At 71.3% G+C, this 54,716-nt stretch carries 54 protein-coding genes and 1 pseudogene (2 of these 55 running past the window's edge); 24 read left to right on the top strand and 31 right to left on the bottom strand.

Features of this window, described 5'->3' with window-relative positions; genetic code table 11:
- Positions 1–89: the beginning of a TetR/AcrR family transcriptional regulator gene (locus NOSIN_RS09825; protein WP_077690438.1), read on the bottom strand. Its footprint begins 538 nt before the window's first position; only the first 89 of its 627 coding nucleotides appear in the window; its start codon is at positions 87–89; its stop codon lies beyond the left edge, outside the window.
- Between the two features lie 60 nt (positions 90–149).
- Between NOSIN_RS09825 and NOSIN_RS09820 the strand changes: the two genes are divergently transcribed.
- Positions 150–1,595, top strand: a complete 1,446-nt coding sequence (locus NOSIN_RS09820) for an aldehyde dehydrogenase family protein (RefSeq protein ID WP_077690437.1) — start codon at positions 150–152, stop codon at positions 1,593–1,595.
- 31 nt (positions 1,596–1,626) lie between these two features.
- Here NOSIN_RS09820 and ctaD read toward each other — a convergent pair whose 3' ends face one another.
- Together ctaD and NOSIN_RS09810 are read right to left on the bottom strand one after the other, a co-directional pair.
- Positions 1,627–3,300, bottom strand: a complete 1,674-nt coding sequence (ctaD, locus tag NOSIN_RS09815; RefSeq protein WP_077690436.1) for an aa3-type cytochrome oxidase subunit I — start codon at positions 3,298–3,300, stop codon at positions 1,627–1,629.
- A 285-nt stretch (positions 3,301–3,585) separates the two neighbouring features.
- Positions 3,586–5,184: a polysaccharide deacetylase family protein gene (locus NOSIN_RS09810; protein WP_077690435.1), complete on the bottom strand. Its 1,599-nt coding sequence runs from the start codon at positions 5,182–5,184 to the stop codon at positions 3,586–3,588.
- A gap of 135 nt (positions 5,185–5,319) precedes the next feature.
- On the opposite strand from NOSIN_RS09810, the gene NOSIN_RS27465 reads away from it, so the two are divergent.
- The gene (locus tag NOSIN_RS27465) at positions 5,320–5,790 is read left to right on the top strand and encodes a hypothetical protein (RefSeq protein WP_193371900.1); all 471 of its coding nucleotides are present in this window, start codon (positions 5,320–5,322) and stop codon (positions 5,788–5,790) included.
- An 84-nt stretch (positions 5,791–5,874) separates the two neighbouring features.
- On the opposite strand, the gene NOSIN_RS09800 is transcribed toward NOSIN_RS27465, so the two are convergent.
- Positions 5,875–6,984, bottom strand: a complete 1,110-nt coding sequence (locus tag NOSIN_RS09800) for a C15 family peptidase (RefSeq protein WP_077690434.1) — start codon at positions 6,982–6,984, stop codon at positions 5,875–5,877.
- 194 nt (positions 6,985–7,178) lie between these two features.
- Between NOSIN_RS09800 and amaB the strand changes: the two genes are divergently transcribed.
- The 4 genes from amaB to NOSIN_RS09780 all read left to right on the top strand — a co-directional run bounded on the left by amaB (position 7,179) and on the right by NOSIN_RS09780 (position 11,301).
- On the top strand, positions 7,179–8,735 hold the full coding sequence (gene amaB / locus NOSIN_RS09795; protein WP_077690433.1) for an L-piperidine-6-carboxylate dehydrogenase: 1,557 nt from the start codon (positions 7,179–7,181) through the stop codon (positions 8,733–8,735).
- A gap of 139 nt (positions 8,736–8,874) precedes the next feature.
- Entirely contained in the window at positions 8,875–9,342 is a 468-nt protein-coding gene (locus NOSIN_RS09790; protein WP_077690432.1) for a MarR family winged helix-turn-helix transcriptional regulator, read from the top strand.
- A gap of 64 nt (positions 9,343–9,406) precedes the next feature.
- A complete protein-coding gene (locus tag NOSIN_RS09785) occupies positions 9,407–9,835 on the top strand; it encodes an organic hydroperoxide resistance protein (RefSeq protein ID WP_077690431.1) in 429 nt (142 codons plus the stop codon).
- Positions 9,836–9,993: 158 nt separating this feature from the next.
- Positions 9,994–11,301: an MFS transporter gene (locus NOSIN_RS09780; protein WP_143832905.1), complete on the top strand. Its 1,308-nt coding sequence runs from the start codon at positions 9,994–9,996 to the stop codon at positions 11,299–11,301.
- A gap of 137 nt (positions 11,302–11,438) precedes the next feature.
- Here the strand turns inward: NOSIN_RS09780 and NOSIN_RS09775 are convergent, their stop codons facing one another.
- The 4 genes from NOSIN_RS09775 to NOSIN_RS09760 all read right to left on the bottom strand — a co-directional run bounded on the left by NOSIN_RS09775 (position 11,439) and on the right by NOSIN_RS09760 (position 15,401).
- Positions 11,439–12,449, bottom strand: coding sequence for a hemolysin family protein (locus tag NOSIN_RS09775; RefSeq protein WP_077690429.1), 1,011 nt, complete (start codon positions 12,447–12,449; stop codon positions 11,439–11,441).
- Positions 12,446–13,825, bottom strand: a complete 1,380-nt coding sequence (locus tag NOSIN_RS09770) for a hemolysin family protein (RefSeq protein ID WP_077690428.1) — start codon at positions 13,823–13,825, stop codon at positions 12,446–12,448. Before NOSIN_RS09770 ends, NOSIN_RS09775 begins: the two co-directional genes overlap by 4 nt.
- 229 nt (positions 13,826–14,054) lie before the next feature.
- A complete protein-coding gene (locus NOSIN_RS09765; protein WP_171986575.1) occupies positions 14,055–14,615 on the bottom strand; it encodes a TrmH family RNA methyltransferase in 561 nt (186 codons plus the stop codon).
- A 123-nt stretch (positions 14,616–14,738) separates the two neighbouring features.
- Positions 14,739–15,401, bottom strand: coding sequence for a class I SAM-dependent methyltransferase (locus NOSIN_RS09760; RefSeq protein WP_077690426.1), 663 nt, complete (start codon positions 15,399–15,401; stop codon positions 14,739–14,741).
- Between the two features lie 110 nt (positions 15,402–15,511).
- Here NOSIN_RS09760 and NOSIN_RS28260 point away from each other — a divergent pair.
- From NOSIN_RS28260 to NOSIN_RS09750, 3 genes and pseudogenes are all read left to right on the top strand, one after another.
- Positions 15,512–15,709 (top strand): annotated as a pseudogene (locus NOSIN_RS28260) (DUF1918 domain-containing protein); the annotation flags it as partial.
- A 63-nt stretch (positions 15,710–15,772) separates the two neighbouring features.
- Entirely contained in the window at positions 15,773–16,051 is a 279-nt protein-coding gene (locus NOSIN_RS28255; RefSeq protein WP_455430051.1) for a DUF1876 domain-containing protein, read from the top strand.
- Between the two features lie 419 nt (positions 16,052–16,470).
- Entirely contained in the window at positions 16,471–17,739 is a 1,269-nt protein-coding gene (locus tag NOSIN_RS09750; protein WP_077690424.1) for an APC family permease, read from the top strand.
- A 56-nt stretch (positions 17,740–17,795) separates the two neighbouring features.
- Here NOSIN_RS09750 and NOSIN_RS28100 read toward each other — a convergent pair whose 3' ends face one another.
- The 5 genes from NOSIN_RS28100 to NOSIN_RS09725 form a co-directional block, all read right to left on the bottom strand.
- On the bottom strand, positions 17,796–18,557 hold the full coding sequence (locus NOSIN_RS28100) for an NUDIX hydrolase (RefSeq protein WP_077690423.1): 762 nt from the start codon (positions 18,555–18,557) through the stop codon (positions 17,796–17,798).
- Positions 18,554–19,288, bottom strand: a complete 735-nt coding sequence (locus tag NOSIN_RS09740) for an HAD family hydrolase (RefSeq protein WP_077690422.1) — start codon at positions 19,286–19,288, stop codon at positions 18,554–18,556. The genes NOSIN_RS28100 and NOSIN_RS09740 overlap by 4 nt, the downstream gene beginning before the upstream one ends.
- 142 nt (positions 19,289–19,430) lie before the next feature.
- Positions 19,431–20,378: a VWA domain-containing protein gene (locus tag NOSIN_RS09735; protein WP_077690421.1), complete on the bottom strand. Its 948-nt coding sequence runs from the start codon at positions 20,376–20,378 to the stop codon at positions 19,431–19,433.
- An 80-nt stretch (positions 20,379–20,458) separates the two neighbouring features.
- On the bottom strand, positions 20,459–21,427 hold the full coding sequence (locus NOSIN_RS09730; protein WP_077693518.1) for a DUF58 domain-containing protein: 969 nt from the start codon (positions 21,425–21,427) through the stop codon (positions 20,459–20,461).
- A gap of 5 nt (positions 21,428–21,432) precedes the next feature.
- Complete coding sequence (locus tag NOSIN_RS09725; RefSeq protein ID WP_077690420.1) at positions 21,433–22,494, bottom strand: AAA family ATPase; 1,062 nt, start codon at positions 22,492–22,494, stop codon at positions 21,433–21,435.
- Positions 22,495–22,644: 150 nt separating this feature from the next.
- Between NOSIN_RS09725 and NOSIN_RS09720 the strand changes: the two genes are divergently transcribed.
- The 5 genes from NOSIN_RS09720 to NOSIN_RS09700 all read left to right on the top strand — a co-directional run bounded on the left by NOSIN_RS09720 (position 22,645) and on the right by NOSIN_RS09700 (position 28,421).
- On the top strand, positions 22,645–23,349 hold the full coding sequence (locus NOSIN_RS09720) for a hypothetical protein (RefSeq protein ID WP_077690419.1): 705 nt from the start codon (positions 22,645–22,647) through the stop codon (positions 23,347–23,349).
- A 375-nt stretch (positions 23,350–23,724) separates the two neighbouring features.
- Entirely contained in the window at positions 23,725–24,492 is a 768-nt protein-coding gene (locus tag NOSIN_RS09715) for a HipA family kinase (RefSeq protein ID WP_077690418.1), read from the top strand.
- A complete protein-coding gene (locus NOSIN_RS09710; RefSeq protein WP_077690417.1) occupies positions 24,489–24,917 on the top strand; it encodes a DUF3037 domain-containing protein in 429 nt (142 codons plus the stop codon). The genes NOSIN_RS09715 and NOSIN_RS09710 overlap by 4 nt, the downstream gene beginning before the upstream one ends.
- Positions 24,918–25,083: 166 nt before the next feature.
- The gene (locus NOSIN_RS09705) at positions 25,084–26,337 is read left to right on the top strand and encodes a multidrug effflux MFS transporter (RefSeq protein WP_143832904.1); all 1,254 of its coding nucleotides are present in this window, start codon (positions 25,084–25,086) and stop codon (positions 26,335–26,337) included.
- A gap of 137 nt (positions 26,338–26,474) precedes the next feature.
- A complete protein-coding gene (locus tag NOSIN_RS09700) occupies positions 26,475–28,421 on the top strand; it encodes an AMP-binding protein (protein ID WP_077690416.1) in 1,947 nt (648 codons plus the stop codon).
- A gap of 70 nt (positions 28,422–28,491) precedes the next feature.
- On the opposite strand, the gene NOSIN_RS09695 is transcribed toward NOSIN_RS09700, so the two are convergent.
- From NOSIN_RS09695 to NOSIN_RS09685, 3 genes are all read right to left on the bottom strand, one after another.
- Positions 28,492–29,139 carry a response regulator gene (locus NOSIN_RS09695; protein ID WP_077690415.1) on the bottom strand — a complete coding sequence of 216 codons (648 nt, stop codon included), beginning with the start codon at positions 29,137–29,139 and terminating at the stop codon, positions 28,492–28,494.
- Entirely contained in the window at positions 29,091–30,356 is a 1,266-nt protein-coding gene (locus NOSIN_RS09690) for a sensor histidine kinase (RefSeq protein WP_077690414.1), read from the bottom strand. Before NOSIN_RS09690 ends, NOSIN_RS09695 begins: the two co-directional genes overlap by 49 nt.
- A gap of 193 nt (positions 30,357–30,549) precedes the next feature.
- Positions 30,550–31,494 (bottom strand): hypothetical protein, encoded by a 945-nt coding sequence (locus NOSIN_RS09685; RefSeq protein ID WP_077690413.1) that lies wholly within the window; start codon positions 31,492–31,494, stop codon positions 30,550–30,552.
- 189 nt (positions 31,495–31,683) lie between these two features.
- Between NOSIN_RS09685 and NOSIN_RS09680 the strand changes: the two genes are divergently transcribed.
- From NOSIN_RS09680 to NOSIN_RS09665, 4 genes are all read left to right on the top strand, one after another.
- On the top strand, positions 31,684–32,127 hold the full coding sequence (locus tag NOSIN_RS09680) for an SMI1/KNR4 family protein (RefSeq protein WP_077690412.1): 444 nt from the start codon (positions 31,684–31,686) through the stop codon (positions 32,125–32,127).
- A 108-nt stretch (positions 32,128–32,235) separates the two neighbouring features.
- Complete coding sequence (def, locus tag NOSIN_RS09675; RefSeq protein ID WP_077690411.1) at positions 32,236–32,904, top strand: peptide deformylase; 669 nt, start codon at positions 32,236–32,238, stop codon at positions 32,902–32,904.
- Between the two features lie 225 nt (positions 32,905–33,129).
- A complete protein-coding gene (gene rnhA, locus NOSIN_RS09670) occupies positions 33,130–33,603 on the top strand; it encodes a ribonuclease HI (RefSeq protein WP_077690410.1) in 474 nt (157 codons plus the stop codon).
- Between the two features lie 272 nt (positions 33,604–33,875).
- Complete coding sequence (locus NOSIN_RS09665) at positions 33,876–34,433, top strand: flavin reductase family protein (RefSeq protein ID WP_236743338.1); 558 nt, start codon at positions 33,876–33,878, stop codon at positions 34,431–34,433.
- A gap of 36 nt (positions 34,434–34,469) precedes the next feature.
- On the opposite strand, the gene soxR is transcribed toward NOSIN_RS09665, so the two are convergent.
- Together soxR and NOSIN_RS09655 are read right to left on the bottom strand one after the other, a co-directional pair.
- On the bottom strand, positions 34,470–34,943 hold the full coding sequence (soxR, locus tag NOSIN_RS09660; protein ID WP_077690408.1) for a redox-sensitive transcriptional activator SoxR: 474 nt from the start codon (positions 34,941–34,943) through the stop codon (positions 34,470–34,472).
- Positions 34,944–34,947: 4 nt separating this feature from the next.
- Positions 34,948–35,661, bottom strand: coding sequence for an ABC transporter permease/ATP-binding protein (locus NOSIN_RS09655; protein WP_077690407.1), 714 nt, complete (start codon positions 35,659–35,661; stop codon positions 34,948–34,950).
- Between the two features lie 214 nt (positions 35,662–35,875).
- Here NOSIN_RS09655 and NOSIN_RS09650 point away from each other — a divergent pair, with 214 nt between their 5' ends.
- On the top strand, positions 35,876–36,829 hold the full coding sequence (locus NOSIN_RS09650; RefSeq protein ID WP_077693516.1) for a GlxA family transcriptional regulator: 954 nt from the start codon (positions 35,876–35,878) through the stop codon (positions 36,827–36,829).
- A 109-nt stretch (positions 36,830–36,938) separates the two neighbouring features.
- Here the strand turns inward: NOSIN_RS09650 and NOSIN_RS27460 are convergent, their stop codons facing one another.
- Complete coding sequence (locus tag NOSIN_RS27460) at positions 36,939–37,097, bottom strand: hypothetical protein (protein ID WP_216349811.1); 159 nt, start codon at positions 37,095–37,097, stop codon at positions 36,939–36,941.
- Between the two features lie 336 nt (positions 37,098–37,433).
- Between NOSIN_RS27460 and NOSIN_RS09645 the strand changes: the two genes are divergently transcribed.
- Positions 37,434–38,420: a DUF2332 domain-containing protein gene (locus NOSIN_RS09645; RefSeq protein ID WP_077693515.1), complete on the top strand. Its 987-nt coding sequence runs from the start codon at positions 37,434–37,436 to the stop codon at positions 38,418–38,420.
- Between the two features lie 63 nt (positions 38,421–38,483).
- Here the strand turns inward: NOSIN_RS09645 and NOSIN_RS09640 are convergent, their stop codons facing one another.
- Entirely contained in the window at positions 38,484–39,473 is a 990-nt protein-coding gene (locus tag NOSIN_RS09640) for an adenosine deaminase (RefSeq protein ID WP_077693514.1), read from the bottom strand.
- A gap of 233 nt (positions 39,474–39,706) precedes the next feature.
- Here NOSIN_RS09640 and NOSIN_RS09635 point away from each other — a divergent pair, with 233 nt between their 5' ends.
- A complete protein-coding gene (locus NOSIN_RS09635) occupies positions 39,707–40,873 on the top strand; it encodes an aminotransferase class V-fold PLP-dependent enzyme (protein ID WP_077690406.1) in 1,167 nt (388 codons plus the stop codon).
- Positions 40,874–41,190: 317 nt separating this feature from the next.
- The gene (locus NOSIN_RS09630) at positions 41,191–41,610 is read left to right on the top strand and encodes a hypothetical protein (protein WP_227014307.1); all 420 of its coding nucleotides are present in this window, start codon (positions 41,191–41,193) and stop codon (positions 41,608–41,610) included.
- A 104-nt stretch (positions 41,611–41,714) separates the two neighbouring features.
- On the opposite strand, the gene NOSIN_RS09625 is transcribed toward NOSIN_RS09630, so the two are convergent.
- The 6 genes from NOSIN_RS09625 to NOSIN_RS09600 all read right to left on the bottom strand — a co-directional run bounded on the left by NOSIN_RS09625 (position 41,715) and on the right by NOSIN_RS09600 (position 47,932).
- Positions 41,715–42,893 (bottom strand): FAD-dependent oxidoreductase, encoded by a 1,179-nt coding sequence (locus NOSIN_RS09625; RefSeq protein WP_077690405.1) that lies wholly within the window; start codon positions 42,891–42,893, stop codon positions 41,715–41,717.
- Positions 42,890–43,468: a TetR/AcrR family transcriptional regulator gene (locus NOSIN_RS09620; protein ID WP_077690404.1), complete on the bottom strand. Its 579-nt coding sequence runs from the start codon at positions 43,466–43,468 to the stop codon at positions 42,890–42,892. The genes NOSIN_RS09625 and NOSIN_RS09620 overlap by 4 nt, the downstream gene beginning before the upstream one ends.
- Positions 43,469–43,637: 169 nt before the next feature.
- Entirely contained in the window at positions 43,638–44,372 is a 735-nt protein-coding gene (locus tag NOSIN_RS09615; protein ID WP_077690403.1) for a class I SAM-dependent methyltransferase, read from the bottom strand.
- 313 nt (positions 44,373–44,685) lie between these two features.
- Positions 44,686–45,720, bottom strand: a complete 1,035-nt coding sequence (locus NOSIN_RS09610) for an aminotransferase class V-fold PLP-dependent enzyme (protein ID WP_077690402.1) — start codon at positions 45,718–45,720, stop codon at positions 44,686–44,688.
- Between the two features lie 370 nt (positions 45,721–46,090).
- Positions 46,091–47,275, bottom strand: coding sequence for a GDSL-type esterase/lipase family protein (locus tag NOSIN_RS09605; protein ID WP_077690401.1), 1,185 nt, complete (start codon positions 47,273–47,275; stop codon positions 46,091–46,093).
- Positions 47,276–47,362: 87 nt separating this feature from the next.
- A complete protein-coding gene (locus NOSIN_RS09600; RefSeq protein ID WP_077690400.1) occupies positions 47,363–47,932 on the bottom strand; it encodes a TetR/AcrR family transcriptional regulator in 570 nt (189 codons plus the stop codon).
- 271 nt (positions 47,933–48,203) lie between these two features.
- Between NOSIN_RS09600 and NOSIN_RS09595 the strand changes: the two genes are divergently transcribed.
- On the top strand, positions 48,204–49,187 hold the full coding sequence (locus NOSIN_RS09595) for an NAD(P)/FAD-dependent oxidoreductase (protein WP_077690399.1): 984 nt from the start codon (positions 48,204–48,206) through the stop codon (positions 49,185–49,187).
- Between the two features lie 123 nt (positions 49,188–49,310).
- On the opposite strand, the gene NOSIN_RS09590 is transcribed toward NOSIN_RS09595, so the two are convergent.
- From NOSIN_RS09590 to NOSIN_RS09570, 5 genes are all read right to left on the bottom strand, one after another.
- Positions 49,311–50,018: an ArsR/SmtB family transcription factor gene (locus NOSIN_RS09590; protein WP_077690398.1), complete on the bottom strand. Its 708-nt coding sequence runs from the start codon at positions 50,016–50,018 to the stop codon at positions 49,311–49,313.
- A 110-nt stretch (positions 50,019–50,128) separates the two neighbouring features.
- Positions 50,129–50,908 (bottom strand): putative protein N(5)-glutamine methyltransferase, encoded by a 780-nt coding sequence (locus NOSIN_RS09585; protein ID WP_077690397.1) that lies wholly within the window; start codon positions 50,906–50,908, stop codon positions 50,129–50,131.
- A gap of 133 nt (positions 50,909–51,041) precedes the next feature.
- On the bottom strand, positions 51,042–51,992 hold the full coding sequence (locus NOSIN_RS09580) for a ribonuclease Z (RefSeq protein WP_077690396.1): 951 nt from the start codon (positions 51,990–51,992) through the stop codon (positions 51,042–51,044).
- Positions 51,993–52,120: 128 nt separating this feature from the next.
- A complete protein-coding gene (locus NOSIN_RS09575; protein ID WP_077690395.1) occupies positions 52,121–52,678 on the bottom strand; it encodes a hypothetical protein in 558 nt (185 codons plus the stop codon).
- 178 nt (positions 52,679–52,856) lie between these two features.
- On the bottom strand, positions 52,857–53,588 hold the full coding sequence (locus NOSIN_RS09570; RefSeq protein ID WP_077690394.1) for a TioE family transcriptional regulator: 732 nt from the start codon (positions 53,586–53,588) through the stop codon (positions 52,857–52,859).
- Positions 53,589–53,646: 58 nt separating this feature from the next.
- Here NOSIN_RS09570 and NOSIN_RS09565 point away from each other — a divergent pair, with 58 nt between their 5' ends.
- Positions 53,647–54,716 carry the 5' portion of an erythromycin esterase family protein gene (locus NOSIN_RS09565; RefSeq protein WP_077690393.1) on the top strand. It continues 133 nt past the right edge of the window, so only the first 1,070 of its 1,203 coding nucleotides appear in the window; the start codon lies at positions 53,647–53,649; its stop codon lies off the right edge, out of view.

The following is a 54,716-nucleotide window of genomic DNA, read 5'->3' as shown; positions in this document are numbered from 1 at the left end:
GCGTCCATCAGCGCGCGGTCCCGGCTGGCGTCGCGTGGCCTTCCCCGGTGGGGGGCGTGCGGCGCGTCCGGCAGATGGTCCGTGGTCATGTCCGGAATCCTATGCCAGACCCTCTTTCGAAACGAAAGTGTTTCGTTTAACATCACCCCATGACGAACACCTCGAACGCACGAGCCGTCGGGAACGCCACCGCGCCGCAGTCCGGTGAGCCGCTGACCCTGACCACCGAGATCCCTCCGATCGTCGCCCGCCTGCGTGCCGCGTTCGCCTCCGGCCGTACCAAGCCGATCGCCTGGCGCCGCGCCCAGCTGCGCGCCCTGCGCCGCCTGCTCACCGAGGAGCGCACCACCCTGGAGCAGGCCCTCAGGACCGACCTGGGCAAGAGCCCGGTGGAGGCGCACACCACCGAGATCGGCTTCGTGGTCAACGAGATCGACCACACCCTCAGGCACCTGGCCTCCTGGCTGCGCCCCCAGCGGGTGTCGGTGCCCCTGGCCCTGGCTCCGGCCAAGGCGCGCCGCGTGCGCGAGCCGCTGGGTACCGTGCTCATCGTCTCGCCGTGGAACTATCCGGTGAACCTGTCCCTGGCGCCCCTGGTCGGCGCCATCGCGGCCGGAAACGCCGCCCTGGTCAAGCCCAGCGAGCTCGCCCCCGCCACCTCCGCCGCCCTGGCCGAGCTGGTGCCCCGCTACCTGGACGCCGAGGCGGTCGCGGTCGTGGAGGGCGGCGTCCTCGAGAGCACCGCCCTGCTGGAGGAGCGCTTCGACCACATCTTCTACACCGGCAACGGCGCCGTGGCCCGTATCGTCATGGCCGCCGCGGTCAAGCACCTGACCCCCGTCACCCTGGAGCTGGGCGGCAAGAGCCCGGTCGTCGTCGAGCCCGGCGTGGACCTGGCCACCACCGCGCGCCGTCTGGCCTGGGGCAAGTTCACCAACGCCGGGCAGACCTGTGTGGCCCCCGACTACGTGCTCGCCGTCGGCGGCACCGCCGAGCCCCTGCAGCGGGAGCTGGCCGCGGCCATCACCGAGATGTTCGGCGACGACCCGGCCCGGAGCGCCGACTACGGGCGCATCGTCAACGAGCGCCACTTCGACCGGCTCACCGCGCTGCTGGAGAGCGGCACCGTGGTCGCCGGCGGACGGCACGACCGCGGGGAGCTCTACATCGCCCCCACCGTCCTGGGCGGGGTGGATCCGGACTCCGCGGTGATGTCCGAGGAGATCTTCGGGCCGATCCTGCCGATCGTGGAGATCCCCGACCTGGACGCGGCCATCGCCTTCGTCAACGAGCACGACAAGCCGCTGGCGCTGTACGGCTTCACGAACTCGGAGGAGACCAAGCGCCGGCTGACCACCGAGACCTCCTCGGGCGGTCTGGCCTTCGGCCTGCCCGTCGCCCACCTGGCCGTTCCCGAGCTGCCCTTCGGCGGTGTGGGGGACAGCGGTATGGGCGCCTACCACTCCGTCGCCTCCGTCGACACCTTCTCGCACACCAAGTCGGTGCTGGACAAGTCGCTGTTCATGGACACCATGAAGGTCGCCTACGCGCCGATCACCGACCTGAAGGAGAAGCTGCTGCGCAGACTCCTGTGAGCGGCGGGGCGCGTGCCGCCCCGCCGCCGGGTCAGTGCTCCCGGGAGGTGCCGCTCCCGGCGGCCGTGGACTCCCCCGCCGCGTACGGGTGGTTGAGGTCGAAGGCGGGCCGCTCGGAGCGGATCCGCGGCAGCGACGCGAAGTTGTGCCGGGGCGGCGGGCAGGAGGTCGCCCACTCCAGGGAGTTGCCGTAGCCCCACGGGTCGTCCACCCCGACCTGGGGGGCCTTCTTCGCGGTGATGTAGACGTTCCAGAAGAAGATCAACGTGGAGGCGGCCAGCACGAACGAGGAGACCGAGGAGATCTGGTTCAGCTCGGTGAAGCCGTCGAAGACCAGGTAGTCGGCGTAGCGGCGCGGGAAGCCCGCGGCGCCCAGCCAGTGCTGGACCAGGAACGTGCCGTGGAAGCCCAGGAACAGCAGCCAGAAGTGGAACTTGCCCCAGGCCTCGTTGAGCATGGTGCCGGTGAACTTGGGCCACCAGTAGTAGAAGCCCGCGAACATCGCGAACACCACGGTGCCGAACACCACGTAGTGGAAGTGGGCCACCACGAAGTAGGAGTCGGTGACGTGGAAGTCGATGGGCGGTGAGGCCAGGAGGACCCCGGTGAGTCCGCCGAACAGGAAGGTCACCAGGAACCCGATGACGAACAGCATCGGCGTCTCGAAGCTGATCTGGCCCCGCCACATCGTGCCGATCCAGTTGAAGAACTTCACGCCGGTGGGCACCGCGATGAGGAAGCTCATGAAGGAGAAGAACGGCAGGAGGACCGCGCCGGTGGGGAACATGTGGTGGGCCCACACCGTCACCGACAGGCCGGTGATGGCGACGGTGGCCGCTACCAGGCCCTTGTAGCCGAAGATCGGCTTGCGGCTGAACACCGGGATGACCTCGGTGACGATGCCGAAGAAGGGCAGCGCGATGATGTACACCTCGGGGTGGCCGAAGAACCAGAACAGGTGCTGCCACAGGATCGCGCCGCCGTGCTCGGGGTGGTAGACCTGCGTGCCGACGATGCGGTCGGCGGCCAGGGCGATCAGGGCGGCGGTGAGCACCGGGAACGCGATGAGCACCAGCACCGAGGTGAGCAGGATGTTCCAGGTGAAGATCGGCATGCGGAACATCGTCATGCCCGGCGCGCGCATGCACAGGCCGGTGGTGATGAAGTTGACCGCGCCCAGGATCGTGCCCAGGCCGGACACGACCAGGCCCAGGGCCCACAGGTCACCGCCCAGGCCCGGTGAGCGGACCGGGCCCGAGAGGGGCGTGTAGGCGAACCAGCCGAAGTCGGCCGCGCCGCCGGGGGTGAGGAACCCGCTGACGGCGATGAGGCTGCCGAACAGGAACAGGTAGTAGCTGAACAGGTTCATTCGCGGGAAAGCCACGTCGGGGGCGCCGATCTGCAACGGCATGATGACGTTGCCGAATCCGATGAACAGCGGGGTCGCGAACATCAGCAGCATGATCGTGCCGTGCATGGTGAACAGCGCGTTGAACTGGTCGGTGGACACGACCTGCATGCCCGGGAGGAACAGCTCGGTGCGTATGAGCACCGCCATGACGCCGCCGAGCAGGAAGAAGGCGAAGGCGGTGATGATGTACATGTACCCGATGATCTTGTGATCGGTCGAGGTGATCCAGTTGACGAGGGTTCCCCTGGGCGTTGTTCCCTGTTCTTCCTCGGCCTCGGTTTTCGCTGGTGCCACTGCTCGTGCCTCCGTGCGGGAATGGGTGAAGATCAATAGGAAAAGGTGGATTTTCCTATTTGGAATGATTTGCGAAAGGCGTTTTCCGGCCCCCGAAAACGCAACCTATCCCATTGCGGTGGTCCCGGCGAGTTTCACGTCAGGCGTACATGCGAATTCCCGTCGCCGACACCCGTGACAAAGGCGCGCGAGAACTGGAGAGGCCTCGAAGGCGGGCGCGTTCGGTCCACGGGCCCGCCCCGCCCCAGGCGCCGTGGTCCGTCCTGGGGCGGGGCGTCGGCGGTGTCAGGGCACCTGTGCGTCGGTGTACACGTCGCCCGGCTCCAGGCCCGGGGCGCCGAAGAGGTCGGTGACCGTGACGAAGTGGTAGCCCTGCCGGTGCAGCCCGGCCAGGACCGCGGGGATCGCCTGCACCGACGTCTCGTGGATGTCGTGGAAGAGCACCACGCTCCCGGGCACGCTGTGGGTCAGCGCGTACTCGCTGACGGCGTCGCTGTCGCGGTTCTTCCAGTCCAGCGTGTCCACGTCCCACAGGATGAGGGGCTGGTCCACCGACCGGCGCACCGTCCCGTCCAGCGATCCGTAGGGCGGCCGGATGGTCGGGGGAACGGAGCCGGTCAGCTCGCGCACGGCCTCGTTGGTGCGCTTGATGTCCTTGCGGATCTCGTTGCCCGACATCCGCGCCAGGTCGCCGTGCTTCCAGGTGTGGTTGCCCAGTTCGTGGCCCTCCTCGGCCATCCGCCGCACCGGGTCGGGGAACTCGTCCACCAGCGATCCCAGGACGTAGAAGGTGGCTCGGGCGTCGTACTCGTCCAGGATGTCCAGCAGTGTGCCGGTGTGCTCGCCGGGTCCGTCGTCGAAGGTCAGCGCCACGCACTTGAGTCGCGCGCAGTCCAGGGTGTGCCCCTGGGCGCTGAGTTCCTCGCCCAGCGGCAGGTCGTCGTCGGCGTTGTTGCCCGACAGCGCGGCCTCCCGGGCCTGGTAGCCCAGTTCGGACAGCAGTTCCTCGGTGTCCTGGGGTTCCACGGGCACCAGTACCTCCTCGGTCCGGCCCGCGGAGGGTATCCGGGAGGGGTCCATCCGCACGGCCAGGCCGCCCGCCGTGCTGAAGGCCAGGTCCTCCAGCGGTGAGCCCGCCCAGTGGTCGGCCGCCTCGCGGGCCCGCTCTGGGTCGGCCAGGCCGGGTTCCCGGGGCCTTCCTTCGCCTCGCGGGTCGCCGGAGGGTGTGGCGTCCTCGTCCAGGCTCGCGGTTCCCGGCGTCGCGCCGTCCTTCTCCCCGCCTCCTCCCCGGGCGACCTCGCCGACCAGGCCGGGCAGTTGCCGGGTGGGGAGGTTGTAGCCCTCCTCCAGCACCTCGGCGACCGCCATGTGGGCCTGCCGGATCGCCTGCTCGTCGCGAAACAGCGACGTCCACGGCAGTACCTCGCCGCTGTCGTCGTCGTACCAGAGGGTGTGGGCCTCGAAGGTCTCCTCCGCCCCGACCGTGGTGGTCGCGGTCAGCCGTACGCCCACCACGTCGGGGGAGGCGGCCAGGATGGTCGCGTCCTGGTGCAGTTCGGGTGTGCCCCGGTCCGGGAGGTCCTCCAGGAAGGCGGTCTGCCGCCGGGCCATGCGGGTACGCGTCTCCACCGTCATCGGGTGGGCGCCGCCCAGCATCGGATAGCGGTAGCCCACCACGCTGTGGTCGGTGGCCACCGTCACCGTCCGTGCCTGTACCCCGGCCATGTCGTCGGGTGAGGTCCTGACGGCCTCGGCGTAGGGCGGGGCCTGTTCCACGGCATGGCAGCCCGGGACCAGAAGCAGGCCAAGGGCGGCGCTGACGGAGATTTTTCGTCGCAGAGAGGTGAGAGCCACCAGGGGACCATATCCGAGCGGTCCGCCCATGTGTGAATCATTCCGCGGCGAAACGGTGACTCTGTGTCGCGAACGGGGTGTCGGGCGCACCGGAGGGGCCTGGGATACTGAGAGGCCGTCACATCCCTCCGGGGTACCCGCCCCGGACTCCCCCGAAAGGCACCCATGAGCTACGGTCCCGGAACCGGTGGTTATCCGCCCCCCGGCGGAGGCAGCGGTGGCTACCCTCCCCCCGGCGGGGGCGGCGGTGGTTATCCGCCTCCCGGCGGGGGCGGCGGAGAGTACCCCCCGCCGCCCGGAGGCTTCGGCGGTCCCCCTCCGCCCCCGGGAGGCTGGTACGGCGGCTCCGGATTCCATCCGCCGCAGCAGCCCGCGAGCCAGGGCCCGGCCATCGGCGCCCTCATCGCCAACGTCGTCGGCCTGTGCCTGTGCTGGGCCCTGGCGATCGTGGGCCTCATCCTGGCGATCGTCGCCCTGACCATGACCAGCACCAACCCCCAGGCCGCCAAGACCTGCACCCTCATCTCCTGGGTGCTCTTCGGCGCCGGGATCGCCCTGTGGATCGTCATGTTCTTCTTCTACGGGGCGGCGGGGATCTTCGCCGTCCTGGAGGAGGGCTCCGTGTCCACCTACTGACAGGTGCGGGTGCCGCGGCCGCGGCACCCGCCCGTGGTCACGGCGGCGGCACCACGGGCGGTCTCCGCTTCGCCGGGGCCGGGCTCAGCCCTTCGCCCGTGCGCTGCCCCACTCCCTCGTCCGCGCCGCGTCGGCGGCCACGGCCGCCACGATCAGACGGACCTGGGCCAGGACCGCGGCGCTCTCCTCCGGTTCCTCGTCCGGGCCCCCGACCAGGGGCAGGTGCACGTGCCCGGCCGGGACCTGCTGCCCGGACCTGTCCCGCAGCAGTGTGTTGCGGTAGGCGATCTCGTTGGACAGGTAGTCCCCGCCGCCTCCGGACCGCGCGGACGAACCCTCGGTGGGGCCGTCCGGGCACCACACCGTTTCGTCGCCGCCCGCCGGAACCTCGGCGACCTCGGTGTTGACCGCCACCGGGTGGGGCCTCTGGTCCGCCGCCGCCGTGATCTGCTCATGGGGCAGTGAGGAGCGCGTCCACTCCGGGGCGTCCGGAACGGGGATCCTCCCCGTGCACGACACGTCCAGGTTGTCCTCGCCCCCTCCGCGCCAGGCGCCGTTCCACACCTCCAGGTCGAAGCGGCCGGGCCGTCCGCGGCTGAGTGTCACGACCGCGTCCGCGCGCCCGTACCAGTCGGCCAGCGCCTCCTCCACCAGGCCCGCGTCGAAGTCGGCCCAGCGCACCGGGAACACGGCGGTACGTACCACGGCCGTGTGCTCGCCCACGGGGAAGGTCCACCCGTTCAGGTCCAGCGCCGCCGCGCCGGAGGGGTTGGAGCACTCGGGGTCCTCGTCCAGACCGAAGGGGTCGAAGCCGGTCACGATCACCCGGATCCACCGGTCGCCGGGTGGGAAGTCCAGGTCGGTGATACCGCGTGAGCCGGTCTCCAGCAGGTGCAGCAGTTCGGCGCGCTCGGCGTCGGAGAGGGGGAAGTCCGGCTGCCAGGACCGCAGTCTGGCGGTCAGCACCAGCCGTGCCCAGTACAGGGGGCGGTCGTCGGATCCGTCGCGTGCGGCCTCCGTCCACAGCCGGGAGGCGTGTGCGATGACCACGTCCCGGGCCTGGGAGAGGTCGCCGCTCGCCCGTAGGTCGGCACTGAACAGGGGATCGGCGGCGCCGAAACCGGAGCGGGTCAGGATCGAGCGCGCCTCGGGGAGGTCGGCGCGCTCTTCTTCGGGGCTGGTGTGGTGGGGCAAGGGGTCGCTATCTTCTCGCAAGGTGTCCGGTCGCGGTCGGGGGAGGGGCCAGGTGAGTCTAGCGCCGTACGAATCCGGTCGTAGCGGGCAGAGCACGGCCTGGCGCGGGGATGAGACGTCGGGGGTGGACCGGGGGGTTCGGACTTGGCAGTGTGTGTAGTGACCGCTGCCCCTCTCAACGGAGAGAGAAACACATGTCCACTTTCGCCCTCCCCGACACCGAGGTCCTCGCCGAGCGCGCACGGGCCGCCCTGGAGCGGTGCGGCCTCGACCGGCCGCGTGAGCCGGCCGGGCCGGCCGGGTCCGCCGGCGCGGCCAGGACGCCCATCACCGGGCGGGAGCTCTTCCCCCTGGACCACGACGGCGCCGCCTCCGTGGAGCGCGCCCTGGACACGGCCCACGAGACCTTCACCTCCTCCTGGCGCGACACCCCCGCCCCCGTGCGCGGGCGGCTCGTACACCGGCTCGGTGAGCTGTTGCGCGAGCACAAGGACGACCTGGCCGAGCTGGTGACCATCGAGGCGGGCAAGATCCGCTCCGAGGCCCTGGGCGAGGTCCAGGAGATGATCGACATCTGCGATCTGGCCGTGGGTGTGTCCCGGCAGCTGTACGGGCGCACCATGCCCTCCGAGCGGCCCGGCCACCGGCTCATGGAGACCTGGCACCCGCTGGGCGTGGTCGGTGTGATCACCGCGTTCAACTTCCCCGTGGCGGTGTGGTCGTGGAACACGTGTGTGGCCCTGGTGTGCGGCGACACGGTGGTGTGGAAGCCCTCGGAGCTGACCCCGCTGACCGCGCTGGCCTGCCACGGCCTGCTCATGCGCGCGGCGGCCGACGTCGGCGCGCCCCCGGGAGTCCACCAGGTGGTGCTGGGCGGACGGGAGGTCGGGGAGGCCCTGGTGGAGGACCACCGTGTGGCGCTGCTGTCGGCGACCGGTTCGACGGCGATGGGACGCTCGGTCGCGCCCAGGGTGGCCGCCCGCATGGGCCGCTACCTGCTGGAGCTGGGGGGCAACAACGCCGCGGTGGTCGCCCCGTCGGCGGACCTGGACCTGGTGGTGCGCGGCAGCGTCTTCTCGGCCGCCGGCACCGCGGGCCAGCGCTGCACGACCCTGCGCCGCCTCATCGTGCACGAGGACGTGGTCGAGGAGGTCACCCAGCGCGTCGTGGACGCCTACAAGCAGTTGCGCGACCGGATCGGCGATCCCTTCGATGAGTCCACCCTGGTGGGTCCTCTGGTGGGTGAGCGCGGGTACACGGCCATGTGCGAGGCGCTGGAGCGCGCCGGCGCCGACGGCGGCGAGGTGCTCGTGGGCGGTGGCCGGCGCCTGGCGGAGGAGGCCGCCGAGGCCTACTACGTCGAGCCCACGGTGGTGCGTATGCCCGGCCAGACCGCGGTGGTGGGGGAGGAGACCTTCGCTCCGATCCTGTACGTGATGTCCTACCGGACCCTGGAGGAGGCCGTGCGGATGCACAACGGCGTGCCCCAGGGCCTGTCGTCGGCGATCTTCACCCAGGACCAGGCCGAGGCCGAGCGGTTCCTGTCCGCGGCGGGGTCGGACTGCGGGATCGTCAACGTCAACATCGGTACCTCCGGTGCGGAGATCGGTGGTGCCTTCGGCGGGGAGAAGGACACCGGCGGGGGACGCGAGTCGGGATCGGACGCGTGGAAGGCCTACATGCGCCGGGCGACCAACACGGTCAACTACGGCGGTGAGCTGCCGCTGGCCCAGGGGGTCCGCTTCCTGTGAGCATGTGTGCCCGCGTCCCGGTGCGGGGCGCGGGCACGGGGCGGCGCGCAGAAAAGTTGCGCCCTATCATGTTGCGCCCAATCGATTTCTGTTACGGTGGTGCCCGACCGGCGGTCCCGTACGCGTGGAAGGGAACACCGTGGCCGAAGCGGAAGGGGACAACCCCCTCGCCCTGGACAACCAGCTGTGCTTCTCCCTCTACGCGGCCTCCCGTGCCCTGACCGGGCTGTACCGGGAGCTGCTGGGGGACCTGGGGCTGACCTACCCGCAGTACCTGGTCATGCTCGTGCTGTGGGAGCGCGGGACACTCACCGTCAAGGAGCTCAGCCGCGCCCTGCACCTGGACTCGGGAACGCTCTCGCCGCTGCTGCGCCGCCTGGAGGGCGCAGGGCTGCTGACCCGCGAGCGCAGCGCCACCGACGAGCGCGTCGTGGAGGTCTCGGCCACGCGTGAGGGCGAGGAGCTGCGTGCACGCGCCGAAGGGGTCCCCGACCGTGTCCTGTGCGCCGCCGACCTGCCCCCGGACCAGGCCGCAGCGCTACGGGACGCGCTCGGTCAGATCACACGTTCGGTGGAGACGGTCTCCAGCAGGCACATTACCTGCTGAGGCCGCCCTCCGGACCGACCGCTCCAACCACGGCGACCGCGTGTCGCCAACGAGAGAGGCAAACATGGCATACGACGTGATGTACACCGCCAACGCCACCGTCACCGGTGAGGGTCGCAAGGGCAGCGGAAGGACCGACGACGGCCGCCTGGAGGTCGACCTGTCCGTGCCCAAGGGCATGGGCGGTGACGACGGCGTCGGCACCAACCCCGAGCAGCTCTTCGCCGTCGGCTACGGCGCCTGCTTCCACGGCGCCCTCAAGGCGGTCGCCCGCAAGGAGAAGATCGACGTCGACGGCTCCACCATCGACTCCCAGGTCAGCCTCGGCAAGTCCGACGAGGGCATGGACCTGACCGTCACGCTCACCGTCACCATCCCGGGCGTGGACCAGGCCAAGGCCGAGGAGCTCGTCCAGGGCGCCCACCAGATGTGCCCCTACTCCCGCGCCACCCGCGGCAACATCGAGGTGAACCTGACGGCCAAGGCCGTCTAGGCACCGCCAGCCGAGGGGGAGGGCGCGACGCGCGCCCTCCCCCTCGGTCGTGTCCGGGGCCGCCCGGACCGGCCACCACCGGTACCAGGAGCGCCGCGCGCACCGCCGCCCTGGGGGCGCTAGGGTGATGCCCGCCCGTCCCGGCCCCCGAAGGAACCGTGTTGTCGGCCGAACCCTCCCCGCCCCCTCCCCGGTTCGGCGCGCCCTTCCACCGGTTCTGGGCGGGCTGTGTGTCCAGCAACCTCGCCGACGGCGTCATGCTCACCACGCTGCCCGTGCTCGCGGCGGCGCTCACCGACGATCCCCTGGCCGTCGCGGGACTGGCGGCCGCACGCTACCTGCCCTGGCTGCTCTTCGGCCTGTTCGCCGGGGTCCTCGCCGACCGCTTCGACCGGGTCCGGACGATGGCCGCCGCCAACCTGGTGCGGGCCGCGGTGATCGTCGCCCTGGCGGTCCTCACGACCGCCGGGCAGGCCACCGTCACGCTCCTGTACCTGGTGATGTTCACGGTCATGACCTGTGAGGTCTTCTACGACGTGGCCGGGCGTGCGGTCCTGCCCTCCTTGGCGCGGGGCGCGGTGGACCGGGCCAACGGCCGACTGGTGGCCGGACGCGAGGTCGCCCAGGAGTTCGTGGGGGCTCCGCTGGGCGGGTTCCTGTTCGCGGTGGCGGCGTCTTTGCCCCTGGCCGTCAACGCCGGCGCCTGGATCCTGGGGGCGGTGGTCCTGCTCGGACTGCCCCTGGCCGCCCGGGGGCCGGGGGCGCGGTCGGCACGGCCTCCCGGTACTCCCGTGCACGGCGTGCGCGCGCCCGTGGTGGGACCGGTCCTCTCCGACCTGGCCGAGGGGCTGCGCTTCGTGTGGCGGGACGTGCCGCTGCGGGCGCTGGTGCTGTTCGTCGCGGTGGCGAACTTCGGCGCCGGAGCGCTGGCCGGGGTGTTCGTGCTGGTGGTCCAGGACCACTTCGGGGTGCCCGAGCCCCTGTTCGGGGTGTTCCTGGCGGTGGCGGCGGTGGGCGCGGTCATCGGTGCCGCGCTGTCGTCCCGGGCCGGTGAGCGGTTCGGCCGGTTCCCGGTCCTGGCGGCCGGGTTCCTGGGGCAGGCGGGGCTGTGCGTGGTGTTCGCCTTCGCGCCGAACGCGTGGGTGGCGGCGGTGGCGTGGTCGTCCCTGGCCGGGGTGAGCACACTGGCCGGTGTGCTCGCGGCGGGAATGGTGCAGCTTGTGGTGCCCGAGCCTCTGATGGGCCGGGTGCTGAGCGCGAAGAAGGTGCTGTCCTTCTCACTGCTGCCCCTGGGCGCGCTGGCGGGCGGCCTCCTGGGCCGGGTGGACCTGCGGGTTCCGGCGGTGTTCGGGGCGGTGGTGGTCGCGGTGGCGACGGTGTGGGTGTGGAACCGCCTGCGCGTGTTGGCCGCACGCGCGGACGAGGCCGAACGGGCGGCACGCCGGTCCGGTCCGGTGGAGGGGTAGGCCCGCGCGGTCGAAGGACCCACCGTGGGCCGGGGAGCGGGCGAGGGTCCACCGCCGGGTCCCGTGGTGGTCCTCCCCGACACCCGGGAGGGGCCGGAAGGGGCGCTGTGCCCCTTCCGGCCCCTCGCCCCACGGTCTCAGGCGGCCGTCTCCAGCAGCAGCAGGCGGTCCAGGATGTCCTGGAGGGTGACCAGGCCGATCAGCTCCCCGTCCGCCTCCACCAGGGACAGGTGGCTGCGGCTCTCCCGCATGATGCTCATCGCCGCGTACATCGGCGTCTGCGAGTGCAGGGTGAGCACCGGGCGCATCAGGTCGGCCGCCGTGGTGCCCGGGGTGTCGGTGAGCGCCTCGCGCACGTGCAGCACGCCCACCGGCTCGCCCCGCTCCATCACCACCAGGCGCAGGTGTGTGGACTCCCGCGAGACCCGCTTGATCTCCTCCACGTCCGCCTCGGGGGCCACCGAGGCGATCTCCTCGCGCCGGGTGACGATCTCGTCCAGCGGGCGTGAGTTGACCTCCAGCGCGGTGGCCAGCTGGTCGCGCCGCTCGGCGTCCAGCGCCCCGGCCTTGGCCGAGTGCTCCACCAGCTCGCGCACGTCCTCGGGGCCGTGGCCGGCCGAGATCTCGTTCATCGCGTTCACACCGAAGCGGTGCAGGCACCAGTTGGCCATGCCGTTCAGCATCAGCAGCAGGGGCCGGGTGAGCCACATGAAGGCCCGCATCGGGATGGCCAGCAGGGTCGCCGACCTCTCCGGGTGCGAGATCGCCCAGGACTTGGGCGCCATCTCACCCACCACCAGGTGCAGGAACGTCACGACGATCAGCGAGAGCACGAACGAGGCCACCGTCGACACCGCGTGCGGCAGACCCGTGAACAAGGGCTCCATCAGGTGGTGGACGGCGGGCTTGGAGATCGCGCCCAGCGCCAGAGTGCACAGCGTGATGCCCAGCTGCGAGCCGGCCAGGAGCAGTGACAGGTCGCGTGCGCTGCGCAGGGCCGCCCGCGCCGACACGCTCGTCTCCGCGGCCTCCTCCAGCCGGTAGCGGCGGGCCGCCACCAGCGCGAACTCGATGGCCACGAAGAACGCGCTCAGGGCGATGATGGCCGCGGTCAGCACCAGCGCCAGCCACACGTTCATGTCGCTCACGCGTGCACCTCCGTTCCGTTCTCGACCGCCTCGCGCAGGCGCAGCTCCACCGTGTGCGGAACGTGTCTGTGCACGGTGTTGACGGTCAGGTTCAGCGCCATGTCGGGGTCTTCCTCGTGTGCGCTGGTGGGGCGGGGCAGGCGGATCTGGGCCTGGTCGCCCACCTCGGGCAGCCGGTGGAGCTCGTGGATGACCAGCCCGCCCACGGTCTCGTAGTCGCCCGGGGGCAGGTCGTGGCCGATCAGGCGCTCGACCTCGTCGATGTGCAGCGCGCCCGGAACCAGGTAGGAGCCCTCTCCCTCCAGGTAGGCGGGCGACTCCTCCTCCGGGGTGTGCTCGTCGGCGATCTCGCCGACGAGCTCCTCGGCCAGGTCCTCGGTCGTGATGACCCCGGCCAGGCCGCCGTACTCGTCCACGACGCAGGCGAACTCCTCGTTCGCCTCGCGCAGCCGGTCCAGCAGCACCGGAAGCGGCAGCGACGCGGGCACCATCACCGTCTCCCGGGCCACCTCGCTGACCTTGACGTCGGACAGGTCGCGGCCGCCCAGGGCGAGTACGTCGCGCAGGCAGATGACGCCGACGATGTCGTCCACGTCGTTGCCCAGGACCGGGAAGCGCGAGTGGTCGGAGGCCATGAGCTCCACGACCCGGCTGACCGGGTCGCCCTCCTCCACGGTGGCCACCTCCGGACGCGGGATCATCGCGTGCCCGGCGGTGCGGTCGTGGAAGTCCAGGGTGCGGTCCAACAGCGTGGACAGCTCGGCGGGCAGGTCCCCGCTCTCCCGGGACTCGGCGATGATGCTCTCCAGGTCGCGCGGTGTCGCCGCGTGCTGGACGTCCTCCACCGGCTCGATCCGCACCGCCTTGAGGAGCAGGATCGCGGCCTGGTCGAACAGCCAGATGACCGGGCCGAAGATCCTCAGGTAGATCCCGGTGGACAGCGCCAGCCAGCGCGCCACCGGCTCGGGCCGGGCGATGGCCAGGTTCTTGGGGAAGAGCTCGCCGAAGACCATCTGCACGATGGTGGAGAACAGCAGCGCGAGGACGGTTCCCACGGCCACGCCGGTCCCCACGGGGACTCCGACCACGCCGAGGAGTTCGCCGACGCCCCGGCCGATCATGGGCTCGGCCACGTAGCCGACCAGCAGCCCGGTCACGGTGATGCCCAGTTGGGCGCCGGAGAGCATGAAGGACGTGCGCCTGGTGATGTCCAGGGCCCGCTTGGCCCCGGTGTCACCGGCTGCGGCCCGCGCCCGCAGGCGCGAGCGGTCCACGGCCATGAAGCCGAATTCCTGGGCGACGAAGTAGCCCGTCGCCACGGTGATCAGGAAGACCACCAGAGCGCCGAAGGCGACACTGAGGATGGTGCTCGTCATCGGGCACGCACCGCCTGGGTCCGCTTCGCGGCACGGCTCCTACGAAGGTGCGCGCCCCTCGTAGAAGGGGGCTCGTCGTCTGGGTCACAGCATCCTGCGAGGATGCTGCCGGTACTTCGGGACGGGTCCACTGTTCCTCTCTCTGCGCCTGGTGCGCGTTGATGGTGTGATGGGAGTGGCCTGCTGTGGAGTAAGGACGAAAAATCGCGGGAGAAAGTTCCCCGGCCGCTCAGTTCCCGGCGGGAGCGTCGGCGTCCTCGCCGAAGGAGGCCCACTCGCGGCGCCGGGCCTCGGCGAGCGCGATCGCGGTGGCCACGGCCACGTTCAGCGATCCCACCCGCCCGATCTGCGGAATGTAGGTGAGGGCGTCCGCGCCCGCCAGGAGCGCGGGGGAGCAGCCGTGGTCCTCCGCGCCCACCGCCAGGCACACGTCGGCCTCCAGCGGGGCGGCGTGCAGCGGGACGGCGCCGCCGGCCAGCTCGACCGCCACCACCCTGTAGCCGGCCTCGTGCGCGGCGGCCAGGGCCTGGGGGGTGGAGGAGAGGCGCGTGTGCTCCACCTTCGCGGCGGTGCCCAGGGCGGTCTTGCCGACCTTGGGGTCGTCGGGGTCGGCGCTGTTGCCCGTGAGCCAGAGGTGGTCGACGCCGAAGGTCGCGCAGGTGCGCAGGATCGACCCCAGGTTGAAGGGCTGGGTGACCGATTCGACGAGAAGGGCGAGGCGCCCCTCGGTGCGCCTGCGCCACTGGCGGTTCAGGCGTTTGACGTCCGTGGGACGCAACTGCGTGCTCAACTGCGGTGTGTTCCTCGACGGGTGTGTCCGGGGTGGACCCGGTGGTCGGTTGTCCGCCACAGAGTACCGGTCAGCGCGTGTGTGTGCACGCACGGACCCTGGCACATCCAGGCAAAAGGTACCTCAAGGGAGGGAACGGCGTACCGCCAGCACGCGAAAGCCCGCCCGTGAGGCCACGCGCTCGGCGGGCAGCCCCTGTGAGTCCAACCACTTCTGCAGCGAGTCCGAGCCCAGGTGGCGCTGTACGACCAGGTGGGCCACGCCCTGGGGCGTGAGCCGGCCCAGCCAGGTGCGCAGCATCGCGTGCAGTACGTCCTTGCCCACCCGGATGGGCGGGTTGGACCACACCGCGTCGAAGGGGCCGAGCAGGTCCTGGGCCGTGGGAGCCGCCGTGTCGTCCCCGCCGTCCTCCGCCGCCGCGTTCGGGGCGCCCTCGGGCCCCACCGCCGCGAAGCGTGCGTTGTCCAGCCCGTGCTCGGCGGCGTTGCGCCGTGCCAGGTCCACGGCGCGGGTGTTGACGTCCACGCCCAGTACGTGTGCTCGGGGCGCGCGCGAGGCCATCGTCAGGGCGATGGGGCCGTAGCCGCAGCCCAGGTCGAGCAGGCGCCCCTGGTCGGGCGGCGCCGGGACCGTCTCCAGCAGCACCCGTGTGCCGAGGTCGACCTTGTCGGGGGAGAACACGCCCCGGTCGGTGCGCAACCGCAGGTGCAGGTCCGGCAGGACCAGGTCGGCGGTGGAGGGGCGGCTGGCGGCGCCCGGATCGGAGTCGAAGTAGTGCTGGGCCACGCCGTGACGCTACCAGGGCCCGGGAGGCCCGCCGGACCGGGCAAAAACCTCGTATCCCCCCATGAACGAAATCGCCAACCTCCCGGCCGAGGGTGCGCGGAGTGGTGAAGATGGAGGTATCCGACGTTTGTGGGGGACCCATGCGAGCACAGGTAGGAGACCGGCTGGTGGTCGAGAGTCCACGTGTGGACGCCCACCGCAGGACGGGTGTCGTCACGGGGGTCCGGGGGCTGGGGGGCTCGCCCCCGTACCAGGTGCACTGGTCCGACGCGGAGCGGGGACACGACACCCTGGTCTACCCGGGGCCGGACGCACACGTGGAACACCCGCCCGGCGGTACGGGCGCGGCGGACGCGGAGGAGGCCGATGCCATGCAGACGACCAAGCGCTGGAACGTCGACGTCGTCGTCTCCGAGGAGAGCGAGGGCGACAGCGCGCGGACCTGGGCCGAGGTGGGCCTGGCCACCGACGACGGGACGGCGCTGAGGGGGCACGGGATGGCCCGCAAGCATCCCACGGACATGGACGTGCCCGAGATCGGGGAGGAGCTCGCGGTCTCGCGCGCCCTGTCCGACCTCTCGCGCCAGCTCCGCCAGGTCGCGGCCGCGGACATCAACGACTACAGCGGCCTTCCGTGGCGGCCCACCTGACCGGGCGGGAGCCGCCGTGGTCGCATCACGAGGGCCGCCCAGGTGCCTGGGCCCGGACCGGTCGCCGGTCCGGGCCCTTGGCGTGACCGGCGACGTTGGGGTACGGGGCACCGGGCCGACACCGCGCGGACCGGAAGTGGTCACCTTCACCACGAGTCGTTTGCGCCCGCCGGTCACCGGGATCGGGCACACTCGGAAGTCGGGTACGGCCACCGCCGGGAGGCGGAGGGGCCGCCCCGGCCCCCAGCGGCCGGGGCGCCGCCGTGCCCGACCAGGCCGTGTCGGGGGAGCGTGCGCCAGCCGGGTACACCAGGCCCGCCGCCGCGGTCCGAGGTAGCGCCGCGCTTTTACCGGAGGTGCCCGGGGGAAGGCGCGTTACCACCGGCGTGCGCGCCGGAGTACCCACGCAAGGAGACCCGTTGCCCACCTCTTCCGGACCCCAGGCCAGGCCCGCCCGTGTCCTTGGCACCGTGGACGCCGTCGCCATCGGCGCGGGCGCGATGCTCGGCGCCGGAGTGTTCACCGTCTTCGCCCCGGCCGCGCTGGGAGCGGGCGCCTGGCTGCCCGTGGCCGTCATCATCGCGGGCACCGTCGCCTACTGCAACGCCGTCTCCTCGGCCAGGCTCGCCGCCCGCCACCCCGAGTCCGGTGGCGCCTACGTCTACGGGCGCGAGCGCCTGGGCGAGCTGTGGGGCTACCTGGCGGGCTGGTCCTTCGTCGTGGGCAAGATCGCCTCCTGCGCCGCCATGGCGCTGACCTTCGCCGCCTATCTCCTGCCGGGCTGGGAGAAGCCCGTGGCGGTGGCCGCCCTGCTCGTGATCGCCGCGCTCGACTACCGGGGGATCAGGCGCTCCACACTGGTGGTCAAGGTGCTGGTGGTCCTGGTCCTGGCGGTCCTGGCCGCCGCGGTCGCGGCGATGGTCCTCAGCGGGCGCCTGGCGGCCGTGGCCCAGGTGGAGGGCCTGGGGCCCTGGCCCGGCTCCTTCGGGGTGCTGGGCGCCGCCGGGATGGTCTTCTTTGCCTTCGCCGGGTACGCGCGCGTGGCCACCCTGGGCGGTGAGGTCCGCGACCCCGAGACCACCATTCCCCGCGCCATCAACCTGTCCCTGGCCGGGGTGCTCGTGCTGTACCTGGTCATCGGTACCGGCCTGCTGATCGTGCTGGGCCGTGAGCGCCTGTCCACCACCGACACCCCGATGGTCGACGCAGTCCAGGTCGCCGGGTTCCCCTGGCTGGCCCCGGTGGTGGTCGCCGGTGCCGCCATGGCGAGCCTCGGCGCGCTGCTCTCCCTGGTCCTGGGCGTCTCCAGGACCACCGCGGCGATGGCCGCCGACGGGCACCTCCCCCGCTCCCTCGCGGTCGTCCACGAGCGGTTCGGGGTGCCGCACCGGGCCGAGCTGCTGGTCGCCGCGCTGGTGGCCGTCCTGGTGCTGTTCACCGACCTGCGCGGCGCCATCGCCTTCTCCGCCTTCGGCGTCCTGGTGTACTACGCCATCACCAACGCCTCGGCGCTGAGGCTGGGGGCCGACGAGCCGCGTCCGCCGCTGGTGGTGCCCCTGACCGGGCTGGTGGGCTGTGTGGTGCTGGCGTGCAGCCTGCCGCTGCCCGCGGTCATCACCGGCATGGCGGTCCTGGCGCTGGGCGCGGGCCTGTGGTGGCTGCGCGAGCTCTTCGCCCTGCGTTTTTGACGCCTGGGGGCGGGTGACCCGGGCTCCGACGCGGGGTGTGCCGAAGCGGGGTGTGCTCAGGGGCGGCTGTGCCGTGCCAGGTGGGCCAGGCCGCGCTGGGCGGTCGTGGACAGGCGCAGTCCGGCGACCTCCTCGGGGGTGAACCAGCCGCAGTCGGCGGTCGAGCCGTCCTCCTCCAGCACCCTGGCCGGCCCCGGCCTGGGCACGAACACGTGGAAGAACGCCCACACCGCGTGGATCTCGTGGCCGCCGGGCGGGTTCCGGTGGTGGCTGGAGACGGTGATCAGGTCGCCGACCTGGCCGTCCTGGCCGGTCTCCTCGGCCACCTCGCGCCGCAGCGCGGCGCGAGCGTCCTCGCCCGCGTCCACGCCGCCACCGGGCAGGTGCCAGGTTCCGGCGCCGGGGAAGCCCTCGGCGATCAGGCTCAGCAGCACGCGGCCGCCGGGGTCGACGGCGATGCCGTAGGAGGCGAACCGGCGCAGCCGGGGGCGGTCCTCGGGCAGCACCTCTTCGGCGGCCAGTTCGGCAGGGGAGGGCGAGAGGCCGCTTCCCGCGGCGGCCGAGGGCCAGGCCGCCCGGGGGCCGGGCCGGGTGAAGACCACCCGGTCGATGTGCAGGGGAGTGCCGTCGGGGGCCTCCACCAGTTCGGTGAGCACGTCCACGGCGTGCAGGGGCGTGTCCGGGGACAGCCCGCCCAGGCCGCGGACCACCTCCGCCGGGTCCTGTCCGAACAGCACACGGGCGCCGATCACCGACGTTTCGGTGACCAGGTGCGCGGTGACGCGCCGTCGCGGTTCTCCGGCGGAGGTAGCGGTCACAGCGGTCCCGCAGCGGGGACCGCGCTGGGCAGGCCGACCATGCGCAGCAGGTCGTCCAGGCTGGTGATGGTGCTCACGGACTCGAAGCGCTGCTGGCCTCGGCGGTCGACCATGACCGGGTGCATACGCGCGGCCACGGCCCCCACGCCGTCGGCCTGGATCTGGTCGCCCACGTGCCAGCAGGAGGTGGGGTCCACGCCCAGGCGCTGGGCTGCGGTGTGGAAGATGCGCGGGTCGGGTTTGCCCGTTCCGGCGGTGTCGGCGCACACCACGGCGTGGAAGTAGGGGGTCAGTTCCAGGGCCTGCAGTTTGGCGTGCTGGAGGGCCTCGATGCCGTTGGTGACCACGGCCAGGCGGTATCCGGCCGATGCCAGGGTGTTCAGGGAGGGGATCGTGTCGGGGAAGAGCTGCCAGGCCGAGCGGTGCGCGTCCAGGTAGAGGCGGTAGAGGTCGTCGCAGTGCTGGTCGGCGATGTCGGCGTGCCCGGCCTGGACCGCCAGGGCGCGGATGCGCTCGCGACGCTGTTGTTCCAGGCTCAGGCGGCCGCGCAGGTAGGAGCCGAAGGAGATCTCGGTCTGTACGTCCCACAGACTGCGCGCGGCACCGAAGTCGGGGTGGCCGAGCCGCTCCATGACCGCGCGGAGCCCTGTGGACGACGCGGCGAGGTCGTCGATGAGGGTGTCGTCCAGGTCGAAGCAGATCGCCGTCGGTGCTGCGGGTGTGTTCGGCATCGTTCCTCAAGTGAATGGGCATGACAAAACATGCCAACGCTAACCCGTGGACATGACGGAAAAGGTGTAAACCCCACCTAAAGGGATGTGACCCAGGTCACTAAACGGGGGTGTGCGGGTGCTCTGGAGCCTACCCCCGGCCTCACGGGAGCCGTTGGAACCACAGCAACGACGTCACCGAGGTGGCCATCGCGAGTATGATCGCCACCAGCACGAATCGTGTGACAATCTCCTCGTGCACCAGTTCGGTACCCAGCGAGGAGCCGATGTCCTCGTAGACGTCGTTGAGCTCGTTCTCGCTCTCGGCCTCGTAGAAGTACCCGCCGGTGTCCTGTGCCAGGCCGCGCAGCGCCTCCTTGTCGATGTCGGCGGGCACCTGGTAGCCGTCGATCTCGATCATCGCCGCGCCGGTGCCGAACGCGATCGCCGACACCGGTACCTCCTGTTCGGCCGCCACCGCCGCCGCCTGCGAGATGTCGCGCCCACTGGTGTTCTCCCCGTCCGACAGGAGCACGATCGCCGAGGGGGGCGGGTCCTTGCGGGCCTTCTCGTCGAAGCTGCGGATCGCCTCCAGGGAGGCGAACACGCCCTCGCCGATCGCCGTGCCCGGGCCCAACTGCAGGTTCTCGATCGACCCGATCACCGCCTGGTGGTCGTGGGTGGGGGAGGAGACCACCGTCGCCGTCGAGGAGAAGGCCACCAGCCCCACGTTGAACCGGTCCGGCAGCGTCTCCACGAACCCCTGCGCCGACTCCTTGGCCGCGTTCAGGCGGTCGGGGTCGATGTCGGTGGCCGCCATCGACAGCGACACGTCCACCGCCACCATGATGGTGGCCCGCTCGCGCGGCTGCTCCACCGGCATCGCGGGCACCGCCATCGAGGTGATGAGCACTCCCAGGGTCAGCGTGAACAGCGCCGCCGGGACGTGCCTGCGCACGTCCGGGCGGTGCGGTGCCACCTGGTCCAGCAGAGACAGGTTGGTGAAGCGCACCGTGTACTCGCGCCGCTGCCTCTGCGCGAACACGTACGCCCCGATCAGCACGGCGATGAGGAGCAGCCACCACAGCCGCTGGGGCTCCAGGAAGGTCATCGCTCAGTCCCCCGTTGCGTAGGCTCTGTCCCGCGGGTCGGCGCCCGCGCCCTCGTTGGGTCCCATGGTGGCCCTCCTCCTCATCTGGGGACGGCCGGGGTGTGGCGGGCGAGGTGGTGTGCGGTCCGCCGCTGGTGGATGACGAACCGTGCCGTGTCCAGTACCCAGTCGCGGTCGGTTCGTAGCAGCAGGTGGTGTACTCCGCACCGGCGCAGCGCGTCGCGTACCGCCGCGCGCTGGTCGGCGGCGGCCCGGCGGTAGCGCTCGCGCACCGCCCGGGTCAGCCGCACGTCGCGCGTCCTGCCCGTGCGGGGGTCGCGCAGGCTCACGTCCCCCACCTCGGGCACGTCCATCTCGAGCGGGTCGACCACCTCCACCACCAGGACCTGGTGGCGTGTGGCCAGCTGCCGCAGCGGGCGCTCCCAGGTGACCTCGCCGCCGAAGGCGGGCGTGTCCAGGAAGTCGGAGACCACCACCCGCAGGCCGCGGCGGCGACGGGTGCGCACCAGGTCCGAGAGCGCGTCGGCCATGGTGGCCTGGTGCGGGGAGGGATCGCGCTCGTCACCGGTCGGCGCGGCGGCCACCGTGGCCAGCAGCGCCAGCAGCGCCTCCTTGCCCGAGCGGGCGGGCCAGCGCCGGATCCTGCCCTGGTGCAGGAAGTGGGCGCCGAACCGGTCGCCCACACGCTGGGTGAGCAGGTTGGCCGCCACCATCGCGCCGACCGCCACATCGTGCTTGGAGTGCAGGCCCGTGCCGAAGTTCATGCTCGGCGACAGGTCCAGCAGGGTCCAGCTCTCCAGCTCGCGGTCGGCGACCAGGTCGCGCACGTGGGGCGTGGTGGTACGGGCGGTGACCGACCAGTCCATGCGCCGTACGTCGTCCTCGCCCGGCTGGTACACGCGGGCCTCTGCGGCCTCCGACCCCGGGCCCAGGCGCAGGCCCAGGTGCTCACCGTGCAGCAGCCCCTCCAGCCGGTGCACGATGCGCAGGTCCAGGCGGCGCAGAGCGGCGCGCAGGCGGGGGTCGGTGCCGATCGCGGGTGTGGTCACGGACCTCACCTCGGGGAGGCGAAGGAGGCGGTCTCCCCGCTGGGTGGCTCGTCCCAGATCACCCGCGGCGCGAGCACGGTCGACAGGATGCGGTCGACCACCTGTTCGGCGGTGACCCCGTCGGCCAGGGCGTCGAAGGTGAGGACCAGGCGGTGGGCGATGATGTCGTGGGCGAGCACCCGCACGTCGTCGGGCAGCACGTAGTCGCGCCCGCGCAGCAGTGCCAGGGCCCGTGCGGCCGAGACCAGGCCCAGGGTGGCGCGGGGGCTGGCCCCGATCTCCAGCACCTGGCGCAGGTCCGGCATCTGGTGGTTCTCGGGCTCCCGGGTGGCCATGACCAGCCGCACCACGTAGTCGGCGATGAGCTGGTGGACGTGTACGCGCTGGGCGTCGGCCTGCAACTCGCCCAGGGTGACGGGGTCGAGCACCTGGTGCGCGGTGGGCGGGGTGGTCGACATCCGGCGCAGGATCTCCATCTCCTCGTGCGCGCGGGGGTGTCCGACGTTGACCTTCATCAGGAACCGGTCGCGCTGGGCCTCGGGCAGCGGGTAGACGCCCTCGGACTCGACCGGGTTCTGTGTGGCGATGACGATGAAGGGGGAGGGGAGTGGGTAGGTGATACCGCCCAGGGACACCTGCCGTTCGGCCATGACCTCCAGCAGGGCCGACTGCACCTTGGCGGGAGCGCGGTTGATCTCGTCGGCGAGTACGAAGTTGGCGAAGACCGGGCCCAGCTCCACGTCGAACTTCTCGGTGGAGGGATGGTAGATGCGCGTGCCGATGATGTCGGAGGGCACCAGGTCCGGGGTGAACTGCACGCGGGCGAAGGAGCCGCCGGTGACCTGGGCCAGGGTGGAGACCGCCAGGGTCTTGGCGATACCGGGCACACCCTCGATCAGGCAGTGGCCGTTGGCGATCAGGGCGATGAGGGAGCGCTCCACCATGCGCTCCTGGCCCACGATGACCGTGGACACCTCGTGCAGTGCGGCGCGCAACAGCCTGGTCGGCTCACCCGGGCTGCTCTCGGGGCCCGAGGAGGGCGCGGAGCCGTTTCCGGTCTCTGCCATGTCCCGCCTTCCTAGCAGGGAGCCCCGACGCGGGGGCACCGGATAGGTTGTGGATCCTCACCTGTGGTGACACTACCCGCTCCGCGGGCAACCAGTCCGGTACACAACGCGGCGAAGCGGACGGTCGGGGCGGGCAGAGAGGGGAATGGCATGGCGGCTCCCACGATGGGGTTGAACGAGAGCGATCCGCGCCAGCTGGGCGGTTACCGGCTGCTGGGGCGGCTGCGCGACTCCTCCCTCGGCGTGGTCTACCTGGGCCAGGACGGTTCGGGGAACCAGGTGAGCGTGGCGGTCCTGGACTCCGACGCCGCCGGTGACGGTACGGCGCGCGAGCGCTTCACCGACGCGGTGCGCGCCAGCTCCGACGTGGTGGCGGCCCGCACGCACGGGCGCTCGGTGCTGTGGGTGGCCGTGCCCCACGAGGGGCCCACCTCGGCGCAGGGCTTCCTGGAGGCGGCGGCGCGGTCGGGCCGGGTGGCCGCGCGCGGCCCGGTGGTGATGCCCCACTGGGCGGGCCCGCGCGCGTCGGTGCGGTGGGCGCCCTGGAGCGGACGGCGGGACAGCGCGGTGGCCGCGGGGCAGGGCAACTGGTGGCTGATCGGCGGTCTGGGCCTGGTCCTGCTGTTGCTCCTGCTGCTGGTGTCGTTGCTGTACTGGTGGATGTTGCAGTTCCCGCCGCCGGAGATGCCGGGGTCCGCACGGCCCTCGGAGTCGCAGGAGAGCCCGCAGGGCCAGCCGGGGGAGGGGGCCAGTCCGGCCGAGGAGGACGGGGAGGGGAGCCCGTCCACGCCGAGGATCCCGTCTCCGGGGGAGGGCGAGGGGGAGTGGGGTGACTCGCCCCAGGACAACCTCTAGGCCGGAGAGAGCCAGCGGAGTTTTCAGCGGAGGGGGTCGGCCCGGCGCCGGCCCCCTCTCTTTGTGACCTACTATAAATCTACGTCGTAAAGGTGGCCTTTCTTTTTAAAAACAACAAATCAAAGAAAAAAGGAGCGGCTTCGCCGCACCGACACCAAAAGCTCCTCTCGAACCGCGCCGGTACGTCACGGTCATGACGGCCGGGTGTCTGGAACGCGTTCAACGCCGCTCGGCGGACACCGCGGGAGTGAGGTCCAGGGGTGGGGTCGGGTCCGGGGCGATTCCCCCGCCTGTGTCCGGCTCAGGCCCTTCGCCGGGTGCGGGTGCCTCTTGGGCGCGCGGGCGTCGGGGGCGTGCCCGCGCCGGGCGGTGCCTATGCTGGTCCGCGTGCTGAGAAAGGTGATCGCGACGCGGTACGTGCTGCCGCTGCGCGAAGGAGGTTCGCTCCCGGGGCTGGTCGAGGCCGACGACCTGGGGATGTACGTGGTCAAGTTCATCGGGGCGGGCCAGGGGCGCAAGACGCTCGTGGCCGAGGTGGTCTCCGGTGAGCTGGGCCGGGCCCTGGGGCTGCCGGTTCCCGAACTGGTCCTGGTGGAGTTCGACGCGGTGATCGGCCGCAGCGAGCCCGACCCCGAGGTGCAGGAGCTGCTCAAGGCCAGCGGTGGGCTGAACCTGGGGATGGACTTCCTCCCGGGTTCGCTCGGTTTCGACCCGCTGACCTTCGAGGTGGACCGGGTCTTCGCCGGGCGGGTGCTGTGGTTCGACGCCCTGACCGGCAACGTGGACCGTTCCTGGCGCAACCCGAACATGCTCCTGTGGCACGGCAGCCCGTATCTGATCGACCACGGCGCGACGTTGATCTTCCACCACAACTGGGCCAACGCCGACAGGTTCGCCGGCCGCGCCTACGACGCCTCCGACCACGTGCTCTCGGGGGTCTCCCCGGATCTGGCCGCCGCGGACGCCGCGCTGGCGCCGCTGGTGGATGAGGACCTGCTGCGTCGTGTGGTGGGGCTGGTGCCTGATGAGTGGTTGGTGGGAGAGCCCGGGTTCGACTCTCCCGATGAGGTCCGTGAGGCGTATGTGCGGTTCTTGTTGACGCGGGTGGCTGATCGTTCCTGGTTGCCGGAGGTGGCGGGGTGAGGCGTTACAGCGATGTGGTGACCACCGGTCGTGTGGGCGAGGAGCGCGACCGCGCGGTGTTCGAGTACGCGTTGTTGCGGGTGGTGCCGCGGTTGGAGCGCGGTGAGTGTGTGAACGCCGGGGTGATCGTGTACTGCCAGGAGCGGAGGTTTCTGGCGGCTCGTTCGGCGTTGGACGAGGTGCGGTTGTTGGCCGTGGATCCTGAGGTGGACGTGGCTGGTGTTCGGCGTGCGCTGGAGGCGGTCGAGGTGATGTGCCGTGGTGGCGCGGGGGCGGGTGCGGCCGGTCGTGAGCGGCCGGGTCAGCGGTTTCGGTGGTTGACCGCGCCGCGGAGCACGATCGTGCAGCCGGGGCCGATCCACGGGGGGCTGACGGAGGACCCGGAGGTTGAGGTCGTGCGGTTGCTGGACCGGCTCGTAAGGTAACCGTCCGGGTCGTAACGGACATCACAGGTGATTGGTGGCTTAAAAAGGAGGCGGTTCGCGGGGTCGAGGTGTTGATATGGAGGAGTCCCGTCGGTGGGAGTCCTTCCTTTCGGCTTTCCCGCTTTTGCGAACTGGAGTGCCTGTGCAGTCCCCTGATTCCCCCTCCATGGCCCCTGAGCAGGGGGCGGCCGAGTCGGCCCCGGTGCGGAGCCGGCCATGGACGCCTTCGCGTAAGTCGATTGCTTTGCTGGTGTTGGTGCTGGGCGTGCTGACGGCGACCGGGCCGTTGGCGACCGACATGTATCTTCCGGCCTTTCCTGAGATCACCCGGGATCTGGGGACGAGTGAGGCGCGGGTCCAGCTGACGTTGACGGCGATGATGCTGGGTCTGGCGGTGGGCCAGCTGGTGATCGGGCCGATGAGTGATGCCTTCGGGCGGCGGGTTCCGCTGCTGGCGGGTGTGGCCGTGTTCACGGTGACGTCGGTGCTGTGTGTGTTCGTGCCGAACGTGACGCTGTTCATCGTGGTGCGGTTCGTGCAGGGTATGGCCGGTGCCGCGGGTGCGGTGATCGCGCGTGCGGTGGTGCGCGACCTGTTCGAGGGCGATGCCGCGGTGCGGTTCTTCTCGCGTTTGGCGCTGGTGATGATGCTGGCTCCGCTGTTGGCTCCGCTGGCGGGTTCGCAGTTGTTGCTGGTGGGTCCGTGGCAGGTGAGTTTTTGGGTGCTGGCGGTGATGGCGGCGCTGAGTTTTGTGCTGGTGTTGCTGTGGTTGCCGGAGAGTCTGCCGGTGGAGGACCGTCGTCGGCGGGGGCCGCGTGCGCTGTTGTCGACGGTGGGTGGTCTGGTGCGTCAGCCGCGTTTCATGGGTCCGGTGCTGACGCTGGGGTTGAGTTTCGGGATGTTGTTCACGTATGTGTCGGCGTTCTCGTTCGTGGCGCAGACGGAGTTCGGTGCTTCGCCGCAGTTGTACGCGGGGCTGTTCGCGGTGAATGCGTTGGGGATGATGGCGGGGACGCAGGCGAACGGGTTCCTGGTGGGTCGTGTGGAGACGTTGCGGCGTCTGGGCCTGGGGTTGATGTTGGCGTTGGCGTCGGTGGGTGTGTTGGTGGTGTTGGCGCTGACCGGTGTGGCTTCTTTGTGGATGATCGTGACGTTGTTGGCGTTCATGATGTTCAGTGTCGGGTTCATCATGCCGAATGCGACGGTGACGGCGTTGGACGGTCAGCCGGCCACGGTGGCGGGTACGGCGTCGGCGTTGATGGGTGCGTTGCAGTTCTCGTTGGGCGGCGGTGTGGCGTCGTTGGCGGGGTTGACGGCTTCGGGTGAGCCGTCGTTGGTGAGTATGTCGGTGGTGATGGTGTCCGCGGCGGGGTTGGCTTTGGTGGCGTATGTGTGGTCTGTGCGCTCGAAGGTCCGATGACCCCAGGTCCCGCGGTGTTTTGTGGTTCTCTGCTCCGGGTTGCTGTGCGATGGGGAAATGGGCACAGTAGGTCGCAATTCCCCGATTGAGGTGGGCCTGGTGTGCCTGCCTTCCGATGTGGCAGAGGATGAGTGGGTATGGGCGATCCGAGTAACACTCCTGGGACGTGGGCTCGGGGTCTTTCCGGGCTGGGCGATCTGGTCTATGGGATGGCGACCGAGGACGCGCGTGCTGAGGTGTTCTCGGTGCGTGGGGAGCGGGCCCGTTGGGAGCGGTTGACGGCTGGTGAGTTCGCCACGGAGGTGACGGCGGTCGCCAAGGGTCTGGTCGCGGCCGGTGTGGGTGAGGGCGACCGGGTGTTGGTGGCGTCGGGTTCGCACCAGGAGTGGGTGCGGTTGGCGTTCGCGGTGTGGTCGGTGCGGGCGGTGCTGGTGCCGTTGTCGAGGTCGGTGTCGGTGGAGCGGGTGGCGCATGTGGTGCGGCAGACGCGTCCGGCGGCGGCGGTGGTCCAGGGTGAGCGGTTGCTGCGTGTGGTGTCGGGGCTGCAGCGGGAGTTGCCGGATCTGGGCCGGGTGTGGCGTGTGGAGGAGGGCCTGGCCGACGTGGTGCGGCTGGGTGCGTACATGGACGCGTCCTCGGTGCGGTTTCGGCGGGATGCGACGGTGCCCGAGGACGCGGCGGTGGTGCTGTACCCGTTGAGTACGGTGTCGCGGTGGACGCGGGGTGTGGTGCTCTCGCACGGGGCGTTGTTGTCGTCTGCGGCGGATCTGGTCGATCGGATGTGGCCGCGGGTGTCGGAGTTGCCGGCGGGCAAGGCGAGTACGTTGCTGGATCTGCCGTTGTCGCAGGTCTCGGGGTTGGCGTCGTTGGTGGCGTGCATGGTGGGTCGTGTGCGTGTGGGGTTGGCGGGTTCCGCCGGCCTGTTGCGGCAGGCGGAGGCGTTCAAGCCGACGGTGTTGGTGTGTTCCGCGGGGATGTTGGAGGGCATCTTCGAGCGTGAGCAGGGGAGTGCGCGTTCGACGGGGTGGGACTCGTTGGGGACGTTCAACTCCGCGGTGGACACGGCGGTGCAGTTCGACCGGTCGCCGAGGAAGGGTGCTTGGCGGCGGTTGTCGCGGTCGATGTATGACTGGCAGTTCGCGCGGGTGCGGGAGATGTTGGGCGGCCGGGTGCATCTGGCGGTGTGCTGGGGTGGTGGCCTGTCGGACCGGTTGGAGTCCTTCTACGGGGGTGTGGGGGTGCCGGTGGTGCAGGCGTTCGGTACGGCTGAGACCGCTGGTGTGTTCGTGTCTGGTGCTGTGGGGGACCGTGTGCCGGGGACGGTGGGGCGTGTTCTTGGCGGGCGTGAGTTGTGGGTCTCGCGTGAGGGTGAGGCCTATGTGCGTGGTGGTGGGGTCTTCTCGGGTTACTGGGACGAGGGGGAGGCCTCGCGTAGTGCGTTTCGTGAGGGGTGGTTGGCGACGGGGTTCGCGGTGGAGGTGGACGCGGACGGGTTCGTGAGTGTGGTGGGCCGGTTGCGGCCGCAGGCGGCGATGTTGGAGTTGCCGGGGCGGTTCGTGGCGCGTGGGCCTGTGGTGGGGGCTCGTGCGGTGGAGCCGGCGGAGCCTGTGGGGGATGTGTTGACCGAGGTGTTGCCCGCGGTGGGGGATGCGGCGGAGAAGCCGGTGGAGGAGCGCGGGGACGCTGAGTTGGTGGCGGAGTTCGAGGCGCGGTTGCGTGCGCATCCGTTGATCAGCCAGGTGTTGGTGATCGTGGAGGGGCGGCCGTTCGCGAGTGCGCTGGTGACGTTGGTGCGTGATCAGTTGGAGTACTGGCGTTTGGTGAACGGGCGGCCGTTGTCGATGGCGCCGGAGGAGATCGCGGGGGATCGTGATCTGCTGCGTGAGGTGCAGGGGTTGGTGTATGAGGCCAATCGGAGTGTGCCGCGGCATTTGGCGGTGCGGTCGTTCCATGTGTTGGCTGAGGAGTTCACGGTGCAGTCGGGGTTGGTGTGGCCTTCGGGGGAGTTGCGGCGTGAGGCGGTGTTGCGGGCGTTCTCGGAGGAGATCGATGGTCTGTATCGGGTGCGTGGTGAGTCTTCGTAGGTAGGGCTGCGTGGGTGTTTTTCGTGGGGCGGGTCGTGGGCGACCCGCCCTTTTCTGTGTGGTGTTGGGTTTACTGGCCGTTGAGGTAGGCCAGGACGGCCAGGACGCGGCGGCTGTCGTCGGAGGAGGGGGGTAGGTCGAGTTTGGTGAAGATGTTGTTGATGTGTTTGCTGACGGCTTTTTCGGTGATGTAGAGGCGTCCGGCGATGGCGGAGTTGGAGCGGCCTTCGGCCATTTCGGCGAGGACTTCGCGTTCGCGGGGGGTGAGTTGGGCCAGGGGTCCGCTCTGGTCCTGGCGGGCCAGGAGTTGGGAGATGACGGCGGGGTCCATGGCGGTGCCGCCGGCGGCGACGCGGCGGACGGCTTCGATGAACTGGCCGATGTCGAAGACGCGGTCCTTGAGGAGGTAGCCGACTCCTCCGGTGTCGTCGGAGAGGAGTTCGCGGGCGTAGAGCTGTTCGACGTGTTGGGAGAGCACGAGGATGGGCAGCCCGGGGATCTGGGTGCGGGCGGCGATGGCGGCTTGGAGGCCTTCGTCGGTGAAGGTGGGGGGTAGGCGTACGTCGACGACGGCGACGTCGGGTTTGTGCTCGGTCAGGGCGGTGTGGAGGTCGGGTCCGTTGTCGAGGGCGGCGACGACGGTGAAGTCGTGTGCTTGGAGGAGTTGTGTCAGGCCTTCTCTGAGGAGGGCAAGGTCTTCGGCGATGACAACGCGCACGGGATCTCCAGGGTCACGATGGTGGGGCCGCCTGGGGGGCTGGTGATGTTCATCGTGCCATCGAAGGCGTCCAGGCGCCTGTGGATGCCGGTGAGGCCGCTGCCGGGGGTGGGGTCGGCGCCGCCGGTGCCGTTGTCGGTGACGGTGGTGACGAGGCGGTTGCGGCCGTGGTTGATGTGGACCCAGGCGTGGGTGGCGTGGGCGTGTTTGGCGGTGTTGGTGAGGAGTTCGGCGATGGCGAAGTAGGCGGCGGATTCGACGGGGTCGGCGGGGCGGCCGTGGAGGTCGATGGTGACGGTGATGGGGAGGTTGTGGGTGAGGGCGAGGGCGTGGACGGCGCCGTGGAGTCCGCGTTCGACGAGGACGGGGGGTTGGATGCCGCGGACGAGGTCGCGGAGTTCGGTGAGGGCGTGGCGGGTGGTTTCGCGGGCTTGGGTGAGCATGGCGCGGGCGGCTCGGGGGTCTTGTTCGACGATGTGTTCGGCCATGCCGAGGTTCATGCCCAGGGCGACGAGGCGGGCTTGGGCGCCGTCGTGGAGGTCGCGTTCGATGCGGCGGATCTCGTCGGTCTGGGTGTCGATGGTGTTGGCGCGGCTGGTGGCCAGGTGGGCGACGCGGGCGGTGAGTCGGGCTTTTTCGGAGGGGGAGAGGAGGAGGTGGTTGAAGCGTAGGTAGAGGTTGGTGGCCGGGGGGAGGAGGAGGCAGCCCAGGGTGAGGAGGATGGCGCTGGGGGCGAGGATGAGGAGTTGGTGGAGGGTGGTGGTGGGGGTGTAGGTGCCGTAGAGGGTGGGGCTGGTGAGGCCGAGGGAGAAGAGGAGTTGGTAGGTGCCGTGGAGGAGGGGGGTGGCGGGGATGGCGAGGAGGGCGATGTTGGCGGCTCCGGAGATGAGCCAGAGGATGTCCTTCCAGGTGGTGGGGTCGGTGATGATCGTGGCGCTGCGTCGGGTGATGCCTGCTGGGGGGATGGGTCGGTAGGCGCTGGGGTGGGGGGCTTTGGGGAGGAGGCGGGCGAGGGTGCGGCGTTGGCTGTCGGCGAGGGTGCGTAGGAGGGTGCCGGTGAGGATGACGAAGGGCAGGCCGATCCAGGCGAGGGTGAGGATGGCGGAGATGATGATGAGGGGGAGTAGGAGGAGGGCGGCGATGTTTTGTGAGAGCAGGAGGAAGAGGTAGGCCAGGGTGGTGAGGCGGCCTGCGCGGCGGTGGGGTGCGGTGGCCATGGGTGGTCTTCTTCCGTCCTGCTGTGTGGGTGTGGGTGTCCTATTGTGTCGTGTTCGGTGGTGGGTCCGCTGTGGGTGGGCGCAGGGGTGCGGCCCGCCTGGTGGGGCGGGCCGCGGATGTGGTGGTCGTCGGTGGTGGGTCCGGTCTGTGGTGGCCGGGCCTTTTTGGTGGTCGCCGCCGTGGGGTCGGGGTCTAGGGCCAGCGCATGTCGGTGGCGGGGCCCAGGTTGTTGACGCGGGTGCTGTGGTGGGCGTCGAGTGCTTTCTTGAGTTGGGCCCAGGCTTGTTGGGGTGTGTTGTCGGTGTTGTTGCAGCTGCGCTGTGAGCAGGCGGTGTGTTGGGACATGGCGCCGGCGAAGCGGAGGGGGTCGCCGGTGTGGGTGTGGCCCCAGCGGCTGATGTTGGCCCATTGGCGTGCTTGGATGCCGTCGGTTCGGTAGATCTGGGGGATGACGTGGATGCGGGGGTTGCCTGCTCCGGCCATGTGGTGCACGTCTGCCAGGGTCCAGCCGTTGGCGCAGTCGCCTGAGGTGGTGGTGGGGCAGGAGTCGGCGGAGTTGGCGGCGTAGAGGGGGATGTCGGTGGCTTTGGTGTAGGCGGTGAGCCAGTCGCGGGCCCAGCGGGGGGTGGACCAGGAGGGTTCGGCGTCCAGGGCGGTGGTGATGGTGACGGCGTCGGTGGTGGAGTTGTCGCGGGCGGTGGTGACCAGGTGGGCCCAGCGTTGTCCGGCGTGGGTGCCGGTGAGGCCGCTGTCGTCCTTGTTGTTGACGCCCAGGGCCAGGTGGGCGGTGGCCTGGTCGGTGCGGCATTCGGTGAAGCCCCGGGCCCAGTGGTGGGCGTACTGGGCGGCTTGGGTGTAGGGGGCGCGGGGTGTGGGGGAGCTCGCGGTTCTGCCTGGTTCTCGTAGGGTGTCGTTTTTTTCCTGGGTGCCGAAGAAGAGGATGCGGGGGCCGGTGGTGCCGGTGCGTCCTTCGGCGCAGCCGTGTTGGTGGGCTTGGGTGGTGGTGGTGTCGGTGAGGACGACGTAGCTGCTGGTGGTGTGGCCCGGGTAGTCGGTGGCGGCGTGTGCGGGGGTGGGCAGGGCCAGGGCGGTGGTGAGTGTGGTGGCGGCGAGTAGGCGCCGCGTGGTGGTGTTCATGGGCTTATTGTGTGTTGGTGTAATGGATTGTGCACGTAGGGTGATGCGGGTGTCGCGTCGCGGGTGTGGGGTGGGGCGGTGGTGGTCGGCGTCGTCCTGGTGGTGGTTTGTGGTGGTGCGCCAAGGGCTGATCCGGGTTTTTGGCGCAACTCGCCGTCGACGATTTCCCGTGTCTTGCCACGACCTGTGATGATCAAGGGTGTGTGGCGTGAACTGATCCTGGAGATGTATCCCGAGGCCGATCTGAGAGATCCGGCCGACGAGGTGACCCTGGCCGAGGTCGAGAAGCACCTGGTGCTGCCCCTGCCCTTCGAGCTGGCGTCCTTGTTGCAGGAGACCGACGGGGTGACCAACGAGTACGGGGACGAGGTGGTGTGGGGTGCGCGGCGTCTGGTGGAGGACAATCTGGCGATGCGGCGGGAGCCGGACTACCTGGAGTTGTACGCGCCCTTCGACGAGATGATCTTCTTCGGTGATTCGGACATGGGGCCGCAGTTCGCCTATGTGCACACTGACTACGGTCCGGGGATCGTGGTGTGGGATCATGAGAGCGATCGGCGGCGCCTGGTGGTGGTGTCGTTGCGCGACTATCTGGCGCGGTGTCTGATCCAGGGCAATTCCTGGTTCCGCTGAGCTGTTTTCCCGGGTGCGGCTGACCTGCCTGTGCGTGCTATTTTTCGGTGATGTCGGTGGTGTTGTGCCACCTGCTTGTCGTGTTCGGTGCGTTGTGAGAGTAGGACCATGTCGGAGCAGTCCAGGCCCGCCCAGGTTGCCGCTGTCGTTCAGGGCCGGGAGGTCGCGGACTTCCCCGAGCTGGCTCCCGAGGCCGCGCGCGGCCGGGTGCGGCGGATCACCGTGACGGGTGAGGAGGTGTTGCATCGCCGCAACGCCGAGGTGCCCGAGGAGATGTTGGGCGGGGCCGAGCTGGCCGGGCTCATCGACGACATGTTCTTGACGATGTACGCGGCCGAGGGTGTGGGGCTGGCGGCCAACCAGGTGGGTGTGGACCTGCGCCTGTTCGTCTACGACTGCCCTGATGACGATGGTGTGCGGCACGTGGGTCACGTGGTCAATCCGGTGCTGGATGAGCGTGACCTGGAGGATCCGGTGGTGGTGGAGGCCGAGGGGTGTTTGTCGGTGCCGGGTCCGCACGCGGATCTGGGTCGGGCGGAGCACGCCACGGTGCGGGGTGTGGACCGTGACGGTGCGCCGGTGGTGGTCAGCGGTGGCGGGTACTTCGCCCGGTGTTTGCAGCATGAGACCGACCACACGCTGGGTCGGGTGTACGTGGACCGGTTGAGTGCGCGTGAGCGCAAGCGGGTGTTGAAGAAGATGGACGAGATGTCCCATGACGTGTTCGCGCGCCGTCAGGAGCGTGCGGAGCAGTTGTCGGAGGAGTTCTCGGCCTGACCGGGCCTGTGGAGGGGTGCGGCCGAACCTGGGGGTTCGGTCGCGCCCCTCTTTTTTGTGTGTGCCGGTGGTCGGCGCTGGTGTGGGTGGGGGTGCCTTTGGCGGGTGTTGGGGGCCGGTGGTGTGGGTGTGGGGGGTCCAATAGGGGTGATTGGCTCTGTTTGTGGCTCTTTCGGAGTGGGGTGTGGCCTTTTCGTGACCGTGGGGCGCGGTAGATTGCCCGGCATGCGTAACGGGGATGAGGTCGGCGGTGAGCCGACGCGGCGAGTGGTCGTCTACACCGACGGGGCGTGCAGTGGCAACCCCGGTCCGGGTGGGTGGGGTGTGTGGCTGCGCTACGGCGAGCACGAGAAGGAGTTGTACGGGAGTGAGAAGCAGACCACCAACAACCGGATGGAGCTGATGGCGGCCATTCGGGCGTTGGAGAGTCTGAAGCAGCCCCTGCCGGTGGTGGTGCACACCGACTCCTCCTATGTGCGCAACGGGATCACCACCTGGATGCACAACTGGAAGCGGCGCGGGTGGAAGACGGCCGACAAGAAGCCGGTCAAGAACGTGGACCTGTGGCAGCGCCTGGACGAGGTGGCCTCGCGGTACGAGGTCGAGTGGCGGTGGGTGCGCGGGCACAGCGGGGACGAGGGCAACGAGCGCGCGGACGAGCTGGCCTGTCGTGGCCGGGACGAGGCCGCGGGGCTGTAGCGGCGTAGCGGCTGGTGCGGTCGGGGCCGGTGCGGGGAGTCTGCCCGCGCCGGCCCCTCGTCTTGTCCGAGGCAGGGGCGGGCCCCTGTGGGTCGGGCGCGGGCGCCGGAGGGGCCCGCCGGGTGTGCCCAGGGTTGTTTCGGCCGCCACCGAAGGGCGCTTCCTAGGGTGGCTGCCATGGGCGTTCCCAGGAGGCGGGCCCCGAGCGCGACGCTGGGGCCCTCATCGAGCGGCGGGCCGTCCGACCGCGCGTCCTCTACTTCGGTACGCCTGTGGCGCTGGTCTGCACCGTCAACGACGACGGCACCGCCGGCCTCGCCCCGATCTCCTCGGTGTGGGCCCTGGGTTGCCTGCTGGTGCTGGGGTTGGGTGCGACCGGTCAGAGTGCGCGCGATCTGGCGGCGCGTCCGGAGCTGGTGGCCGGTTTCCCCGACGCCCGGGACCGGTCGCGTGTGGAGCGGCCGGCTCCTTTGCCCGGGCGTGATCCGGTGTCCTCGGGCAAGCCGCCGGGCACTCGTTTTGAGGCTGACAAGTTCGCCACGGCCGGTGTGGGGATGCGGGCGTCGCAGGAGGCCGCGCCTCCCCGGGTGGCCGGGTGCCCGTTGCGGTCGGAGGCTCGGGCGGTGCGTGTGGAGGCCGACGGGTCGGGGGAGCACGTCGTGGCCCAGGCCCAGGTGGTGCGGGTGCACGCCGGCGCCCGCATGGCGGTGCCGGGTACCGGGCACGTGGACCCCGGTCTGTGGACCCCGCTGATCTACGGTTTCCGCCACTGTTTCGGGCTGGGGCGCCAGCGCGGGCGTTCGTACCGTTCGCAGACCCCCGAGCGGTGAGTGCGGGCCCGGGTCGGGGCGGGGCCGCCTTGGGTGTCAGGGGGTGTCGAGGTCCTCTTTGAGGGCGTCGACCATCAGGCGGCGGGGTCCGGGGCCCGCGGCGGCGAGTTCGTCGCCGGGGTTGGACAGGGTGCAGGTGTTCAGGGACAGGCAGCCGCAGCCGATGCAGTTGGTCAGGTCGTCGCGCAGGCGGGCGAGCTGGCTGATGCGGGTGTCGAGTTCGGTGCGCCACTGCTGGGAGAGGCGTGCCCAGTCCTCGCGGGTGGGGGTGCGGTTCTCGGGCAGGGAGTCCAGGGCCTGGCGGATGCGTGCCAGGGGCATTCCCACGCGTTGGGAGATGCGGATGAAGGAGACCCGGCGCAGGGTGTCGCGGCGGTAGCGGCGCTGGTTTCCGGGGGTGCGTCGGCTGTGGATGAGGCCCTGGCGTTCGTAGAAGTGCAGGGCCGAGACGGCGACTCCGGCGCGTTCGGCGACCTGGCCGACGGTGAGTTCCTTGACGATGGGTGCCACGCCCTCATCCTAGGACGTTGCCGTTGGTGCGGTGGGTGCCGGTGAGGGCGTACAGGCGTGCGTAGGCGCCGCCGCGGACGAGGAGTTGGTGGTGGGTGCCGGTTTCGGTGACGCGTCCCTTGTAGAGCAGCAGGATGCGGTCGGCGGTGCGGGCCTGGGTGGGTTGGCGGGTGAGCAGGAGGAGGCCGGTGTGGGGTGTGGGCGTGGGGCAGGGGGTGTGGGGTGGTGGGTCGGTGAGTAGGAGGAGTCGGGTGTTGGTGCGTTGGGCGTAGGTGTCGCGGGCCTGGTGGATGCGGGGGGTGAGGTGGGCGGGCAGGGCGGTGAGGGGGGTGTGCAGGTGTGCGGGGTCCAGGCCGGTGTGGGCCAGGGTGTGGGCCAGGTGGGGGTCGCCTGGGTCGGGTGTGCTGTGGCCGGTGATGGTGTGGGCCAGGGTGGGGTGGGGGTGGGTGGTGAGCAGGTGGGGGTTGGTGTGGGTGGTCAGGCGGCCGTGGGTGGGGGTGCTCTGGCCGGTGAGCAGGTGGGTCAGGGCGGTGGTGGCGGTGGTGGACAGGCCGACCAGGGCGAGGTGTTCGCCGGGGTGGATGGTCAGGTCCAGGTGGTCCAGGAGGCGGGTGCGGGCTTGGGTGAGGGACACGTCGTGAAACTCCACCAGGGGTGTGGTGGGTGCGTGGGTGTGGTCGGGGTTGCGGCGTGGTCTGCCTCGGTTGGAGAGCCTCACGGGTGTCCGTTCGTGTGGTGTGGTCGTCACCTGCCTGGGATTGTCTCGCACCGGCGGGAGTTCTCGTGATATTTCCGTGACCTTGGTCTCGTGGGCGGGGCGCGGAGTGGCCGGTGGGGGTGGTGGACTCTCGTGGGGGCGTCCTGGTGTGGATGGCAGGAAGGGTGGGGTGGGTGACCTTGTGGTCATCGTGCGGGGGCGGTGGGATGGGGCCATGGTTCACGAGGTGGTCGTCGTCGTCTTCGACGGGGTGCAGAGTCTGGACGTGACGGGCCCGTTGGAGGTCTTCTCCGGTGCGGCGCGGGAGCCGGGGGCGTGTTACCGGGTGCGTACCGCCTCGTTGGGCGGTGGGCCGGTGACCTGTTCCAACGGGTTGGTGCTGGTGCCCTCCGCGGCCTTGGAGGAGGTGGAGGGGGTCGACACCCTGGTGGTGCCCGGCGGTGAGGGCGCCCGGCGCGGGGACGGGGCGCTGGTGGAGTGGTTGCGCGGGCGCTGCGGGGATGCGGGGCGGGTGGTGTCGGTGTGCACGGGGGCGTTCCTGTTGGCGCGGGCGGGGGTGTTGGACGGGTTGCGGGCCACGACGCACTGGGCGCACTGTGAGCGTTTGGCGCGGGAGTTTCCGCGGGTGCGGGTGGATCCGGAGCCGATCTTCGTGCGGCAGGGGCGGGTGGTGACCTCCGCGGGGGTGTCGGCGGGCATCGACATGGCGTTGGCGCTGGTGGAGGAGGACCTGGGGCGGCAGGTGGCGTTGACGGTGGCGCGGTACCTGGTGGTGTTCCTGCGCCGCCCGGGTAACCAGGCGCAGTTCTCGGCGCCGTTGTCGGCGCAGGTGGCGCAGCGTCCGGCGGTGCGGGAGGTGCAGCACTGGGTGGTCGAGCATCCCGAGGGTGAGGCGTCGGTGGAGGCGTTGGCGCGGCGGGTGGGGTTGTCGCCGCGCCAGTTCGCGCGGGTGTTCGCGCGTGAGGTGGGGTGTACGCCGGGCCGGTATGTGGAGCGGGTGCGGTTGGAGGCGGCCCGGCGGTGGTTGGAGGAGAGCGATGCCGGGGTGGTGGCGGTGGCGCGCCGGTGCGGGTTCGCCTCGGCTGAGGTGATGCGGCGGGCGTTCGTGCGGGCGTTGGGGTGTTCGCCGGCGCAGTACCGGGAGCGGTTTCGTCCGCAGGGTGTGTGAGTTCTTCCTGGTGGGTGTTCTCGCCTGTGGTGGCGGGGTCGGTGTCGTCGTGGGTGGAGGGTGGAGGGTCGTGATCGGGCGGCGGCGGTGACCTGGTGCCCGGTCGGACTCAGTACCGCAGCAGGGACGCCGCACCGTCCGTCGCACGGACAGGGGGCAGGATCTCGGTGAAGGCGGCACCGCCCAGAGCGGCGGCGCGCAGCGGCGCCGCGTCCGCGCTCGCCCGCAGACCTGCGCGGGCCGAGGTGTGGGTACGGCCTCCGTCCACGTAGACCAGTTCCTCGGCCGCCGACTGGACGCGGGCATCGAACCCGGAGCGGGCCGGGGAGTTGCCGGGGTCCCTGGCCGCGGCGGACTGGAGGCGCGCGGCGGTGTCCTTGCCCGTCCCGGTGTGCCTGCTCGTGGCCTCTGCCCGTGCGCTGACCAGATCGCTGCCCTTTCCGGCCTGTCTTGTCCGCCTCCTGTCAGGCTCTGGAGGCCCTGGCTCCGCGACGTGGCGGGGTGCGGGTGCGCTGCGTGGGTGAGCGCCGTCACCGGCTCGGAGGGCGGGGGCCGGGTAGGAACACGGCACTTGTCGTCCCCCGGTTTCGAGGAGTTGTGGTCTGTGGAGCATGTAGCTGGTGTCGGTTCGGGTGTGGACCGCGTCGTGGAGCAGTACCGGGGTTTCGCCCAGCACTGTGCGGTCGCCGGCGCTCCCGCATACGCGCGTGTGGCCCGTGCGCTGGCCGAGGACGAGCAGGTGCTGGGGTTGGTGGCCTCACTGCCGGCGGGCAACAAGCGCCAGCCCAACCTGTTGTTGGGGGCGGTGCGGTTCCTGGGCGGTCCGGTGTCCTCGTGGGAGGAGTTCCGTGCCTGGCTGGTGGAGCACTGGGAGCAGGTGCGCGCGGTGGTGATGGAGCGCTACACCCAGACCAACGAGGTGCGCCGGTGCGCGAGCCTGCTGCCGGTCCTGGCGGGGTTGGAGGGGCCGCTGGCGTTGGTGGAGGTGGGGGCGTCGGCGGGGCTGTGCCTGTATCCGGACCGGTACCGCTACTCCTATGACGGCGGTGCCCCCATCGGTCCGGCGGGCAGTCCGGTGCTGTTGGAGTGTGAGACCTTCGGGCCGGTGCCGGTTCCTGAGCGTGTGCCGCAGGTGGTCTGGCGGGCGGGGATCGATCTGAACCCGTTGGATGTGCGCTCGGGCGAGGACGTGCGGTGGCTGGAGGCGCTGATCTGGCCGGGTCCGCACGAGGCGGGGCGTCGGGAGCGGTTGCGCGGGGCGGCGCGGGTGGCTGCGCAGGACCCGCCGCTTGTGGTGGCCGGTGACCTGGTGGAGCAGTTGCGTCTGGTGGCGCGGCGGGCTCCCCGGGACGCGCGGTTGGTGGTCTTTCACAGCGCGGTGCTGGCCTACCTGCCCGGTGAGCGGCGTGATGCGTTCGTCGCGGCGGTGCGGGAGCTGGAGGGGCACTGGGTGTCGAACGAGGGGTGGCGGGTGCTGCCGGACCTGGTGGGGTCGCGCCCCGGGGTGGACGGTGACTTCACGGTGGCGTTGGACGGGCGTGTGGTCGCTTTCGCCGGTGAGCACGGGCAGAGGCTGACCTGGGCCGCCTGAGTCGGGTGGTGCCCGGTGCGGGCCCCGCTCCCCTGGTGGGGGCGGGGCCCCGGGTGTGTCGGGTTACCAGGGGTGGGGGTGGGCGTCGACCTCGGCGATGAGCTGGGCCTTGCGCCGGGGTGGGAGGAAGGAGGCGGTGAAGGAGTTGCGGGCCAGTTGGCGCAGTTGGTCGCCGTTCAGTCCCAGGTGGGTGTGCAGGGCCTGGAAGTTGTCGTGGACGTAGCCGCCGAAGTAGGAGGGGTCGTCGGAGTTGACGGTCACCAGCAGGCCGGCGTCCATGAGGGCGGGCAGGGGGTGTTGGGCCAGGTCGGGGACGGCGCGCAGGCGCACGTTGGACAGTGGGCACACGGTCAGCGGGATCTGGGTGGTGGCCAGGTGGGCGACCAGATCGGTGTCGTCCAGGCAGCGGATGCCGTGGTCGATGCGCTGGGCGCCCAGCAGGTCCAGGGCCTGCCAGATGTAGGAGGCGGGTCCCTCCTCGCCGGCGTGGGCGACGCGGTGCAGGCCCAGGTCGCGTGCGGCGGTGAAGACCTCGGTGAAGTTCTCGGGCGGGTTGCCGACCTCGGCGGAGTCCAGGCCCACGGCGCTGATGTGCTCCAGGTGGGGGCGGGCCTGGTGGAGGGTGTCCAGGGCCTCGGCGGCGGGGCGGTCGCGCAGGAAGCACAGGATGAGGGTGGTGCTGATGCCGTGGGTGTCCTGGCTGGTGTCCAGGGCGGCGGCCAGGCCGTTGACGACGGTGTCCATGCTGAGGCCGCGGCTGGTGTGGGCCTGGGGGTCGAAGAAGATCTCGGCGTGGCGTACCCCCTGGGTGGCGGCGCGGGCCAGGTAGGCGTTGGCCAGGTCGGTGAAGTCGGCTTCGGTGCGCAGTACGTCCATCAGGGAGTAGTACAGGTCCAGGAAGGACTGCAGGTCGGTGAAGGAGTAGGCGCGGCGCAGGTCCTGGACGTCGGTGTAGGGCAGGGTCAGGCCGTTGCGGTGGGCCAGGGTGAAGGCGAGTTCGGGTTCGAGGGTGCCTTCGATGTGCAGGTGCAGTTCGGCCTTGGGGATGGGCATGGTGTCGGTGTGGCCCTTTCGGTGTGGGTGGTGTGTGGCCATTGTGGCTGATGGATGGGGGTGTGGTGGTCCGGGGCGCGGTGGGTGGGGGCATGTGGGGGGCCTGGCCGTGCGGGTGCGGGGCGGGTCTGGTGGGTGGTGTCGGTCTTTCGTGCGGGGGCTGGTGCGCTGAAAGGGCGTGTGGTGGGTAGGTTCGCGGCGTCGTGTCGCGCGGGTTGTCGAGGAGGTCGTGGGTGGGGATCGATGTGGGTGCGGTGCGTGCGGAGACTCCGGCGGTGGCCGAGGTGGTGCATCTGAACAACGCGGGTTCGTCGCTCTCGCCGGTGCCGGTGGTGGACGCGGTGGTGGGGCATGTGCGGTTGGAGGCGCGCATCGGCGGTTATGAGGCGGCTGAGCGTGCCGAGGCCGCGGTGGAGGGTTTCTACACCGGTGTGGCGCGGATGGTGGGGGCCCGCCCGGAGGAGATCGCTTTCGTGGAGAGTGCCACGCGGGCGTGGGAGTTGGCGTTCGGTTCGGTGGCCTTCGAGGCGGGGGACCGGGTGTTGACCACCACCAGTGAGTACCCCAGTAACGCGTTGGGGATGGTCAAGGCCGCCCGTGAGCGGGGGGTGCGGGTGCAGGTGGTGGGTGATGACGCCTCGGGGGTGATGGATCTGGAGGCGTTGGAGCGCGAGTTGGACCGGGGCGGGGTGCGGGTGGTGGCGGTCAACCACATGCCCACCCACAACGGGTTGGTCAATCCGGCTGAGCGGATCGGGGCGCTGTGCCGCCGGGCGGGGGCGTTGTTCCTGTTGGACGCGTGCCAGTCGGTGGGCCAGTGGGATCTGGATGTGGAGCGGCTGGGGTGTGACGTTTTGGCGGCCACGGGGCGCAAGTATCTGCGCGGGCCGCGGGGGACGGGGTTCTTGTACGTGAGGTCGGGGGCGGATCTGGGTGAGCCGCCGGTGGTGGATGTGTCCTCGGCGCACTGGGAGGGGCAGGGGTACCGGGTGCGTGAGGACGCGCGCCGGTTCGAGAGCTTCGAGCGCAGTGTGGCCGGGCAGATCGGGTTGGGTGTGGCCGCGGGTTACGCGGTGGATGTGGGATTGGCGGCGATCCAGGAGCGGGTGGGGTCGTTGGCCGGTTACGCCCGGGAGCGGTTGTCGCAGGTGGATGGTGTGCGTGTGCTGGACCGGGGGGCGCGGCGGTCGGGGATCGTGACCTTCGCGGTGGAGGGGGCCAGCGCCGAGCGGGTGCACGCCTTTTTGGGACGTGCGGGGGTGAACGTGAGTGTGGCCAGGGTGTGGAACCAGGTGTGGGAGCGCGATGTGGGGGTGGATGAGGCGGTGCGTGCCTCGGTGCACTACTTCAACACCGAGGAGGAGGTCGAGACGCTGGTGCGCCTGGTCAAGGAGCGTTAGGCGTCGGGGTGTTTCCGTCCGCGGATCATGGGCGCCTACGCGGCCGTGGACCGGTGGTCGGCCACCAGTGGCGCCCAACCGTGCGGGGTGTTCAGGGAGGTCTATCCGGCGGCCTGGGAGGACGTGGCCGACGACGAGGTGTTCGCGCTGGTGACGGTGGTGGCGTTGCGCGTTCAGGGGGTGGCGGCCCGCACCCGGGTGGGTTTCGCGTCCTACCTGGTGGAGGGCTTCGCGTGTGACCACGTGGTGGTCGAGCACTGGGACGGGTCGCGGTGGGTGTGGGCCGACACCCAGTTGGATCCGGGGTGGGAGCGGGGGTGGACGTGCTCGACCTTCCCCGGGGGCGGGACGCGGTGGGGGCGGCCTTCGCCAGTGCGGCGCAAGTGTGGTCGGCGTACCGTGCGGGGTTGGTGGACGCGGGCGGGTACGGGGTGTCCCCGGAGTCGCCGCTGCGGGGCGGGTGGTTGGTGCGTGACTACGTGCTGTTGGAGTTGGCCCGCCGACAGGGGGATGAGGTGTTGCTGTGGGACAGGTGGGGTGAGAGTGAGCTGGTCGATGAGGTGGCCGCTCTGCTGGTGGCGGCTGACGGCGGGGACGGTGCGGCGGAGGAGGAGTTGGCGGCCTGGTATGCGCGTGATGGGCGGTTGAGGCCGCGGGGGCGGGTGTACTGCGCCTCACCGTCGGGGTATCGGGGGTGGGTGGGCCTGGTCTGGCGGGTGGGTGAGCCCGCCGTGTGAGCCGGCCCGGTGGTGGACCCGGGCCGTGCTGCCCGGGTAGGCCGGGTGGGATGGGCGGGGCGGGAGCGCTGCCGGGTCCGTCTTGGGGGTCGCCCGGGCGGGGGTCAGCGGAGGGTCAGGCGGGTGTGTTCGCGCACCACGGGGGCGGGTTTGCCGGTGAGCGCGCCGGCCAGGAGGCGGCTCACGCCCGGGAGCGCGGCCAGGCGCAGGGCGGCGCGGCGCATGAGCAGCCGGGTGCGGGTGGGGGGAAGGAACCAGTGGGCGGTGCGCAGGGCGGAGCGTTGGCGTTCCCGGACCAGGGGGCGCCACTGCTGTTCGTAGCTTCGCAGGCCCTGGGGCACGTCGGGGGCCGAGGCCAGGTGTTCGGCCAGGACGAAGGCGCCGCCCACGGCCAGTGATGCGCCCTGGCCCGCGAGCAGGGAGACCGCGCCGCAGGCGTCGCCGAGCAGGACGGTGCGTCCCCGGCTCCAGTGGGATACCAGGCTCTGGGAGACCTGGTCGTAGTAGATGTGCTCGGGTTCGGGGCAGTGTTCCAGGGCGCGGGGGACCAGCCAGCCCAGGTCGGCGTGGGTGTGGCGCAGGGTGGCGCGTGGGTCGTGGGGGCGGTCGGGGGTGGGGCTGCGGTGCACGGTGAAGGCGGCCACGCTTCCGTCGCGGAGCCCGTACAGGCCCATCTGGGCGCCGATGGTGTCGGTGAGGTAGAAGCCTCCCTCGACCTGGGCGTGGATGTGGGGGTCGGTGAAGGTGAAGGCGGCGGTGTGGAAGCCCAGGTAGCGCAGGTGGTCGGTTTCGGGTCCCCAGAGCAGGCCGCGCACGGTGGAGTGGATGCCGTCGGCGCCGATGAGCAGGTCGCCGGTCAGGGTGTGGCCGTCGGTGAGGGTGACCTGGACCGTGTCGCCGTGGTCGTGGACTTGGTGCAGGGGGGAGTCGTAGCGCAGGTCCACGTCCGGGTGCAGGCTCTGGCGTAGCGCGTGTTCGAGGTCGGGGCGCGTGAGGGAGACGATGCCGGCGTTGGCGAACTGTTGGATGCCCACCGAGGCGCGGGGTGTGCCGTTGTGGTCGACGAAGGTGGCCTTGTCGATGTCGTATCCCAGCTCGTGCAGGCGGGGCAGCAGGCCCATGAGTTCGGCGGCCTGGTAGCCGGGGCCGAAGAAGTCGATCATGTAGCCCTGGGTGCGTGGCCTGGGTGCCTTCTCCAGGACGGTGACCTGCCAGCCGTGGGTGTGGAGTCGGTGGGCGGCGGCCAGGCCGGCGATGCCGGCTCCGCAGATGATGGCTCTCATCGTGGTGCTCCTGTGTGGTCGTCGGGTGTGAGGAGTCGGCGCAGGACGGGTTCGACGGTGGGGCCGGTCAGGTCGGGGTCCAGTGCGCGGTGGAGCATGACGCCGTCCAGGGTGGCGGCCAGGACGGCGGCGGTGGCTCGGGGGTCGGGGACGGCCGCGGCGGTGAGCCAGGTGGTCAGTCGCTGGCGCAGCAGGTCCAGGACCTGGGTGATGGCGCGGCGCAGGTCCTGGTCGCGGGTGGCGGCCAGGTAGGTCTCGGTGACCAGGCATGAGGCGGGGTCGTCGCCGGGGTAGCGGTCCAGGTCGGCCAGGATGAGGGCGAGTCCTTCCCGGGGTGTGGTCTGGTCCAGTTGTGCGGTGGCTTCTTCGGCGATGGTGTGCAGGGTCTGGATGGCGGCTTCGGTGAGCAGGGCCTGCAGGGAGGCGAAGTGGTAGTGCACCAGGCCGGGGCCGACCCCGGCGCGTTGGGCGAGGGTGCGGGTGCTGACCGCTGACCATCCGCGTTCGCTGATCAGTTCGGTGGCTGCCTGGAGTAGGCGTTTGCGTACTTGTTCGCCTTGTGTCGCTGCCGTCACCGTGCCACCTCTTGGTCATCTGCCTTGGGCGATTGTCTTGGTCGGTCGCCCAATTCCGAGGATGGCACAGTGCCGCGTCGAGGGCAAGGCCGGGAGCGATGACCGGGGAAGCCGCCCTGCTTTTGGGCACGGCGCCGGTGCGTCGCGAGGTGGTGAGGGGGCGGGTGTGTCAGATGGCGCGGGCCAGGGTGATGATCTCGGGGCTGTCGGGGGTCAGGGGTGAGCGGTCCCAGCCGCCGAAGCGCTCGACCGCGCCCAGCCCCGCCCGCCGCAGCAACCGGTCCAGGTGGTGGGCGTCCATGAAGCGCAGGGTGCTGTGGGTGAGCAGGGGTGTGTCCCAGGCCGGGCTGGTGGTGGTGCTGGTAAAGGACACCGACCCCTCAGGTGTGGGCGGGGTGGCGTCGTTGACGTCGGTGATGGGCACGCCCTGGGGTGTGGTCGCGTGCTGAGGGTGGTCGGTGGTCCACCTCTGCCAGGCCCGGGCGGCGGGGTTGCGGGTCTCGAAGGCCGCCAGGGCGCCCGGGGCCAGGGCGCGACGCATCGCGGTCAGTGCTGCGGTGGCCTCGGTGTCGGTGCGCAACTCCTGGAAGGCGTGGCCCGTCATGGTGACCAGATCGAACTCCCCCTCCCAGGCGTGGGTGGACAGATCGCCGTGCGTCCAGGTGATGTCGGTGCGTGCGCGTGCCACCTCCAGCATGGCTTGGGCCGGGTCCACACCGACCAGGGTGCCGGTGTGGCCGTGTTCGCGTGCGCGGTGGAGCAGGTGGCCGGTGCCGCAGCCCACGTCCAGCACCCGGGATGCGCCCATGACCAGGTCCAGGTAGAAGTCGTCGCAGGCGCCCCAGGGGTTGAGGGTGTCGTAGAGGGCGGCCACGGCCGGGCAGTCGTAGGGGTTGTCGCTCATGGGGGCAGTGTGCCGCAGGCCGGTGGGGTGGTCACCGGGTTTTCCGCGAGGGGACGCACGCGGGGCGCGGCGTTCACCTGCCGGATCCGGTCTGGGCGCGGTGGCCCTTGGGACGGGAACCGTGCCGGCCCGGGCATAGGACGGTGGCGTCGTCGGCCAGGTGTTCGCCGCGCGCGCCGGTGACCGCGAAGGCCAGGACCCGTACGACCTCACGGGGGTCGCCGCCGTGGTCGAGGAGGATCTGGCGGGCCTGCCCTGCCCGGCCGGTGCGGTGTGTGCGGCGCCTCGGGAGCGCCGCACACGGACGGGCCCGTCAGGGCTGGAGTAGGGCCTTGGCGGCCCGTTCGGCGTCGTCGAAGGTGTTGTACAGGTGGAAGGACAGGCGGGTGCGGCCGCCGCGCCGGGTGGTGACGATCCCGGCCCGGGCCAGGCGCTCGAAGGCCTCGGGCATGTCGGTGGAGGTGATCGCGGAGTGTGCCGGCTCCTGGCCCAGGGCGGCGCGGAAGTGGTCGGTCAGGGCGGTGTTGTGCTCGCGTACCCGTTCCAGGCCCACCTGTAGCAGGACCTGGGCGGAGGCGGCGGCGGTCAGGGCCGCGAACCAGTTGGGCGAGATGTCGAAGGCGCGCGCGGTGGGGGCCAGGTCCATCTCGGTGGCGTACATGGCCGAGGCCGCCTCGCGTGCGGCGGCCGGGCCGGCGTTGTTGGGCCGCAGCTTCTTGCGCAGGTCGGGGGACAGGTAGGCCAGGGCCAGGCCGCGCGGGGCCATGAGCCACTTGTAGGCGGAGGCGATCAGGGCGTCGAAGTCGGTGGCCCGCAGGGGCGTCCATCCGGCGGCCTGGGTGGCGTCGGCCACGACCAGGGCGCCGTGGGCGCGGGCGGCGGCCACGATGTCCTGGGTGGGGGCGAGCTGCCCGTGGGCGGAGTGCACCAGGCTGAAGGCGACCAGGTCGGTGTCCCCGTCCACGGCCCGGGCCAGGTCCGGCAGGGGGACGGCGCGCACGGTGATGCCGCGGTCGGCCTGGGCGTGCCAGGGGAAGACGATGGAGGCGAAGTCGCCTTCGGGGACCAGGACGCGGGCGCCGTCGGGAAGGCTGGCGGCGATGGTGCCCGCGATCTGGGCGGTGCTGGTGCCCAGGGTGAGGTCGTTGGCGGGTGCGCCCACCAGGGCGGCCAGGCGGGTGCGGGCCTGTTCCGTTTCCCGGCCCCAGTCGGCGGGGTCGCCGGTGGCGGTGCGCCAGCTCTGCATGGCCCGGGTCAGGGCCTGGTGCGCGGGGGCGGGCGGGATGCCGTACTGGGCGGTGTTGAGCCAGACGGTGTCGGTGTTCCACAGGTCGGGGATCGTGTCCATGGGGTGAGTGTTTCAGGCGGTGGTGTGCAGGGCGCGGCGGAGGCCGCGTTCGACGATGCCGGGCACGGTGTCGCGGTCGGGGAGGTCTGTGTCGGGCAGGCGCGGGGCCGGCGACCGGGGCAGGTGCATGGCTAGGGCGCACAGGTCGGTGCGGGCGCCGCCCAGGGGCCGCCGGGTTGCGGGTGGTGGTCAAGGCGCGGGCGCACGAGGGTGTGCTCTTATTCGGCGTCGAAGAACAGTAGGTCCTTCGACGCCGGTGAGGGCGTGGGCCGGACCGGTAGCCCGGCACCGGTTGACCCGCCGCCCGCGCCCACCCTGGGGCCCGGTTGGAGCGGGGAGGGCGGGCGGCGGGGCTGGTCGGGCGACTGCCTCAGGCGCCTGGGGCGCAGAAGGGGCCCTCGTCTTCGAAGACGAGCCCGGCGAAGCGCTCGCCGATGCGGTGGTGTGTGGCGGCGTCGGGGTGGAGCTGGTCGGGCAGTGGCAGTTCGGCGAAGTCCGCCTCGCCGTAGAGGTCGAGGCCGTCGAGGTAGCTCAGGCCGGGGTCCTGGGCCGCCCGCTGGCGCACGATGCGGGCCAGCTCCTCACGGATGACGGTGAGCGTCAGCTTCCCGGCGGCGCGCTCGTCGGGGTCGCCGGTGGCCCGGAACCGTAGTTCTCCGGCGCTCAGGGCGCTGAGGTCGAAGGCGCCGGGCCCCGGGGTGTCCTCGTGGATGGGGCAGTACAGGGGAGAGACGACCAGCAGCGGCGCGGTGGGGTGGCCCTCGCGGATGGTGTCGAGGAAGCCGTGCACGGCCGGGCCGAGGGCACGCAGGCGCATCAGGTCGGCGTTGACCAGGTTGATGCCGATCTTGACGCTGATCAGGTCGGCGGGTGTGTCGCGCATGGCGCGGGCGGTGAAGGGGTCGAGCAGCGCGCTGCCGCCCAGGCCGAGGTTGACCAGTTCCACGCCGCCCAGGGAGGCGGCCCGTGCGGGCCAGGTGGTGGTGGGGCTGGCGGCGTCGGAGCCGTGGCTGATCGAACTGCCGTGGTGCAGCCACACCCTGCGCTCCCCCCGGGGCGCCGCCTCCACGGGGGCGTCGGTGCGCAGGGCGACCAGTTCGGTGGTCTCGTTGTGCGGGAGCCAGATCTCGACGTCCTTGACGCGGTCGGCCAGGCCGGTGAACCGTACCGTGCCGATGGGGCCGGGCTGGTGCTGGGCGGTGCCGGTGGCCAGGTCGATGGTCACGGTGTTGCCGTCGCCCACGCTGGCCTGGTCGGTCAGGCGGCCGTCGACGAGCAGGTCGTACACGCCGTCCGGGCGGGGCGGGGCGCCCCGGTAGACCCTCTTGGTGGGCAGTGTGTCCAGCTCGATGGTGCTGGCCCGGGTGCGCAGTGCCAGGCGTACGCCGGAGGGCTGGGACTCGGCCATGGCCAGTTGCGGGTCGGCGCACTGGGCGCGGGCCCGGGCGGGCAGCCGGTGCGGCAGCACGCCGTGCTCGGTGCGCTCCAGGTCCAGGGCTCCGCGTAGCAGGTCCGGGGTGATGGGTGTGGTGGTCCAGTGGTGTGGGGTGTGCATCGTCTCAGCCTGCTGGTCGGTGTGCGCGTTGCCGTGGTGTGTGGGCGGGGCGCGTGGTCGGGGTCCTGTGGTGGGTGCGGTTCGGGGTCAGGGCGGGGGCCAGTTCCGCAGCAGGGCGTCCAGGGCGTCCAGGGTTCGTGACCAGGTCTGTTGGGTGTCGGGGGCGCTGTGGCTGAACCCTCCTCCCATCTCCAGGCTCACGTAGCCGTGGAAGACGCTGCCCAGCAGCCGGACCGCGTGGGTCTGGTCGGGTTCGGTCAGGTCGTAGCCGCGCAGGATCGCCCGTGTCATCTGGGCGTGTCTGGCGCCGGCGCTGGCGGCCGCGGTGTCGGGGTCGAGTCTGAACTGGGCCGCGGTGTAGCGGCCGGGATGTTCGCGGGCGTAGTCGCGGTAGACGTTGGCCAGGGCGGTCAGGGCGTCCTTGCCGGAGCGGCCCGCCAGGGCGTCGGCGGCCCGGTCGGCGAGCTCCTCCAGGGCGAGCAGGGCGATCCTGGTCCTGAGGTCGTGGGAGTTCCTCAGGTGCGAGTACAGGCTCGCGACCTTGACGTCGACGCGTCTGGCCAGTTCCGAGACGGTCACGTGGTCGAATCCGACCTCGTCGGCCAGTTCCGCTCCCACCCGGGTGAGGCGTTGCGGTGTCAGTCCCGCGCGTGCCATATCCCTCCTTCCGTCTGCCATAGGAGATCATACGTTTGCCTAATGCCTTTAGGCAAATGCCTGTGTGTTGTCGGATCCGTCGCCGGGCGAAGGCGTGTGCCGTTCCCGCCTCCCCAAGGGTCGGCCGAGCGGCCGGGGGAGGCGGGCCGCCCGGGCGGTGAGGTCCGCAGGGCCGGGCGCGCCCACGGGCCCGGGCTCTTGCCGAAGCAGCAAAGAACTTTGTCAGGAGTCGGGGAGCGGACGCAGCATGGGCGGAGAAAGGGGAACAAACATGGACACCACCGCACCGCACAACGCCATCGCCGACCACTACGAGGTCGTCGTCATCGGAGGAGGCGCCGCCGGACTCTCCGGAGCCCTGGCCCTGTCCCGCGCCCGGCGCTCGGTCCTGGTCGTGGACGAGGGCCGGCCCCGCAACGCTCCCGCCGCGGGCGTGCACACCTTCCTGACCCGCGAGGGCACCCCGCCCGCGCAGCTGTTGGAGATCGGCCGCGCCGAGATCACCGGCTACGGCGCCCAGGTGCGCACCGGACGTGTCGTGCACGCCCGGGCCCGGGACGAGGGGGGCTTCGACGTGCACCTGGAGGACGGTGCCGCCCTCACCGCCGACCGGCTCCTGGTCGCCACCGGCCTGGTGGACGAGCTACCCCCGATTCCCGGACTGGCCGAGCGGTGGGGCCGCGACGTCCTGCACTGCCCCTACTGCCACGGATGGGAGGTGCGCGATGAGGCGATCGGTGTCGTGGCCACCAACGCCATGGCCGTGCACCAGGCGCTGCTGTGGCGCCAGTGGAGCTCCCGCGTCACCCTGTTGCAGCACGGGGGCGCGGACCTGGACCGGGGCGAGCGCGACCGGTTGCGCGCACGCGGTGTCGGTGTGGTCGCGGGCCCGGTCTCCAGGGTGCTGACCGAGGACGATCGCCTGGTCGGGGTCGAGACGGCCGACGGCGCCACCGTGGAGCTGCGTGCCCTGGTGGTGGCCACGTACCTGAGGGCCCGCGTGCGGGGCCTGGAGGGACTGGGACTGAAGGTGGCCCAGGCCCAGGCGATGGGGCAGGTCGTGGGCACCCAGGTGGAGACCGACGCCATGGGCGCCACCAACGTGCCGGGCGTGTGGGCGGCGGGCAACGCCGCCACCCCCTTCGACCAGGTCGTCGGTGGTGCGGCCGCCGGGCTGCGGGCGGGCGCGGCGATCAACGCCGACCTGGTCGCCGAGCAGGCCCGTCGGGCCGTGGAGGCTCTGCCCGCCGCCTGAACGGCCTGGGCGGATGCCCGGGGCGGGGCGGCTCCGCGGGTAGGGGGAGCCGCCCCGGCCGGCCTCGTGCGGTGGCCACAGCGGGTGGCCGCCACACGAGGCCGGGCCGTGCCCTCGCGGTGCTCAGCGCAGCGCCGCCGCGTCGATGCCCAGCGCCTCCCGCCAGAGGTGTTCGCCGTGGTCGGTGACCTTCAACGCCCGGCCCGTGCCCGCGGGAACGCACCACTTCCGCTCCAGGGCGTGCCGGCACAGCGCCGCCCCGGCCGCTCCCGCCAGGTGGGGGCGGCGCTCGGTGAAGTCCAGGCACGCGCGTACCAGCGGACGCCGCCCCGTGCGCGGCAGGGGTATGCGCTGCTCGGCGAACCAGGCCAGCCCCGCGTCGGTCAGCGCGAACCCGGTGTCCTGGCGCAGCAGGCCCCGGTGGGTCATCGCCTCGGTGACGGCGCAGCCCAAACGCCCGGCCAGGTGGTCGTAGCAGGTGCGTGCCCGCGCCAGCGCCCGGTCCGCGCTCGCGGTACGCAGGCTGCGGGGGCGCTCGCCCGCGGGGGCGGGTCCGGCCTGGGCGGCCAGGGTCTCCACCAGGTGTGCCGCCCTGGTGTCGGCCAGGCGCACGTAGCGGTGGCGGCCCTGGCGTTCCTGGGCGAGCAGCCCGCCCCCGACCAGCCTGCTCAGGTGGTCGCTGGCGGTGGAGGCGCCCACGCCGGTGTGGCGGGCCAGCTCTCCCGCGGTCCAGGCCCGCCCGTCCAGCAGCGCCAGGCACATCTGGGCGCGGGTGGGGTCGGCGAGCAGGGCCGCCAGGGCGGCCAGGCGGTCTCCGTCGGGGGCGTGCATGTCCTCCAGGATGGGGCACGCACCGTGCGGTGGCGGCCGAAGCGTCGCCGCCGCACGGTGCGGGAGGGCCCGGCTTTCGCTTGGTGGGGGTGTGCGGCCTCTCCCCCGGGTCAGCGGGCGCCGATGAGCACGGTGGCCTCCCGTTCGGGACAGGAGGCCACCTCACAGGACAGGCCGCCCCGGGTGAAGGCCCGCACGGCCGCGTGGACCTGCTGTTCCTGTACCTCCACCAGCAGGTGGCCGCCCGGCGCCAGCCAGCGCCGGGCCCGTGCGGTGACGCGGCGTACCAGGTCCAGGCCGTCCGCGCCGCCGTCCAGGGAGCGGTGGTGCTCGTGCACGCGTGCTTCGGCGGGCAGCAGGGCGATCCGGTCGGTGGGAACGTAGGGCACGTTGGCGACCAGGACGTGGACGCGACCGCGCAGCCGTGGTGGCAGGGCGTGGTACAGGTCGCCGTGGTGCACCGGGTGGCCGGGCAGGTTGCGCCGGGCGCAGGCCACGCTGGCCGCGTCGATGTCGGCGGCGTGCAGGGTGATGTCGTCTCGGGTGTGGGCCAGGACCGCGCCCAGGGCGCCCGAGCCGCAGCACAGGTCGACGGCCACCGCGCCGGGGGTGAGCAGGGAGGCGGCCTTGTGGGCCAGGAACTCGGTGCGGGGGCGGGGCACGAACACCCCCTCGTCCACCTGTATGCGCAGTCCGCAGAAGGCGGCCCATCCCAGGACGTGTTCGAGGGGTAGGCCGGCGCAGCGCCGTTCGACCATCGAGGCCAGCTGGTCGGGGGTGTGCGCGGTGGAGGTGATCAGGTGTGCTTCTTCTTCGGCGAAGACGCAGCCCGCCGAGCGCAAACGTGTGATCAGGGTGGAGAGGGAGACCGAAGAGAGCGGGGACGCCACGAAAGCCTTTCCGAAGGACTGTCGGGCGTTCCGGTCAGGACACGGTGGTGTGTCCCGGGAGGAGGAACGCCCAGCCTGCGACAGCGGTGATCGTTCTCACCTCCTCGGTCGGTTCTTTCGGTGCCCGGCAACCCTATCCCATGCGTGTGGCGCGGTCGGGGTTGCGGGGCGGGAGCGGTATGCGCTGCAGGTCCTGGGCCAGCACGACGTGCCCGTCGAACTCGGCGGCGGCCTGGGTGACGAAGCGGGGGTCCTCCTCCTGCTCGTAGCGTTCGGACAGGTGGGTGAGCACCAGGGTGCCGGCACCGGCGCGGGCGGCGATGCGTCCGGCCTGGCGGGCGGTCAGGTGGCCGTAGGAGCGGGCCAGGTGCTCCTCGGTGTCCAGGTAGGTCGACTCGATCACCAGCAGGTCGGCGTCGCGCGCCAGTTCCACCGCCTGGTCGCATTCGGCGGTGTCCATCACGAAGGCCATGACCTGGCCCCGGCGGGGGCGGGCGCACTGGGCCAGTTCCACCCGGCGGCCGTCGTCGGTGGTGACGGCGCCCTGGTGTTGCAGGCGCCTGATCATGGGGCCGTGCACGCCGTGTGCGGCCAGTCGCTCGGGCAGCATCCGCCATCCGTCCGGTTCGGCCAGCCGGTAGCCGTAGGTGGGGGTGGAGTGTCGCAGCGGCAGCGCGGTGATGCGCAGGTCCGGTTCTCCCACGGGGCAGGACCCGGTGCCGTCGACCGGTTGGGCCACCACGACGTCGGTGTCGTGGAAGGCGGTGGCGTGGCGTAGCCGCTGCCAGTACCGCTGGCCCTGGGCCGGGTAGGCCACGCGCACGGTGTGGGGCACCCGGTCCCGGGCGATGCGCTGGATGGTTCCGGGCAGGCCCAGGCAGTGGTCGCCGTGGAAGTGGGTGATGCACACGCGGGTGATGTCGGTGGCGGCCAGGCCCGCCAGGCTCATCTGGCGTTGGGTGCCCTCACCCGGGTCGAACAGGACGCCGTGGGTGTCCCACCGCAGGAAGTAGCCGTTGTGGTTGCGGCGGCGGGTGGGCACCGCGCTGGAGGTGCCCAGGACGACGAGTTCGCGTACGGACATGGGTGGATCCTGCCACAGGCGGGGTCTGGTCGCCGTGTGGGGCGCCGTGGCCGGCCGGGGGTGTGTTGGCGTGGGCGGAACCGGCTGCTTCCACCCCACGGGGGCCGAGGCCGCGGTGTCCGGGCGGCTCAGGCCTGTGCCAGGTAGAAGCCCCGGGCCTTGTACAGCAGACTCCCCGCGTTCAGGGCCATCAGCAGCGGTACGGCCACCCCGACCAACAGCAGCGGCTGCCCCACGGCCAGGGCGATCACCGCCAGGGCCGCGGCGAAGACCACCAGGGGGAACTGCAGGGCCATGGCGACCCTGTGCGCGGTGGGGCTCGGCCGTCCCAGCGTCCGGGCCGCGACCAGGCAGCCCACACCGTAGGCCAGGGCGATGGCGGCCGTGACGGTGCCCGTGCCCTCCTGCGGCCCGAAGGTGAGCAGGACGGCGAGCAGGAACAGGGCTCCGTTCAGGCACAGGGCCCGCTGGGCGGCGCGCACGATGCCCGGCCGTTCGCGGCGGGGCACGATCCCCGAGGTCTCCCCGTAGGCCCCCTGGCCCGCACCGCTCAGGGCCGCGACCAGGACCACCAGGACCAGCAGGACGCCACAGCCCACGGCCAGCCACAGCAGCGGGCCACCGGAACCTGAGCCCGCGGAGGCGGGGGGAGGGGCCGCCGAGGCCAGGGTGAAGGTGAGGCTCATGGCCCCATGATGGCAGCGGAACCGGGAGTGGGAAGGCCCTGTCGGCATGTTCGTGCCAAGCCGCTTCGAGGCGTGCGCGCGGGCCCGCTCGTCCCAGGGCCGGGCCGGCACCGGCGAAGGGATCGGCCGGGACGCAACCGTTGACGGCCCCGGCCTCTCCTTGGCTGAGGGCCGGGTCTCATCCGCGCTCGCTGAGGTGGTGCTCCAGTTCGGCGGCCCCGGACAGCATCGCCCGCCCGCGCGCGGACAGCCGGTCGCGCCAGTCGCGCAGCGTGGCCTCCAGCGGCTCCAACCCGCCGGCCGAGCGCACCTGGGCGATCAGCGGGGCGATGCGCTCCAGCAGGTAGCCGCCCCGCCTGAGCTGGTGGACCAGCAGGGCGTCCCGTACGTCGGCCTCGTCGTAGACGCGGTACCCGGTCAGCGGGTCGCGGCGCGGGCGCACCAGCCCGGCGCGCTCCCATGTGCGCAGCGTCGCGGGCCGGATGCCGAGCCTTTCGGCCAGCGGCCCGATGAACGTGCTACCGGGCCCGGGTGCCGTGGTGGGCTCTTTCGCGGCGGTGGACTCCAGGTCGCGCAGGGCGTTCTCCACGGCCTGGAGGGTTCGGCGGTCGTCGAGGAGTTGGGCGTGGCCCTCGTCGATGAGGCGCAACGCCTCCTCGGCCTCGCCCCGGTTCACGGCCCGCATGATCGACGCCGCCGTCTGGTGGCCGTGGCCGGGCACGAGAGCCAGGAACGCGCGCAGGGCCCGCGCGTGCAGCGGGGTGTAGGTGCGGTAGCCGTGGGGTGTGCGGTCGGCGGGCGGAAGGATGCCGTCGGCCTCGTAGTTCCTGACGGCCTGCGTGGACAGACCGTGCCCGCGCGCCAGATCGATCGGCCTGAGCTGTCTGCTGCTTTGAAGGTTTTCCGCCATATCCCTGATGATATCGCTGATAAGTTTCAACCGATGGTTCAACGATACCGTTGAAGGTATGGCTACTGACATCAGGAACACCGCCCACGCCGTCGAGGCCGCCGCCGCCATGAAGCTGGTTCCGGGTCGGCCGCGGCTGCTCGCCCTGGGCGAGCCCACCCACGGCGAGGGCACTCTGCTGGACCTGCGCAACGAGCTCTTCCGGCAGCTCGTCGAGCAGGAGGGCTACCAGAGGATCGCGGTCGAGAGCGACTGTGTGATGGGCCTGGCCGTGGACGACTACGTCACCTCGGGCACGGGCACCCTCGACGAGGTCATGGAGCACGGATTCAGCCACGGATGGGGAGCCTTCGCCGCCAACCGCGAACTGGTGCGCTGGATGCGAGCCCACAACGAGGGCCGGCCCGCGTCCGAGCAGCTCCGCTTCGCCGGCTTCGACGGCCCGCTGGAGATCACCGGCGCCGCGAGCCCCCGACAAGCCCTCGCCGCGCTCCACGGATACCTCGCCGCGAGGGTGGAGGCGGACCTGCTTCCCTGTACCGCGCGAACGCTGGACCGCCTGCTCGGCGCCGACGACCGGTGGACCGACTCCGCCGCGATGATGGACCCGTCCCGGTCCGTGGGGCGCTCGGCCGGGGCCGGGGAGCTGCGGCTGCTCGCCGACGACCTGGTGGCGCTGCTCGACGCGCAGACGCCGCACCTGGTCGCGGCGTCCTCACAGGAGGACTGGGAGCGGGCGCGCCTGTACGGCCGTACCGCCATCGGCCTGCTGCGCTACCACTACTGGATGGCCGACACCTCGCCAGGCCGCATGGCGCGGCTGCTCGGCGTGCGGGACTCGATGATGGCCGCCAACCTGCTCGCTCTCGCCGAACGGGGTCCGGTACTGGTGAACGCCCACAACGGTCATTTGCAGCGAAGCAAGAGCACCATGCGGATGGGTGGCCTGCCGGTGGAGTGGTGGAGCGCCGGCGCGATCGTCAGCGCGCACCTGGGCGAGGAGTACGCCTTCCTCGCCACGGCGCTCGGAACGATCCGCCACCAGGGGGTGGACGCCCCGCCACCGGACACCGTGGAGGGACTGCTGTACGCGCTACCGGAGCAGCGTTGCCTGGTCGACGCCCGTCG

Source organism: Nocardiopsis sinuspersici, from assembly GCF_001998325.1.
Lineage (GTDB): Bacteria > Actinomycetota > Actinomycetes > Streptosporangiales > Streptosporangiaceae > Nocardiopsis > Nocardiopsis sinuspersici.
This window is presented reverse-complemented; position numbering and strand designations above follow the sequence as displayed.

Bases quoted from the DNA above. Each gene is read 5' to 3' on its own strand.
- NOSIN_RS09820 (WP_077690437.1), top strand. From the start codon at position 150: ATGACGAACACCTCGAACGCACGAGCCGTCGGGAACGCCACCGCGCCG.
- NOSIN_RS09810 (WP_077690435.1), bottom strand. From the start codon at position 5,184: ATGGGCGGACCGCTCGGATATGGTCCCCTGGTGGCTCTCACCTCTCTG.
- NOSIN_RS27465 (WP_193371900.1), top strand. From the start codon at position 5,320: ATGAGCTACGGTCCCGGAACCGGTGGTTATCCGCCCCCCGGCGGAGGC.
- amaB (WP_077690433.1), top strand. From the start codon at position 7,179: ATGTCCACTTTCGCCCTCCCCGACACCGAGGTCCTCGCCGAGCGCGCA.
- NOSIN_RS09785 (WP_077690431.1), top strand. From the start codon at position 9,407: ATGGCATACGACGTGATGTACACCGCCAACGCCACCGTCACCGGTGAG.
- NOSIN_RS09770 (WP_077690428.1), bottom strand. From the start codon at position 13,825: ATGACGAGCACCATCCTCAGTGTCGCCTTCGGCGCTCTGGTGGTCTTC.
- NOSIN_RS28255 (WP_455430051.1), top strand. From the start codon at position 15,773: ATGCAGACGACCAAGCGCTGGAACGTCGACGTCGTCGTCTCCGAGGAG.
- NOSIN_RS09740 (WP_077690422.1), bottom strand. From the start codon at position 19,288: ATGCCGAACACACCCGCAGCACCGACGGCGATCTGCTTCGACCTGGAC.
- NOSIN_RS09735 (WP_077690421.1), bottom strand. From the start codon at position 20,378: ATGACCTTCCTGGAGCCCCAGCGGCTGTGGTGGCTGCTCCTCATCGCC.
- NOSIN_RS09725 (WP_077690420.1), bottom strand. From the start codon at position 22,494: ATGGCAGAGACCGGAAACGGCTCCGCGCCCTCCTCGGGCCCCGAGAGC.
- NOSIN_RS09720 (WP_077690419.1), top strand. From the start codon at position 22,645: ATGGCGGCTCCCACGATGGGGTTGAACGAGAGCGATCCGCGCCAGCTG.
- NOSIN_RS09715 (WP_077690418.1), top strand. From the start codon at position 23,725: ATGCTGGTCCGCGTGCTGAGAAAGGTGATCGCGACGCGGTACGTGCTG.
- NOSIN_RS09705 (WP_143832904.1), top strand. From the start codon at position 25,084: ATGGCCCCTGAGCAGGGGGCGGCCGAGTCGGCCCCGGTGCGGAGCCGG.
- NOSIN_RS09700 (WP_077690416.1), top strand. From the start codon at position 26,475: ATGGGCGATCCGAGTAACACTCCTGGGACGTGGGCTCGGGGTCTTTCC.
- NOSIN_RS09690 (WP_077690414.1), bottom strand. From the start codon at position 30,356: ATGGCCACCGCACCCCACCGCCGCGCAGGCCGCCTCACCACCCTGGCC.
- NOSIN_RS09685 (WP_077690413.1), bottom strand. From the start codon at position 31,494: ATGAACACCACCACGCGGCGCCTACTCGCCGCCACCACACTCACCACC.
- NOSIN_RS09680 (WP_077690412.1), top strand. From the start codon at position 31,684: ATGATCAAGGGTGTGTGGCGTGAACTGATCCTGGAGATGTATCCCGAG.
- def (WP_077690411.1), top strand. From the start codon at position 32,236: ATGTCGGAGCAGTCCAGGCCCGCCCAGGTTGCCGCTGTCGTTCAGGGC.
- rnhA (WP_077690410.1), top strand. From the start codon at position 33,130: ATGCGTAACGGGGATGAGGTCGGCGGTGAGCCGACGCGGCGAGTGGTC.
- NOSIN_RS09650 (WP_077693516.1), top strand. From the start codon at position 35,876: ATGGTTCACGAGGTGGTCGTCGTCGTCTTCGACGGGGTGCAGAGTCTG.
- NOSIN_RS09640 (WP_077693514.1), bottom strand. From the start codon at position 39,473: ATGCCCATCCCCAAGGCCGAACTGCACCTGCACATCGAAGGCACCCTC.
- NOSIN_RS09625 (WP_077690405.1), bottom strand. From the start codon at position 42,893: ATGAGAGCCATCATCTGCGGAGCCGGCATCGCCGGCCTGGCCGCCGCC.
- NOSIN_RS09615 (WP_077690403.1), bottom strand. From the start codon at position 44,372: ATGAGCGACAACCCCTACGACTGCCCGGCCGTGGCCGCCCTCTACGAC.
- NOSIN_RS09610 (WP_077690402.1), bottom strand. From the start codon at position 45,720: ATGGACACGATCCCCGACCTGTGGAACACCGACACCGTCTGGCTCAAC.
- NOSIN_RS09605 (WP_077690401.1), bottom strand. From the start codon at position 47,275: ATGCACACCCCACACCACTGGACCACCACACCCATCACCCCGGACCTG.
- NOSIN_RS09600 (WP_077690400.1), bottom strand. From the start codon at position 47,932: ATGGCACGCGCGGGACTGACACCGCAACGCCTCACCCGGGTGGGAGCG.
- NOSIN_RS09595 (WP_077690399.1), top strand. From the start codon at position 48,204: ATGGACACCACCGCACCGCACAACGCCATCGCCGACCACTACGAGGTC.
- NOSIN_RS09590 (WP_077690398.1), bottom strand. From the start codon at position 50,018: ATGCACGCCCCCGACGGAGACCGCCTGGCCGCCCTGGCGGCCCTGCTC.
- NOSIN_RS09580 (WP_077690396.1), bottom strand. From the start codon at position 51,992: ATGTCCGTACGCGAACTCGTCGTCCTGGGCACCTCCAGCGCGGTGCCC.
- NOSIN_RS09575 (WP_077690395.1), bottom strand. From the start codon at position 52,678: ATGAGCCTCACCTTCACCCTGGCCTCGGCGGCCCCTCCCCCCGCCTCC.
- NOSIN_RS09570 (WP_077690394.1), bottom strand. From the start codon at position 53,588: ATGGCGGAAAACCTTCAAAGCAGCAGACAGCTCAGGCCGATCGATCTG.